This is a genomic window from Cystobacter fuscus, assembly GCF_002305875.1.
Lineage (GTDB): Bacteria > Myxococcota > Myxococcia > Myxococcales > Myxococcaceae > Cystobacter > Cystobacter fuscus_A.
Genome location: NZ_CP022098.1, coordinates 3,845,298 through 3,902,968, shown reverse-complemented (window position 1 = coordinate 3,902,968; position 57,671 = coordinate 3,845,298). Strand labels below are relative to the sequence as shown.

Sequence of the window (57,671 nt, the reverse complement as noted above, 5' to 3'; positions counted from 1 at the left end):
CAGCGGGCGCCGCTCACCACCACGGACGTGGACGTGGCTCCGGAGTGTCAGGGCATCATCGACTTCGTGAACACGGCGTCCTTCCAGACGCTGGACGTGTACCTGCCGAGCGACGTCGCCAACAACCTCATCGCCCGGCGCACGTCGTCACCGTTCACGTCCCTGGCGGACGTCGCCTCGGTCCGGCTGGTCGGTCCGACCCGCATCGCGCAGATCGAGGGCGGTGCCCGGGAAGAGGAGTTCATTGGCCCCAGCTGCGTGGGCATCCTGGACGGCCTCGCGGTGTCCACCGATGACGCCGCGGCGATCGTGTCGCTGGTGAACAGCATCAGCGACAGCGAGCTGCATGACGTCCTGCCGTACGCGTGGAATGGCGCCGTGAACCTGCTCAACCTGCGCCCGTTCACGTCGGTCCAGGACATCTCCAAGGTCACGGGGATCAGCGAAGTGAGCCTGCGCAACCTCCGGAACGCGGCCACGCTGAGCCGGCCCCTCGAGGCGCTCATCGACACGGTGAACGCGGTGCCAGGCAGGGACCTCTACGGCGCGAGCATGGCCCGCCACTTCGACTGGTGGCAGATCGTGACGACGAGCGGCTCCTACCGTGTTGGCCACCTGGAGTGCTTCGGGCTCGAGCCGAGCAGCGTTCCGTATGGCGCGACCGTCCGCCCGAACCTGGCCGACGCCGCCGAAGTGCGTGCCGAGTTCCTGGACACGCTGAACCTCGCCAACCGGAACCATGAGATTCCCCAGAGCGTGATCGACACGGGCCTGGCCAACCTCGACGCGCTGACCGCGGGGCGCTCGTTCAAGGGCTGCTACTTCAGCTACGCGGACGATCCGTGGAGCGGCAACAACGTCGCCATCTTCGTCGACACCGTGAACGGGTTCAGCCTGCTGACCAAGACCTACTGGAGCGAGTGACCTCCCCTCGCCGCCAGAGGCGATGGAATCCGGTGGCACCCGGCCCACACGGTGGATGACACCCTGTTCCCCGGGACGCGGAGCGCCTATAAGACGCACGGAGTCGAACTCCCGCACACCGCGTCACACCGCCTTCCATGCGCCCAGACTGCTTTCCCATTGGTGAGTTGCCCCCCCTGGGGGTCGTGCCCCGCCGGATGTTCGCCCAGGTGATTCGCTCCTCACGCCTCGGCGAGCCGCGCACGGCCTTCCAGCTCGAGCAGTTGGAGGTCCCCCCGCTGGGGCCCAGGGACGTGCTCGTCCTCGTGATGGCCGCCGGCATCAATTACAACAACGTCTGGGCCGCCCAGGGCACCCCCGTGGATGCGTGCAAGCTGCACGCGCGCTACGGGGAGCCCTCGGATTTCCACGTGGGCGGCTCGGATGCCAGCGGCATCGTCTACGCGGTGGGTGAGAAGGTGACCCGGGTGCGGGTGGGAGACCACGTGGTCGTCCACTGCGGCCGCTGGGACGAGGACGCCCCGGAGATCGCCGAGGGCATGGATCCGGCCTTCCACCCCTCGTTCCACATCTGGGGCTACGAATCCAACTGGGGCTCCTTCGCGCAATTCACCCGGGTGCAGGAGCTGCAATGCCTGCCCAAGTGGCCCCACCTGACGTGGGAGGAGGCCGCGGCGCCGACGCTCGTGGGCGCCACGGCCTACCGGATGCTCCACGGCTGGACGCCCAATACCCTGAAGAAGGGCGAGCCGGTGCTCGTCTGGGGAGGGGCGGGAGGTCTGGGTTGCATGGCCATCCAGCTCGCGGTGCTCGCGGGCGCGCGGCCGGTAGCCGTGGTCTCCAGCGAGGAGCGCGCCGGGTTCTGCAAGCAGCTCGGCGCGGTTGGCACCATCAACCGCCGGAACTTCGATCACTGGGGGATGTTGCCGCACTGGACGGACACCGCGGCGTATGACCGGTGGATGGAGGGCGCCAAGGCCTTCGGCAAGGCCTTCTGGGACGCGCTCGGGGAGAAGCGCAACCCCACCCTCGTCTTCGAGCACCCCGGAGAGAGCACCACCCCCACCAGCATCTTCCTCTGCCAGACGGGAGGCATGGTCGTCACCTGCGCCGGCACCACCGGCTACAACGCCACGGTGGACCTGCGCTACCTGTGGATGAGGCAGAAGCGCTTGCAGGGTTCCCACTTCGCCAACCGAGACCAGGCGGCCGCCTTCAACGAGCTGCTGCGGGACGGACGGCTCTCCCCCTGCCTGTCCCGCACGTTCTCCTTCGGCAGCCTGCCCGAGGCGCACCAGCTCATGAGCGAGAACAAACACCCGGATGGCAACATGGCCATCCTCGTGGGCGCGCCGCGTCCGGGCCTCAAGGACGTGCCGTAGCGCCCCCGCCACGCCCCCCCTCGTTCAAGAGCCGGTTGGCTGGCGCTCGAAGTCCTCGCTCCCGGGCGTCACCCGGCCATACTTCATCCCCGAGGGCAGTGGGCCGTAATAGGCCACATCCTCCGGGCCATACACGAGCGGCTTGCCGCTGGCGGACAGACGATTGCCATTGAAGAGGCCCACCTCGCCCCCCTGGCGGCTCAGGACGAAAGGCAGATGGGTGGCGCCCTCCGACGTCTTGCCATCCGCCGTCAAGCGCAGGCGCTGGCCCGGGCTCAGCGTGACGGAAGGCAGTCGGGCGCGCACGGTGGCTCGCAAGTCGTTCGTCAGCTCATACCCCGCCAGGGACACGGCGGACGTCCCCCGGTTGTACAGCTCCACATAGCCCTTGCTCCCGGCGGAGATCGTCTGGATGACCAGGGGGCCCGTGCCGTGGTTCTTGAGCGCATCGAGCGTCCCGAGCAGGAAGGCCCGTCGCTCGCGCACGTACCTCTGGAGGAAGTCACGCGCCCGGGCCACGTGCACGGGCGAGGCATGGGGATCCCTCGCCATCTCCGGCCCCGCCACCGCCCAGAGCGCGTCGATGTGAGCACTCGCCCGGGCCTGGGAGAAGGGACCCGCGAGCGCCGCCTCGAGCTTCGCCAGCAGCCGGGCCCGCAGGGCTGGCCTGTCCCAGATGCGCGTATTGAGCACGTTCCAGGTCGGCCGGTAGACCGGACGCTCCGTCACGCGCTGCTCGTACACGCGCTGCACGAGGGAATCATACAGACTGAAGGCCTGCGGCCAGCGGTTGGTGATGGGCGGATCCTCGGGCGCCCACGTGCGCCAGGCGAGCATCTGCGCGTTGTTCAAATCCCAGGGCGTGTACTGCCAGCGATCCTTGCCCGGCTCGTGGATCCAATAGCTGCGTGAGTCCTCGATGACGATGTTGGAGATGAGCATGTCCGCGGCGAGGTTGCCCAGGTACGCCTCCACGTCCACGAACTGCTCGAGCTTCTCCTCGAACCGCGCGTCGTCGCTGTGGTTGATCCACTCGAGGAACGCTTCCAGGTCGGAGTTGTCCTCGGACTCCCGCGTCTTCTTCTCGAAGTCGTCCTGGTGCGAGCCCGCCTCGAGCGTCAGCTCGCAGTTGCGGCCACCACAGCGGTAGATGGCGGAGTTCTTCTCCAGCTCGTGGTGCTCCAGGTACTCCTTCCCCACGTGCTCCATGTCCAGGTAGAGCCCGTTGTGCTGGCCGTTGAGGCTCACGCGCACATAGCGGGCGCTCGGCACCGGCAGGCCCAGGGCCGTGTAGAGGTCCACCGCGAACTTCTCGGTCAGCTTGCCGCTGTCGTACCAGCTCGCCAGCAGCTCGAACTGATCCCGCTCATCCAGCTCGTAGCCCTTGTCCAGTTTGATCTTGAAGCTCTTCTGGGGAAGCGCGCGCGTACTGGCGCCCCGGTACTCCACCCGCGCCGGCGCCACACGCCCATCGAGCACCACCTCGGCCGGCACCGCCACATCCGCCTTCGGATCCGCATCCAGCCGCGCCAGGTTCTCCGGGGTGATGCGCAGCTCGAACACCGGGACGCGGCTCTGCACCGGCGGATAGGCCCCTGGCTCCGGAGCACCCGCGTTCTCAGCAGGAGGGGTGTTCCCCGTCCCGGAGGAGGACGCCGGAGGCGTGGGGACGACGGGCTCGGAGCCCAGGATGTTCCCCACGGAATCCGTCGTCGCGGGGATGGAGCCGGGCCCACACGCCAGCAATCCCACCACGCTCATCCCCAGCAGCCCGCTCCATCGTCGCATGCGTCCTCCGTGCAGAGTCGCGGCCCATCGTGCAGACGCCGTGCCTCACCCTGGGTCACCGAATGGAACGAAAAACCACGCCCACCTGCCTCTTCGGGCCTGTTTCCTCCCACACCCGGGAAAGATCCTTCCCACCCTGACGACTCCCGGACCCACTGAATGGCAATCCGGTGGACCGGATGGGAAAGCCGCGAGGACTCGGAACCGCCAGAGACCCACCCCGCCCTCGCCCGAGAGAAGTGAGCACATGAATCGCATCAGCGGGCCGGGTGTCGCCTGTTCGGCGTCTGCCCGGCATGGCATCCTGGTGTGCCTGTCAGGAGACAGCATGAAGCATGACACCCGGAAGGCTTCCGCGAGCGAACACTCCCGCCGGGCGAGCCCCTGGCGCTCCCCCGCCTGTGTCCTCCCCCTCATCGCGCTGATGCTGACGAGCGGGTGCCTGGGCCACCACTACGAGGTGTCTCGGGGAGAGATGGAGCGCATCGTCCAGACGCCTCCACAGGAGCGCGGACGCAACATCTACGCGGTGCAGCGCTTCTCGACCGCGGAGGATCCCGAGCCGGCCCCCGCCTGGGAACCACCCGCCGGCGAGCCGCCTCCCGGCTATGTGGTCACCCATCGCGGCCACTGGGTGCCCTCCCTCTATTTCGACTTCTACGGCTCGCCCTACTACGAGCCTCCCTACCGGCCATCGGTCGTGGCCACCGGAGCCGACGTCCATGGGGCCTCGGCGGTCCCCGGGGGCACCTCGTCGAGCAGCTCCTCGGGAGGTTCCTCCTCCGGCAACCTCGGCAACATCAACGGAATCAACGATCTGTTGGTGCTCGTCGTCGTCATGGGCGTGGGGGTCGGCATCGGGCTGGCCGCCACCGAAGGGGCTCGCTACGAGGGCTCGATCGCCGTGCACCCGCACCACCCGGTGCACCTCTGGCACCGCAACGGACGCCAGAGCATCGTCGCGCTCGATGAGCTCACGGCGGCGGACCTGAGCACCGTCTCCGAGGTCTCGCTCTCGGGAGAGGAGGGCGCCGGCATGTGGCTCAGCGGTGCCGCGCCCCTCAACCGCGCGGGCTTCTCGTACCAGTTCGGCGCGGGCAACGACAGCCTCGCGCTGCCCCGGGGCCTGATCGAGCGCGGCCCCGGCTTCCGCTTCGCGCTCGGCTACTACCCCACGAAGAAGTTCGGCCTGCTCGCCGACACGCGCATGCAGTTCGCCAGCAACGACGTCCGCGGCTACTACAACGTGCGCCTCGGCCTGGAGGCACAGTGGTACCCCCTGTCGCTGTGGCGGCTGCACCTGGGCCCCTTCGTCGGCGGGGGACAATCCTGGTCCGCCACCACGGGCGTGGGTCTGCCCACCAGCGAGGGCACACGGCCCTACGTCTCCTTCGGCGCGCTCGCGGAGCTGGAGCTGACCACGCGCCTGGGGCTGACGTTCCGCTGGACCCAGGACTGGTTGCCCAACTCCAATCCAGACGTCCGCGGCTTCGTCAGCTCCTGGTCGCTGGGGCTCGCCGTCTACTGAATCCGCGCGCGGCTCAACGCGCCAACCACGCCACCGCGCGCCCGAAGGTGTCCGCGAAGCTTCGCTCGACATCCGCTTCCAGCGCGGTCACGGCGGGGAACGGGTTGACGTGCTCGTAGTCGTAGGGCGGCGCCAGGATGTCCACCCGGACCCCCGTCCCCGCGAAGGTGTCCGCCACGGCGCCCGCCGGCGCCACCCGGTCCTCCTGGAGGGCGATCGCCTGGATGCGCGAGCCCACCCGCCGCAGGGCCGCCTCCCGCTCGGCGCGCAGGTGCTCCTCGCTCACCATGAGCTCGAACGCCCGGCCCACGGGGTGCTCCGAGAACAACCGGCTCAGCTCGGGCCGCACCCGCTTGAGGGGCTCCAGCTCCCTCAGGAGGAAGTGGCGCAGGGCCTGGACCGCCGCGCTGTCGAGGATCTCCCGCGCCAGCGGCTCCTGACGCGAGAGCACGCAGCCGCCGCAGAAGCTCACCACCCGGGACTCGGAGAAGCGTCCGTCTTCATCCGACAGCAGGAGGAGCTCCGAGATGAAGGCACCAATGGAGTAGCCGAAGAAGTCCAGCCGCGCGTCCGGCGCCAGCAGCGGCTCCTCGCCCTGGCGCACGCGCTGGGAGAGCGCCACGACGTCCTCCAGGGTGCGCAGGCCCGCCCAGAGGAAGCGCTCGGGTCGCGCGTGGAGGCGGGAGCTCAAGGCGGCATTGGCGAAGTAGGACAGCTCCAGGCCGGGGAGGCGGGATTGGCGGTCGCGGCTGAGCTGCCGCATGGGCCGGGGCTCGAACCAGAGCGCCGGGGAGCGCTCCATGTGGAAGGCGATGGGAAAGAGGATGACGGGCGCGCCGAGCCCCTCGGCGAGCGCCTTGGCCCACGGCAGGTACTTCTCCCACTTCTTCTCGTTGAGGCCGTGCAGGAGCACCACCCCCCGGGCTCCTCGCTCGAGGCCCGTGGGCGCGAGGATGCGGTAGGGAAAGGTCCGGTTCTCCTCGCAGTCGTCGCCCTGGTCCACCTGGCTCTCCAAGGAGCCGGGCACGAGCCCCTCGAGCGGAGCGGTGGGCGCCGAGGGCCCCTGGCCCGTGGAGAGGAACCGCCGGGCATGCAGGACGAGCCCGGCGTCCATCGGCCCATGTCCCCGGCCCCCTTGGAAGGCCTCCGCGAGCCCGCGGTACGTGCCGATGAAACCCATGAACAGCCTCCTGGTTGGTTCAACGATTCAACAACGCGAAGTGTCACGTACACGGCCAGTGACTGGAATGCGGACGGAAATCGTGGCGAGAGCTCGAAGAAGTGGGCAAATAGGCGCGCCCGCCGTCTCCGGGCAACCTCTTCCCAAGGAAATCCCCGAATGAAGCTCTACTACACGCCTGGTGCTTGTTCGCTGTCGCCCCACATCGTCCTGCGCGAGGCGGGCCAGACCTTCGACATCGAGAAGGTCGATCTGCGCACCAAGAAGACCGAGAGCGGCAAGGACTTCACCTCCGTCAACCCCAACGGCTACGTGCCCGCCCTGCAGCTGGACGACGGCAGCACCCTCACCGAGGGCCCGGCCATCGTGCAGTACATCGCCGACAAGGCGCCCCAGTCCAAGCTCGCGCCGGCCAACGGCACCCTGGAGCGCTACAAGCTGCAGGAGGCGCTCAACTTCATCGGCACCGAGCTGCACAAGAGCTTCGGCCCGCTCTTCAACCCCGCCTTCCCCGAGGACGCCCGGACGCTGGTGAAGGGCAACATCGACAAGCGCCTGACCGCGGTGAACGAGCGGCTGTCCAAGCAGTCCCACTTCCTCGGCGAGCAGTTCACCGTCGCCGACGCCTACCTCTTCACCGTGCTGAGCTGGACCGGGCACCTGGGCATCGATCTGAGCAAGTTCCCGGCGATCCAGGCCTACCAGGGACGCGTGGCCGCGCGCCCCAACGTGCAGGCCGCCCTGAAGGCCGAAGGCCTGCTGAAGTAATCCTCCGTCGAGGTTGAACGCCGCCCGGAAAGCAACCGTCCAGGTCGGATGACCTGGACGATCTGTCGGAGTGGGAGATACGCTCACTCCGTCATGCGTGCCGTGCTGTCCGCCCTGCTGTTGCTGTTGCCCGCCCTGGCGTCCGCCGTGGACGTGCAGGGCGCGCTGCCCACCGCGGACACGGTGTGGAAGAGGAACCTCAGCCCCTACGTGCTCACCGGGGACGTCACGGTGCCCTGGGGCGCGAAGCTGACGGTGGAAGCCGGCGTGCAGATCATCGCCATCCCCGAGGACGGGTTGCGCTCCGGCGTGGACCCCGAGCGCGTGGAGCTCATCGTCGATGGCACGCTGGTGGTGCTCGGGACCCCGTCACAACCCGTGGAGTTCACCTCCCATGGCCGTCCGGGCTCCTGGTACGGCGTCCGGGTGCGCGGAGGCCGGGGCACGGTCATCGACGGCGCCCGGATCGATCAGGCCACCCAGGGCATCTCCCTGGGCATGAGCGCGGCGGTGAAGAACAGCTCGGTGAGCGCCCTCGCCCAGGACTGCATCCAGGTGACGTGGGGCACCTCCTCGCTCCAGGCCAACGACGTGAGCGGATGTGGAGGGCGTGAGCGGGCGTCTCCCGTGCGGCCCATGGCGCCGAGCGAGACCCGCGCCCAGGACAACCGGCTCGCCAACGGCACGTCCTCGTCCCGGGGCAACACGGCGCCGCCCGCCTCGCCCCCTCCCCGGCAACGCCCCTCCGTCCTCCCGCCCCCGAGCTCCCCCGCACGGAGCCCTCCGCCAGACGCACGCCCCCGCCGGAAGCTCCAGCCCCGCGGCTCTCCCGCCCCCTGCCCTCGGCGGTGGACGTCGGCGACTGCGCGATCGAACCCCAGGTGAACGAGCCGCCGGAGTGCCCCGGCATCCGGCAGTGGCGCAAGAATCAGGAGCGCCTGAGCGAAGTTCCGCCCGACGACGAGCCGCGCCAGAACGCGCCCAGGCGGAACACCCCGGCCAATTCCGGCCGCCAGACCTGGGGCCCCACTCCACGCGGGGGCACGAACGAGCGCCTCCGCGTGACCCCGGACACGCGGAGCCAGGTGGGAATGGGCCGCTCGGCCCGCCCCTGAGCCGCCACCCGGAGGGCATCCGGGCGAAAACCCCCGGCACGGCGCTCCCCTCCCCACCAGGGAGACTCACCGTCATTGCCCGGACTTTCCCAGAGTGAGGGATTTTCGTCGTTCACCCCGGATGAGCCCGGCGGGCGTGGGAGCCAGGCCTTACATTGAGGGACATGGACTCGGGATCCCGCCTCTCCCGCGCACGGCTGTGTGTCGGGCTGCTGTCTGGCACCAGCGTGGACGCGGTGGAGGCGGTGCTCTGCCGCATCGAGGGCACCGGAGCGGAGGTTCGCATCACCCTGCTCGCCCACGTCTCGCGGCCCTTCTCCCCGGAGTTCACCCAGCGGGTGCTCTCCGCCCAGGACGCCCGCGCGCTGTGTGAGCTGAACTTCGCCCTGGGCGAGCACTTCGCCGAGGCGGCGCTGGAGGTCATCACCCGGGCGGGCCTGCGCCCCGAGGACGTGGACGTCATCGGCTCGCATGGACAGACGGTGGCCCATTGGCCCTCGAGCCTGTCGGACACGCCCTCCACGCTTCAGCTCGGGGAGGCCTCCGTCATCGCCGAGCGCACCGGCATCGCCGTGGTGAGCGACTTCCGCACCCGGGACATGGCGGCGGGAGGTCAGGGCGCCCCGCTGGTGCCCTATCTGGACTGGGCCCTGTTCCGTAAGCCGGGCGTGGCCCGGGCGCTGCAGAACCTGGGCGGCATCGGCAACGTGAGCGTGGTGAGCGAGCGGCTGGAGGACACCATCGCCTTCGACACCGGACCGGGAAACATGGTGATGGACGGGCTGGCGCGGCGCATCTCCGGCGGCCAGCTCTCGTGCGACCTGGACGGCCACCTGTCGCGCGGGGGCCAGGTGGTGCCGCACCTGCTCGAGGAGCTGCTCGCCCACCCCTTCCTCGCCCTGCCCCCACCGCGCAGCGCCGGACGCGAGGGCTTCGGGGACGCACTGGTGACGCGGCTGTGGGAGCGCGCCCGGGACACGCGGCCCCAGGACTTGATGGCCACGGCGGTGGAGTTCACCGTGGAGGCCACGGCGCGCGCCTACGAGGCCTGGCTCCTGCCGCGCTTCACGCTGGAGGCGGTGTACGTGTCCGGCGGCGGCATCCGCAACCCCGTGCTGATGGAGCGGCTGACGGCGCGGCTCGCGCCCCTGCCGGTGCACCCGGTGGACGTGCTGGGCCTGCCCGAGGGCGCCAAGGAAGCGGTGTGCTTCGCGCTGCTGGCCAACGAGCATCTGTCGGGAACGCCGGCGAACGTGCCGTCGGCGACTGGCGCGCGGCGTCAAGTCGTTCTAGGAAAGCTGACACCGTGAGCAGCGTGAACCTGGTAGCCCGGGAAGTGGCGGCGAAGATCGTCTTCTATGGACCGGGTCTGTCCGGCAAGACGAGCACGCTGCGAAAGATCTACGAAACGGTGCGCCCGGCGCACCGCGGCGAGATGATGTCCATCGCCACCGAGGGAGACCGGACGCTCTTCTTCGACTTCCTGCCCGTGAAGGTGGAGCGGGTGAATGACTGCACGGTGCGGCTCGCGCTGTACACCGTGCCCGGCCAGGTCTTCTACAACGCCACGCGCAAGCTGGTGCTCCAGGGCGCCGACGGCGTGGTGTTCGTGGCGGACTCGCAGCCGGAGATGATGGACGCCAACCGCGAGTCCATGGCCAACCTGCAGGAGAACCTGCTGGAGCAGGGCATCCGGCTGGAGCGCTTCCCGCTCGTGGTGCAGTGGAACAAGCGCGACCTGACCTCGGCCCTGCCCGTGGCGGAGCTGCGCGAGGCGCTCAATCCCCGCCTCGTGCCCGACTTCGAGACCGAGGCCATCAGCGGCAAGGGCGTGCTGGACGCGCTCAAGGGCATCACCCGGCTCGTCATCCAGGATCTGCGGGCCAAGCGCATCGTCCCCCCACCCCGCTCGGCCAACCCCGTGGCGGCGCCCCGTCCCGCGGGGAGAGGACTGGAAGCCGAGCTCAGCCAGCACCTGGTGGGCCGCACCTCCGCCGCCTCCACCTCCGTGTCCTCCACTACCACCGCCTCCGCCTCACTCGCGGCCCCGCGCCCCGCCATGCCGTCGCGAAGCATGCCCGCCGTGGGGGCGCCGCAGGTGGTGGTCGCGCCCACCGCGCCCCCAGCGCTGACCGGACAGCGGCCCCTGGGCGCCGCGAGTGCGCTCGCGCCCTCGGAGCTGTTCGACCATGCCCGGGCCGCGGAGGGAGCCTTCGCCACGGGGGATTACGGCACGTGCATCCAGGCCTGCCTCGATGCCGCCCGCCGCGGGCTCGCGCTCGCGGGCGAGGGGCCCCTGGGCGCACAGGCCTACCTGCTCCACGTGGATGGGGGTGATCTGCTCAAGTTGCAGACGCTCGGGGCGCGAGGCGGCAGCTACCGCGTGGATGACGCCGCGTTCGCGCTGTACGTGCTGATGCAGATCTTCACCCGGCTCCACACCGCCGGCCTGCCCACACCCGCCACGGAGTGAGCCACGCCTCGCGGGACGTGCCCCGTCACTTCCCCGGCGTGGAGAAACCGTAGCGCTCGAGCAGCGGCCGGCTCTGGGAGCCGAGCAGCGCATCGCGGAACTGTCGGGCCAGCTCCGGATCCTGGGCCTTCTTGAGAAGGGCCCCGCCCTGCTCCATGCGCGGGTAGGCGCTCACGGGGACTTCCCAGTAACGACCCCGCTCCTTCATGGCCGGGGCGAGCGCGAGCGACATCGCGATGATGCCCACGTCCGCGGCGCCGCTCTGCGCGAACTGGGCCGCCTGCGCGACGTTCTCCCCGAGCACCAGCTTGTCCTTGACGGCGTCATGGAGGCCCTGGCTCTTCAAGGCGGCCTCGGCCGCTCGGCCGTAGGGGGCATGCTGGGGGTTGGCGATGGCGATGCGCCGGACGCCCGGCTCCAGCAGCACCTTCATTCCGAGCTTCTCCACGGGCAGCGTCGAGTCCTGGGGCACCCACAGGACGAGGTGGCCCACGGCGTAGGCGAAGACTCCGCCCGGCTCCACGAGCCCCTGCTCGACGAGCTTGCGCGGGTAGGACATGTCCGCGGAGAGGAAGACGTCGAAGGGCGCGCCCTGGGAGAGCTGCGCGAGGAAGTTGCCCGACGAGCCGTAGGTGACCTCCACCCGGTCGTCGGGATGCTTCGCGCGGAAGTCCTTCAGCAGCTCGTCCAGCGCGAACTTCAGGTCCGCCGCCGCGGCCATCCTCAAGGTGTGGGTGCGAGGCGGGGGCGGCGCGTCCGCGGCGGCGGCGGAGGGCCCCCACAAGCCGGCCAGGACTCCCACGACGAGCAGGAGCAGCCCGCCCCTTCGGAGCACGGTCCTCACGAGGTTCTTCATGTCCTCTCCTTCTTCCGGGTGGGGGCGTGGCGGGATGCGCGCGCCGCGAGCACCTGGAGCTTGCCGGTATCGCCCGGCTCATACCCTGGAATCCCCCGCAGCGAGCGCCGGAGCGCGGCGCCCTGGGCGGTCTCGCACAGGCCCACGACGGCGGGCGTGCCCAGCAGCACCGTGGGGATGACGAGCCCATAGGCCTCGTATCCGAGCGAGCGGAAGGACAGTCCGAGCCGCGAGGCCCAGGCGCGTGACGCCAGGCCCACGTCCGCCTCGCCCCGGGCCACGGCGCAAGCCACGTCCCGGTGGGACGCATGCAGCGTGGCCCCCCGGTGAAGACTCCTGGAGTCCAGGCCCGCGTCGCGAAGGCACTCGTCCAGGTGGTGCCGCACGCCCGCGGTGGGGGGACGGCTCGCGAAGCGCACCCGCGACAACCGCTCCAGCGCGGCGGGCTCCTTCCCCGGCGCGGCGATCAGACCGACCTCGCGATGCACCAGGTGCAGACGGGCCAGCCCTCCACGCGCCTCGGTCTCGGCGGGCAGCGCGCCATGCCATCCAGCGGCCATCACCTGCCCCTGCTCCAGCAGCTCCAGCGCGTGGGAGCGATCCGCGAGCACGAAGCCCACCAGGGGATGACCTTCCCGTTGATGCCGCGCGAGGAGCGTCTCCACCGCGAGATCTCCATTCGCCGCGAGCAATGGCGCGGGCGCGGCTCCCGTGGGAGCGGTCTCGGATTCGGACGGAGCATGCGCGGAGGACTCCGCCCAACGCAGCACCTCCTCGCGGGGAAAGAGCCACTTGCCCCCGGCCCGGCGCGTGGGGATGCCGCGCTTGAGCAGCCGGTAGACGTGCTTGGGGTGGACTCGCAGGAGCGCCGCCACCTCGCGCGTGGTGAGCAGCGCGTCCGAGGAGGTGGGGACCGGGGCACGGGAGGTCATGGTCACCGTTTTCTACAATTTTCAACCAAAGGGAACAACCCGGGCCGCTAGAGTGCCGCGCTCCCATCCCCCATCCCGAGGTTCGCGATGCGACCTGTCTTCCTGGCGATGTGCCTGCTCTCCCTGTACGCCTGCGCTCCCCCGGCCCCCACGCCCTCGGGGCCCGATCCCTCCGCGCCCATCGAGCGCGGCCCCAAGGCCATCTCCCTGGATGGAGATCCGAACGGGCTGTTCTGGGACGCCGCCGGGAAGACGCTCTACATCGCGGATGACCAGAACAACCGCGTGCTCAAGTGGACCGACGCCGGGGGCATCTCCCTCGTGGCGCAGCTCCCCCCCGCTCCCGGCAACGGCCCCGGGCTGGGGGATCTCGTGCGGATGCCGGACGGCACGATCGTCGTCGTGCGCTTCGGGGGAGGCACGGCGGGGGACGTGGTCTTCATCCGGCCGGATGGCACGACGGGCACCGTGCCCGGCCTGAAGCCCGAGCGCCGGCGCATCGGCTTGACGCTCGCCCCGGATGGCCAGCTCTACGTCGCCTACTTCGTGCGCGTGAACAACGCGAACGTGGGCTCGGTGGCGCGGCTCACCCTGGAGGGCACCGAGCAGGAAGTCATCGGCGCGCTGCAGAAGCCCGTGGGAGTGACGGTCATGGGCGACTCCCTCTTCGTGAGCGATCAGCTCGCCGGCAAGGTGTACCGCGCGCCCCTGGCCTCGCCCCAGGACTACACGACCCATGCCGCGCTGCCGAGCCCGGATCTGCTGGCGGTGGGCCCGAGGGGCTCGCTGCTCACCGGCAGCCGCGAGGGCAAGGTCTTCAGCATCGCGCCTTCCGGTGAGGTGAGCGTGCTGGCCAGTGGCTATCAGCAGCCGCGCGGACTCGCCTACGACGCGGAGAACCAGCGCCTGTTCATCGCCGACCACGACGGCGATGACTCCAACGGCGCCACCTACTTCCTGCGGATCATCCCGGTGGAATGATGCGCGCCACCCTGTTGATGCTGGCGTTGGTGCTCGTCCCGGCGCGGGCCGCCGCGCAGCTCTCCTGGTTCCGTCCCCTGCTGGTGGGCGAGCTGGACTACCGCGTGTACTCCGACGAGGTGGAGGGAGAGCAGGGCTTCGCCCTGGGGCGCTTCCGCCTGGGCATGGCCGCGCGGCCCACTTCCTGGTTCCAGGCCGTGGGCACCATCGAATGGGCGCTCGAGAAGCCCGCGATCGTGGATGCCCTCGTGATCTTCACACCGAATGACTCCGTGCGCCTGCGGCTGGGTCATGGCAAGACGCCGCTGTTCGCCTCGGCCCGGGACGTGACCATCGAGGCCCTGCCCATCCCCGAGCTGTCCCTGCCCGTGCGCGCGATGTGGCCCGGACGGGATCTGGGACTGGAGGCGCAGTGGTCTCCGAGGACCCTGCCCCTGGAGGCCTGGGTCCGCGTGGGCAACGGCTCGCGCAGCCCCCTGGGCAATGACAACACGTCGCCCTCGCTGGATGCGCGCGTGGACGGGCTGCTGGGGGGAACCCTCTGGGGCCTGCGAATGGGCGCGGGCGTGCACGTGGAGGACGCCTTCGATCGGGCGGGAATTGGTGGCACCACGCCCACGGGCTTCCTCTTCTACCGGCCGGTGCCCGTCTCCGGCGCGCGGTGGGTGACCGAGGCGCATGCCCTCTTCTGGAGCGGACCCCTGCGGCTGCTGGCCGAGGGAGCCCTGGCCCGGGAGGAGCGCTCGCGCGACACGGATGGCAACCCCCAGACGCCGCGCGAACCACTGCCCGCGATCCGGGCCCGGGGCGCGGCCCTCGAGGCCTCGTGGATGGTGCGAGGCACCCGCCCCCGGGCCACGGACTGGCCCGAGGGGCCTCCTGCCGGCGAGGAGGGGGCCTGGGGGGGTGGCGCCGTGGAGGTGACCGCCCGCGCGGAGTGGCTCGGCGTGGGGTTGGGCGCCCCGGACGTGACTCCCGGCGGAGCACGCGGCGGAGCCGTGGCGGTGCGCTGGTGGGCCACGGAGTTCCTCGCGGTGGGAACCACGGGCTCCCTGCTGCGCTACGACTCGCCCCCCCTCGAGGCTCCCGAGCGGCGCTATTCCTGGCTCGTGCTGACGCGCGTCACCGTGAGCCTGCGCCAGCCCATAGACAGGAAGTTCCCGAAAAATTAGAACACGAGGAATTCCCGTTTCGCGGTGCAGGAGCCCCCATGCGGCTGTCGAAGATCTTCCCCGGTGTGACACTGGCGCTGTCCTTCCTGGCGTGCGGAGGCCCCGAGGTGGGCCCCGCCGCCGTCCACGAGTCGGTGAGCACGAGCGAGCAGGCCGCGCGCCTGTCCATCCGCAACGCGGACCCGACCGTCATCCGCGTGGACAGCACCTACATCTCCGCGGAGGTGGAGGGGGGACGCATCTACGTGCGCACGGCCTCGTCGGTGGACGGGCTGTCGGGCGCCGCGCGCCAGGTGGTCTTCAGCAACCCCAATGGCTGGGCCGAGGTGTGGGCGCCGGAGCTCATCAAGAGCGGCAGCACCTACTACATCTACTTCACGGCGGGCGCGGGCCCCGCGCATCGCATGTATGTCATTCAATCGCAGAGCCCCAGCTCGGGCTACTCGGCCCCGGCGCCGCTGGCGCTGCCGGACAACAAGTGGGCCATCGACGGCACGGCCTTCGTCTACAAGGGGCAGTGGTACTTCGTCTGGTCCGGCTGGGTGGGAGACACCAACGGAGAGCAGACGCTCTTCCTCGCGCGCATGTCGAGCCCCACGCAGGTGACGGGAGCCCGCTACGTCATCTCCCAGCCCCGTGAGACGTGGGAGAAGGTCGACATCAATCCCCCCTGCCGCGTCAACGAGGGCCCCGAGCCCCTCATCGATCCGAGCGGCCAGTTGCACATCGTGTACTCGGCCAATGGGAGCTGGGGCTCCAACTACTGTCTGGCGGATCTGCGGCTCAAGGCCGGGGGAGATCCCACCTATGTCTGGGACTGGTACAAGTCCAATGGCTGCCTCTTCGGCGCGGCGGGCAACACCCTCATGGCCGGATGGGATCCAACGCTGTACGCCAAGGGCGTGGGCCACCACTCCTTCGTGCTGCTCAATGGAGATCCCAACACGAGCCCGCCCGCCGGCCCCACGTTCCCCCTCGCCTACCACGGCGTGAACAAGAACGAGTACCCGAGCGACTTCTGGGGCGCGCGCTACTGGTACTCGGGCAGCTTCCAGTGGTGGGGCAACATCACGTACACGCGCGGCACGGAGCGCAACACGGGCTGGAGCCTGAAGTTCTACGAGTAGTCCTCGCGAAAGCCATTCACCGCCCGGGCTCCACGCTCGGGCGGAAACGACAAGGCCCCGCCCACCGCGCCAGAGACGCGGTGGAGCGGGGCTTCTTGCTCGTCCTTGCTTCGACTAGGCGAACACCCGCTGGGTGCCGATGGAGCGGTGACGCATCTCCCACATGTTGCGGCGGATATAGGTCCGCAGCAGCCAGCGGTCCTCACCGTCGAACCCCGGCTCGAACACGCCGCGCGCGTGCAGACCCTTGCGGTTGTTGATGAGCATCGTCATGCCGGGCCGCAGGGCGACCTTGGTGTGGACCTTGTCGTCGTGGCAGGCGGCGTGCAGCTGCTCGAGGGCCTTCTCGGCCTCGGGCGTCTCGCCCTTGACGCCGTTGGCGGCGATGGAGATCTCGGGGAAGGCGTCCGGCCCGGAGATGATGGGCACCAGGTTCGACCAGACCTGGGCGCCGTTGGCGCGCTCGCGCGAGAAGGTGCTCGGAGCGGCCATGCGGAACAGCGGCTGGCGCAGCAGGGCCACCGTCTCCGCCGGCAGCGCCTTGCAGATGTCGCGCGCATCCGCGTAGTACGTGTAGGCCTTGCCTTCCTTGTCCGCGCGGATGCAGTGGAGGATCAGGTAGTCCGGGTTGAAGCGGTGGTAGTACCCGCTCTCATCGTGGACCGAGTCGTTGTGGTAGTTGAGGAAGACCTTGGAGCCCTGATTGGACTGGGTGTAGCTGCCCGACTCCACCGGCGTCACGTAGTGGATGAGGTTGCCGGACTTCTCGGACGTGAAGCCGACCGGCTCGCCCAGCATCTGGGTCAGCCCGAGCAGGATGCCCTCGCCCACGAAGCTGTTGCGCGCCGTCACGGGCTTGCCGTCCTTGGGCGTCGGGGGGAGCACCGGGTCCAGCGGCATGTTCTCCAGCAGCATCACCCCGGGGCTCTCGGGGAAACGCCCGAAGGACATGATGTCCTTGATGACGTTCGCGGGGAGCTCCGCGAAGATCTTGTACACCTGGACGAGCGAGTCCTCGAACTTCTCGTACGGAGAGGTGATGGCCTGCAGCTTCGCGCCAATGTTCTTCGACAGGGTGTCTTCCAGAGCCAGAGGCTTCATGGGCATTCTCCTTCTTTGATGCGAGATCGATGTGATGAGGAAACGGTGTACGGCGGATGGGGACTCAGACTTCGATGGCTTCCTGCAGCGACATGTTCGAGAAATACATGATGTCGCGTGTGAGCTTGCTGAAGAGGCTGAAGGACGGAGAGTGGGTCGCGTTGTTGAGCAGCTGCGCGTTGCGGGAACGGACAGCGTCGCTCATGCAGAGCCCTCCCGGGTTATGGTAGCGGATGGCGCCGCTCCGGTCACGCATCGGCAGGACACCGGACTTCGCATAACGGCTGGCGCTGAAGGGGATGTCCAGGATGCCGTCCGCGAACCCCTCCTCGATGGCGCGGTAGATGTCTGGCTTGTCGAGGATGGGGGCCACGATCTCATCCACCTCGCGGAGGATCCAGTGCAGCTCCTCCTCGACTTCCGCGCTGTCCACCTTCACGAAGTCGGAGATGGTGCTGTTGACGATCCGGGTCGTCCAGATGCCCAGCGCGTTGGCCTGGGGGGTCGGAACGCCGAGCGCCTCCTCGTAGGTCTTGTTGATGACCTTCGTCGCATGGCCCTTCTTGGCGACGATGGCTCCCTTGAGGATGAGGGCCTCGGCGTCATGCCTGGCGGCGGGGAAGGCCCCCATGAACTGGTGCAGCACGGGGAAGACATCCACGTCCGGCGGCAGGTACTTGGCCGCCATCTTGCGGATGGCCCGGAGGGCGGCGACGTCCTGCGCGATGTGTCCACCCTGGCAGTAGGAGATGGACAGGCACTTGACGCCCTCGCGCACGGCGCAGAGCGCCTCGAGCAGGGTCATGGACAGGGCGATGGAGGGAGGAATGAGCACTGCGGTCAAGGTGCCGAACAGCTCCCGGTCCACGATGATTCCGTCCCGCGCCAGCTCACCGCAGCGCTGGTCCACGTAGCGCCAGTTCTGCATGCTCGAGCTGATGGGCACGTTCTTCGAATACGGCAGGTTGTAGCCAATCCCACCGCCCTCGAAGGAGGTGATGCCCCCCGCGATGGAGGACTCGAACAGCAAGCGCGCATCCGGCGAGCCATGGCGGATCTCGATGGGCGCCTGAACCGACTCGTTCAGCTCACGCACCTTCTTGTACCCGTGGCACACCAGGGGATAGCCGTTGAGGTTCTGCGGGTTCTCCTGGAGGACGGCGTTCGCCTTGTCGAACTGGCACAACCGCGTATACGCGTCGATGGTGAGCGAGAGGATATCCGGCTGGGCCTCGCGCTCCAGGAACTGCAACAACTCGCCCATCTTCTGCTGGGAACCCACGCCACAGCGCGGCTGGACCAGCAACGTGCCCAAGGCATCCGCCTGCTTCAAACGCTGGTGGACGTTCTGCTTGCGCAGGTTGCGGATGTACTCGACCGTCTCCTGCTTCGTGGGAAGCTCGTAGGAGAAGTTCTTGTCTATCGCCAGGATCTGCTCGTTCATGGTGGGGCTCCCCTTGGGAGACGGCGCCTAGGCGGCGCTTCCGATCTGACCGCGCTGGGAGTAGAGCTGGTCGTGCAGTTGCTGGGAGAACGCCTGCGCCGTGCTCTTCTCGGGCAGGTGGCGGGACACACTCCCATCCCGCCGGAACTCGGAAGCCAGGTAGCGATCCAGCGTCCGGGGCTGGAGATTGTTCTCCCGGAGGAACCGCTCCACGTCGAAGAAGCCGCAAGTGACCGCCAGCCGCGACTCGCCCGGGCGCGCCATGTCGACGAACGGCACCTCGATGGCGCTCAGTGCCGCCACGGCGCGCTCCTGCTCGGCCTGGGCGGCGAACTCCAGGACGACCGAGCGCTGATCCAGCACGAGGACGGCCGGGGCGCCCTTCTGCCCGATGCGCGTGCCCACCCGGAAGTCATCCTGGTTCAGGCGGCAGACGATCTCCACACCGTGGCGCTTGGCATAGCGGACCGAGCCGTGATGGATGACCTTCGCGCCGCTCAGCGACATGTCGATGGCGGCGTCGTAGGAGATCTCCGGAACCAGTTGGGTGCCGGAGATCTGGTTGGGGTCCGACGAGTAGACGCCGCAGACGTCGGAGTAGATTTCGCAATCCTTGACGCCGAGCGCGGCCGCCACGGCGACGGCGGACAGATCGGAGCTGTTCTTGCCCATCCACATCTGCTGGCCCTGGGCGTTGCGGGCCTGTCCCCCGGGCACCACGACCACGTCGTGGGTCTCCAGCGCGGTGCGCAGCGGGGTGGGATCGAACTCCTGGATCCGGGCGCGCGAGTAGTTCGAGTCCGTCAGGAGGCCGAGCTGGGAGAAATAGAGGGTGGTCACCTTGACGCGCTGGCGCTCGAGCGCCGCCCGGCAGTAGGCCGCACCGATCGTGTCCGCCAACGGAATGAGGCAGTCAATCGTCTCGCCCGAGGGCTCGGGATTGATGGACAGACACTTGGCGCGCAGGGCCTCGGTGGCGCCAGGCAGTCCGCTGACGACCAGGGCGACCTTGTTTCCCTCGGCGACCCGCCCCTGGATGTAGCTGGCGACGCGATGGAAGTGCTCATCACTGGCGAAGGACGAGCCTCCGAACTTCATGACCTGAATCCGCATGGTGTTTCCTGCTCTCTCCCTGGACGATTCCTTGACGCTCTACTGCACCCGCGGCGGGCCCGACCTGGAGGGCCGGGCGGACGTCTCCCGTGGACGAGGCCTCTTTCGGGAGGAGCCTCGCCTGGGGGACTGTTTCGCCGCTGGAAGGGGGGTTCAACACTTGCCGAGGCGGAGTCCAGGCGGCACTCCCTGGGGAGTGCTCGCTCCGGACCCGCTCCGGGTGCTCTAGGCGGCGAGCGGCTTGCGGGCCAGCAGACCGTTGGCGATGACTTCCTCGGCGATCTGGAGCGCGTTCAACGCCGCGCCCACGCGCAGGTTGTCGGAGACGACCCACAGCCAGCCGGCGTTCTTGTTGGTCGCGTCCACGCGGATGCGGCCCACGTGCACGTCGTTCTGGTTACGGACCGTGCGCGGCGTCGGATAGTTCTCCGCGCCAGGGCCGTAATAGACCTGCAGCTCTTCCCCGCCGCGCAGCAGCTCGAGCATGCGCTGCAGCTCCAGCGGCCGCTCGCACTCGAAGTAGACGGCCTCGGAGTGGCAGTTGATGACCGGGACGCGCACCGCGGTGCTGCTCACGTACAGGTCCGGGCGCTCCATGATCTTCCGGGACTCCTGGATCATCTTCTGCTCTTCCAGGGTGAAGCCCGTCTCCTGCATGGCGTCGATGTTGGGAACGAGGTTGAAGGCGAGCGGCACCTGGAAGCGCTGAGCCTTGAGCACGCTCTTCTCGTCGGCCATCAGCTGGCGCGTCCCCTCGCGCAGCTCCTCGATGCCCGTGAGGCCCTGGCCCGAAGCGGCCTGGTAGGTGCTGATGATGACCTTCTTGACGCCGAACACCGGATCCAACGGCTTGAGGGCGCGCACCACCGGGATGGTGGCGCAGTTGGGGTTGGCGTAGATGCCCGAGGTGGGCCAGGAGTTCAGCTGGTGCCGGTTCACCTGCGGCACCACCAGCGGCGTGTCCGCGTCCATGCGGAAGGCGTTGGTGTTGTCGATGACCAGCGCGCCCTGCTGCGCCGCGCGGCGGGCGGACTTCTTGCTGATGGAGGTGCCCGCGGAGAAGAAGGCGATGTCGATGCCGGTGAAGTCGAAGGTCTCCAGGTCCTTGATCTCGTACGACTTGCCCCGGAACTGGATCGTCTTTCCCGCCGAGCGCGGCGAGGCCACCAGGTGCAGCTCCTTGAACTGGAAGGAGCGCTCCTCGAACAGCTCGAGGAAGGTCGTACCCACGGCTCCAGTGGCGCCCACGATGGCCACAACAGGCTGCGTCTTCTGCGTCATTGTCGGATTTCTCCCTAGATTCCGGAGGCCTGGCGCATCTCGGCCATGGCGTTGTTCGTATTGTTGGAATTGGCGGACGACAGGAGGTGCAGCTGCTTGGCCAGCAGCTCCGGCCTGTTCTGCACGATGTCCACGCCCAGCTTCATGAAGTACTCCTCCAGGCCCAGCTCCTTCTGGCTGCCGACCGAGAGGTTGCCGCCGAGCACCACCGGGCAGCGCACGCCGTACTCCTGCTTCAGCTCCAACAGGCCCCGCAGGTCATCCTTGGCGTGCCCATTGAGGCTGCCGATGACGATGGCGATCACATTCTCATTGCTCGCGTAGGCATCCATGAAGTCGCGCAGGGGGGTGCACGCGCCGAGGTTGACCACCGTGTAGCCATTCTCGCGCAGCATGTGGGCGATCAGGTGGTTGGCCACCACATGGGTGTCGCTCGCGGCCACTCCGAGGATCACCGTGCCCCGCGAGGAGTCCGTCTTCGCGGAGTTGGGCGCGGGAACGCGAGAACCTCTCGGCTGGAGATGCGAGATCTCGTTGCTCATGACAGGGCCTCTTTCTTGGGACCGATGAAGGCGAAGTTCCAGTTGCGGTTGACCGCGATGCTGCTCAGGAAGATCAGGACCACGCCCAAGCCCTGGAACGGCGCGAGCCGGGTTCCGTAGACGGCGAAGTCGATGATCAGCGCCACTGCGGGGTAGATGAAGGACAGGACGGCGATCTTCGTCGTGTCCAGCTTCTGGTAGGAGGAGTACATCAGGATGTACATGATGCAGGTGTGGATCAGACCCAGGCCGGCCAGGTAGTACCAGTGCGTGCCCACGGTCGGGACGTTCTGCAGCGTGGTGAACGGGTAGAGCAGGAACATGCCCAGGGTGATCTGGCACAGCGCGATCAGGTGGGGAGGAATGCCCTTGAGCCGCTTGGCCACGATGGTGGCGATGCCGTAGAGGACCGCGGCCGCCAGCGAGTACAGGATGCCCTCGATGTAGGTCGACTTGAGATCAGAGGCCTGCAGGTTGGTCACGAACACCATGCCGACGAAGGCCAGGCAGATCCAAAGGATCTTGTTGGCCGAGATGCGCTCCTTGAACAGGATGACGCCGAGCAGGACCACGTAGAAGGGCTGCGTGTGGTAGAGGATGGTCCCCATGGTGATGGAGGTCAGCCCGTAGGACTTGAACAGGAAGACCCAGTTGAAGACGATGCACACACCGCCCAGCGCGATGAGCGCGGTGGTCTTCTTGGTGAAGAAGGAGCGCTTGAAGAACCCCTTGGCCAGACAGAAGATCGTCAGGCAGATGGCTCCGAACAGGCAGCGGAAGAACACCACGTTGAAGGCGTCCATGTGGGCTTCGGTGACGAAGATTCCAATGGTGCCCGAGAGCACCATGGCCGAAACCAGCTGAATGACGCCCGTCCTGTTTTGCTGCTGCTGCTGCTGATTATCCATGGTGTGTGTGTGACTCACTTGAAGGGGGGAGCGTAGAGAATGCCACCTTTGGACCACAGCGCGTTCATACCGCGCTCGAGCTTGAGACGGGACTTCATTCCCAGGTTACGCTCGAAGATTTCGTGGTAGTTGCCCACCTGCTTGATGACCTGGTGGGCCCAGCCCGGTTCCAGCTGGAGATGAGAGCTGACCGCGTCCGCGGACTTGAGAAGGTGAAGCGCGTCGGGGTTCTTGCCGGCGATCTGCGCGTCGATGCTCTCGGACGACACGCCCACATCCTCGGCCTCGATGGTCAGGTAGATGACCCACCGGACCACCTTCTCCCAGAGTCCGTCACCGGCCTTCACCGCGGGGCCCATGGGCTCCTTGGAGAAGGTCTCCGGAACGATGATGTGGTCCTCGGGATTGGGCAGGCGCAGGCGCTCGCCGGTCAGCGGGACGCGATCCAGGGCATAGGCATCGCACTCGCGCCGCGCGTAGCCGTCCAGCGCCTCCTGCGGCGTGGAGTAGTAGCGCCCGGTGAAGGAGATGCCATGCTGCTGCAGGAAGCGCTGCAGATTGATGTCCGTGGTCGTTCCCGATTGAAGCGCGACCGTCGGGTTCTTCAGTTGCCGCACGCTGGTGACACCGAGATCCCGGTGAACCAGCATCGTCTCCCCGTCATAGACGGTCATCGCCGCGAAGGTGATTCCCTGCGCCGAATCGCGAGAGAAGGTGCAGGTCGCGTTGCAGCAGAGCACATCGACGGTCTCATCCCTCAGCGAGGAGAAGCGCTCCTCTGGCTTGAGTGAGATGAACTCGATTTTAGATGCATCTCCAACGACCGCGGCGGCCACGGCCCGCCCGAAATCAACATCAAAGCCCCGCCAGCTCTGTCCTTCTTGATAGGACATGCCGTAGATACCGCGGCTGACTCCGCAGCGAAGCTGTCCACGCTGCTTGATTCGCTTGATCGTCTCGTTGTTCATTATTAGTTCAGCCTACCCTCTATAGAGGGTGAGGCCTGCTCTGTTCCCGGTTCGCTCGGATTCGGTGGCGGGTGGCCTGGATTCGCCTGACCCCGCTCGGCTCCAGAGCCACGCATACGCCTGGGCATTCCTACCCGATATATATCCGTTAAGCAACATCCACTTAATCCTCGGATAACGGATTTTTTCCCGATAGCTACATCTCCTGCTCTGTCTGGTATCGCTGTAATTCCACGGATACGGAAGTCACCGGCGCCCAACCGCCTCAGAGGTGTGAGCGGGCTACGCTCCTGCTGGAGCCTGATTTCACCTGGGCGTGACGCTCTCGTCGTGGACGCTCCACGGGCTCGAGTGCGGGTCCATCAGCCCATCTTACGGAGCAGGGTGACATCGAAAGAGGCCCTGCACCCATCGTCCGTCAGGGCTGTACATGCAGCACATGGACCCACTCCGTCCCACCTGAAGCCCACCAGGGGAGGACGTTGGTGAGCTGTCTTTATCAATCCCAGGGCTCGAGCCCGTGCGTCCACCGGTGTGGACTCCGAGGCAACTGGAGACCAAGGACAGCACCGCGCACCTATCGTCCGATAGGCTTTTGCATGTGGCATGGCACCCTACTTCGCACTCCGATGGGATGGAGTTGGCGTGTGGCGAGGGGGTTGAGCACTATCGAGAGGTTTCCCCACCAGCGCGGCCCCTGGTGGCGAGCACCCGGCCATGAACAAGGAAGGCGCCGGAGGAGCGTTTCGGGCTCCGTCACGGCGCCTCCGTTGACAGGCTCGTGTTCCAGGAGACGCGAGCCGCGCGGAAGTCCGCGCGGCTCGGGCCCGTCAGCCCAATCAGAAGCCGCCCGTGGTGGACACCGAGCCCGAGGACGGCGTGGTCAACTTGATGTTGTCCCCCGGCTGCCACTGCACGCCGTTGGCCGGGTTGCTCTCCTCGCGCTTGAGGCACTTCCACTCGAGGGCGGTGTTCGCCGGGAGGGAGATGGCACCCGTCCAGGTGGGGTAGCTCGTCGGGTTGAGCTTCACCGCGCTGGCGGGAGCCCAGGCGCCCAGGGCACCGAGATTGCCGACGACATAGACGCTCTGGCCCAGGTACGTCTGCCCGTTGTTGCACGTGAAGTTGACGGTGACGCTGCCCGGGTTCGGGTCCGGGTTCGGGTTGCCACCCCCGGAGACGACGGCCCCCACGTGGATGGCGGCCGAGGTCATGCCCGCCACGTTGAAGGTGGCGTTGCCACTGCCGTCCACCGTGACGGTGTTGCCCGCACAGGTGCCGTTGTTGAAGTCACCAGAGAGCACGTTGCAGTAGGTACCGGCCGGCAGGCTCGTGGCGAAGGAGCGGTTGAGGCCGCCCCCCTCACGGTTGACGACCACAAAGCCCTTGCCGGTTCGGGCGAAGGCGATCTGGTTGTTGCCGTTGTCCCACCAGTTGGAGACGGCCGTGCCCTCGGTCACCGCGCGGAAGCGGACCATGTTGGCGATCTCGCGCCAGCGGTGCTCGCACTGCCACTCGCCGAAGCAATTCACGGAAGTGCCATTGTGCACGGATGAGCCCGGGGGCCCCGCGTCCGTGTTGGTGAAGGAGTAGCTGGACATCACCTGCGGATAGCCATACGGCCAGCCCAGCATGAAGACGTTGGCCAGGTTGTACAGGCTGCCGTCCTTGTGGGTCAGGATGTTGGCGCCGCCCGCCCCGTGGCCCCGCTGGTTGTCGTGGTTGTCGGTGAACACCACCGCCTTGCCGCTGGACATGAAGCCCCAGCTCTCACCGAAGGTCTTCAGGTTCTTGAGCTGGCTCGTCTTGAACTGCTCGCCGATCCTCGCGCTGTACTTGAACTCGGTCACCGAGCCGAGACCGAAGTACTGGCTGGAGGTGATCGGCTCGCCGCCCAGATCGATCACCTCCAGGAAGATGAAGGGCGAGCCGGTCATCCGGTTGCGGATGCCGGAGATGTCTCCCGGCGACATGTGCTTGGCGGCGTCGATCCGGAAACCCCTCACGCCAATGGAGGTCAGATCGTTGATGTAGTTGGCCAGCGTCTGCTGCACGTAGCTGGAGCCCGTGTTCAGATCCGGCAGACCGCTCAGGTCGCAGTTCTGGACGTTCCAGGCATCCTGGTAGTTGCTGATGCTGCAGATGGGACTGTGATAGTCATTGGAGCCGTACATGGGGTGGCTGCGCGTACTCCACTTCGTGCCCGCGACCCCCGTGCTGGAACCACTGGCCCCGTAGGACGCCGTGTGGTTGATGACGAGGTCGGCGTAGACGGCCACCCCGGCCGCGTTGCAGCGCTGCACCATGTCGATGAACTGCGCCCGGCTTCCGCCGCGCGAGTCCAGCTTGTAGCTGACCGGCTGATAGCGGGTCCACCACTGCGTGCCAGTGATGTGCTCGTTGGGGGGGGATACCTGGACCGCCGTGTATCCCTTGGGCCCGAGGAATGTCTCGCATTCGCGGGCCACGTCTGGCCATTTCCACTCGAACAGGTGGACATAGACACCCGCTTGCGCCGTGCCGGACACGCTCAACGCGAGCGCGCAGCCAAGGGCGCTCAGCACTCCACCACGCTTGTTCACCGTGCTACTCATTGTCTTCACCTGGGGATAAGGGGAATGGACAACACTGGGCATTGTTTCTCCTGGACATGACCCTCCAGAAGAACGGGCGAGACCCTAGAAGCCCGCCTTCGTTGACTTCGCGCGTCATTCCCGGGAAATGTTGAGAGACTCGATTCAGCAGCGCTGGCACGTGTGAGCCCGCCTGTTCTAAGCCCCGGGTCATGAAAACCCCCCTGCCCCTGCTGGGTCTCGTCCTGCTCACCGCCGCGTCCTGTTCCCATGCGCCCCTCACGCGGCAGGGGCCTCCTCCCGCGGATGCCGCCGAACGAGGCCGCGAGCTCGCCCACCGGCTCATCATCGTCGATGGCCATATCGACGTGCCCTACCGGCTCCAGGAGAAGCTGGGCCCCGAGGGCGAGCCCACCGAGGACATCTCCCAGCGCACCGCCGGGGGAGACTTCGACTACCCCCGTGCGGTGGAGGGAGGGCTCGACGTGCCCTTCATGTCCATCTACATCCCCGCGGAGCTCCAGAAGACGGCCGGCGCCTCGAAGGCGCTCGCGGACTCGCTGATCGATCTGGTGGAGAAGCTCGCCCGCGCGTCACCGGACAAGTTCGCCCTGGCGCGCTCGGTGGACGAGGCGCGCCGCAACACGCGCGAGGGCAAGGTCTCCTTCGCGATGGGCATCGAGAACGGCTCCGCCCTGGAGGACTCGGTGGCCAACGTCGCCCACTTCCACGAGCGCGGCGTGCGCTACATCACCCTGACGCACTCGGCAGACAACCTGCTCGGCGACTCCTCCTACGCCGAGGGCGCGCACCGCTGGAGCGGGCTGAGCCCCCTGGGCAAGCAGGTGGTGGCGGAGATGAACCGCGTGGGCATCATGGTGGACGTGTCGCACCTGTCGGACGCCACCATCCGCCAGGTGCTGGAGACGAGCCAGCAGCCCGTCATCGCCTCCCACTCCTCGTGCCGCCACTTCACGCCCGGCTTCGAGCGCAACCTCAGCGACGAACTCATCCGCGCCATCGCCGCCAAGGGGGGCGTGGTGATGATCAGCTTCGGCTCGGGCTTCCTCCTCCAGGCCGCGCAGGACCATGAGAAGCGGCTGCGCGCGGAGGCCCTGGCCTTCATCCAGCAGCGGGGCCTGACGCGGGAGAACCCCGAGGTCAAGGCGTTCATCACCACCTGGCTGAGCGAGCACCCGTTTCCCCGGGCGCGCGTCGAGGACGTGGCCGACCACATCGAGCACGTGGTGAAGCTCGTGGGCATCGACCACGTGGGGCTCGGCTCGGACTTCGACGGCGTGGGCCCCACCCTTCCCGTGGGGCTCGAGGACGTGTCGCGCTACCCCAACCTCTTCCGGGTGCTGCTCGAGCGCGGCTATGGCGAGGCGGAACTCGAGAAGCTCGCCTCGGGCAACGTCTTCCGCGTGTGGCGGCAGGTGGAGGCGGCCGCCCGGCCCTGAGTCCCGGGCGGACGCTCAGCGCAGGCGCAACAGGCCCATGCGCATGAGCTTGGCGAGCGTCTTGAGCGTCTCCAGCTCGCGCGCGGGGCTGGCCAGCACCAGGGTGGACACGTCCCAGTTGCCGTTGATGAGGCCCACCACCTGTCGCTCCTCGGGCTTGAGCAGCGACAGCTCCTCCGCGTCCGGCGACAGCACCGGCACGCTCAAGGGGGGCAGCGCGGCGTAGAGCGACGCCACGTGCTCGCTGTGCGCCATGCGCGCGAACTCGCGCACGCGCCGGTCCGTCGGATCGCTCGCCAGCAGCGTCGCGCACACCAGCTCCGTCGCGTCGAACTGCCGCTCGCGCACCAGCACCGCGCCCTTCTCCAGCATGTCCGTCACCGGATCCACCACCACCTCCGGGGCGCCCTCCACCTCCACCTGCCTGGCGCGCAGCAGCTCGAAGACGCGGCGCGTGGTGGACGAGCGCGACAGGCCGAGCGACAGCCGCAGCCGCCCCAGGTTCTGCCCCCCCGTGCACAGGGTGAGCAGGATGCGGTGCATCAGCGGCTGACGCGGGCTCGGCGGCACGAGCGAGCGCACCGTCAGCGCATCCCCCGGCAGCACCCGGTCCACGTCCGCCTGCTCGTCCACCCAACGCAGCGACTCGAAGAGCAGCTCGCGCAGGCTCATCTCGCACGGCGCCCACTCCTCGCCCGAGCGGTCCAGGTCCTCCGTCCAGTGGAAGGCGCCATGTCCGCCGCGCGTCTGGTCCACCATGGAGCCGAGCATCTCCTCACGCACCAGCTCGCGCACCAGCCTGGGCTCCACCTTGTGGGCCTGGAAGATGGACTCGAGGCCCTCGCCATCCGGCGGCAGGGCCTTGAGCGCCGCGAGCGTCGCCGCGCCATCGGACAGCTTCGCCAGGGCGAGCACCCGGGCCACCCGGCCCCGGAGTCCCTCGTTGGCGATGGCCAACACCTGCCCCGACAGCAGGAAGAGCGAGCGCTCACCGCCCTCCCAGGAGAGCAATTGGAGCGTGCCGGTCTTTCGGGAGCTGTCCAACCATTGGAGGAGCTCGGGAAGCGGGAAGCTGGAGAAATCACCGTGAAGGGCCATGGCCATCTCTTACAGTTCTCCGCCATGCGCGTCGCGGTCCTCTTCATCGATGGGGTTGGCATTGGACGAAACGACCCGGACATCAACCCGCTCTCCGGGCGCGACCACCTGCTTTCCTGGTTCCAGGATGCCCCGCCCCGCTCGCTTCCCGGGGCCGGCCAGTGCTTCCCAGTGGACACAACCTTCGGCATCGCCGGCCGTCCCCAGTCCGCTTCCAATCAGACCGCCCTGCTCACCGGGCAGCCCGCCCCCGTGCTCATCGGCCGACACGTCCTCGGCTATCCGGATGCCCCCCTGCGCGAGATTCTCGCGCGGCACTCGCTCGTCAAACACCTGGTGGCCCACGGCCACACCGCCACCTTCGCCAACTGCTACCCCGTGGCCTACCTGGATGCCCTGAAGCTGCCCCGGCGCCCCTCGGCCAGCGCCCCCGAGTTCACCCTCACCCCGGCCGCCCTGCGCCGCTTGAAGGCCTCGGCCAGTACGCTCGCCTTCGCCGCGGGCGGCGTCCCCCTGCGTACCCTGGACGACGCCCGCGCGGGACTCGCCCTCCCCCATGACATCACCGGCGCCCGCGCCCGCTCGCGCGACCTGGACGTGCCCACGCGCACCCCCGACGAGGCCGCCGAGGTGTTCTGGCGCATCGCCCACGAGGCCGACTTCACCTTCTTCGAGCACTACCTGGCGGACGAGGCGGGCCATGCCCAGGACTTCGCCGCCGCTCGCGACGCCCTGGACACCTTCGATGCCTTCGCCCGCGCCGTCGTCGCCCGCCGCCCGGCCGACGCCCGCGTGCTCGTGTGCAGCGACCACGGCAACGTGGAAGATTTGTCCACACGTTCACACACCCTGCACCCGGTGCCCGTGCTCTACTTCGGACCGCCAGCGCCCGAACTGGAGTCCCTGGCCACCGTGGCGGACGTGGGCCGCGCGGTGCTGCGTTGGTGGGGTGGAGCATGAAGGGGCGCGAGGAAGGCGGGCGGGGAGTGCTGGGGGCCTGGGTTCTGGGGCTCCTGGGGCTCCTGCTCACGCTGACGGGGTGCGCCAGCTTCCGGCGGTTCGCGGCGGGTGAGGTGGCGCTCACGTCGAGCTGGGAGAGCCCCACGGGCCTCTTCCGCATCGAGTACGCCCCGGAGGACGAGCGGGAGCTGACCCGGCTGGTGCGGGCGGTGGACGCGGCCCTGCCCCGACTGGAGCGCTGGGGGACACTGCGCGAGCCCCTCACCCTGCGGGTGTTTCCCGATCACGAGAGCCTGGAAGCCGCCGTGCGGCAGGAGGGCCTGGGATGGCTGCGCGCCTGGGGCCGCTATGACGAGGTGTTCATCCAGGCGCCCTCCACCTGGGGTCTCGCCGGAGCCTCGCCGGCCCAGTTGAACGAGCTGCTCCTGCACGAGCTCACCCACAGCCTGATGTATCAGCTCTCGGCGGATCGCCTCGGCTGGTCGCGCAAGCGCATCCCCCTGTGGTTTCGCGAGGGCATGGCCTCGTACACGGCGGAGCAGACGTACCGGTGGGGCTCGCTGGAGGAGCTCGCCCGCTACCTCGAGCGCCATCCCGAGACGGATCCCCTGCGCAAGCCCGAGGGGCTCTACCGCGACGAGTCGAACCTCGTGTACGGGGTGGCGCACCACGCCTTCACCTTCCTCGTGCGGCGCTATGGCGAGGAAGCGGTGCGCGGCGTGATGCGCGAGATGAAGGGGGGAGAAGCCTTCCCGGAGGCCTTCGAGTCCGCCATCGGGTTGTCACCGGACGCCTTCACGCGCGACTTCACCCTCTACGTGAGGTGGAGGGGATTTCGTGGCGGGCGGTCGCTCCCCCGGCCTCCCGACGAGGCCCGTCCCCTCGGAGGCCCCCCTGCCGCATCGGGGGAGTCACACCCACCGTGATTGGCCCCCCGGTCCGTTTCTGTTACGACGGGCCCGGACCATCCCCACCCAGGCGCGCGTCCCCCTCGCGTCCCCTGGTGTGTGAGGAGACTGCAAGATGAAGCTGCGTACACTGGGCCTGGCGGTGATCGGCACCCTGGGGCTCTCCGCGACCATGGCCTGCCAGAAGGAGGAGGCGACTTCCGCGCCCGCTCCCGCCGCCCAGGCTCCGGCTCCCCCCACCATCAAGGCCCAGCACCTGTCCGAGGACGTGGCCGTGCCCCAGGAGGAAAGCGCCCAGGCGCCCAAGGGCGGTGGCACCATCCGGGGAGTGGTCACGTTCAAGGGCACGCCGCCCGCGCCCGCGCCCATCACCCCGGGCACGGACCCCAACTGCGATGGGATGGAGCTGGTGGATCAACCCGTCCAGGTGAAGGCGGGCAAGCTGGCCAACGTCCTGGTGCGGGTGCAGGGCGAAGTGCCCGGCCAGCCCCAGACGCCGCCGGAGCAGATGGTGGTGGTGGACCAGAACCGCTGCACGTACAAGCCCCGCGTCCAGGGCGCCGTCGTCGGCCAGCCCATCGTGCTCATGAACAGCGACAGCACGCTGCACAACGTGCGCGGCACGTCCGGCGGCAAGCAGCTCTTCAACGTGTCGCAGCAGCCCCTGAAGACGAAGGAGGCCAGGCCTCCGTCGGAGGCGGAGGTCATCCGCCTCAAGTGCGACATCCACCCGTGGATGACGGCGTGGGTGGTGGTGAACCCGAACGCGTACTTCAACACCTCTGATGAGGAGGGCCAGTTCCGCATCGAGGGCGTGCCCCCGGGCACGTACACCCTGGGCGCGTGGCACGAGACGCTGGGGACGAAGACGGCCCAGGTGACGGTGAAGGAGGGCCAGGAGTCCGAGGTCTCCTTCGAGTTCGTGGCGGCGAAGTAGCTCCCCGCGCCGCCCCCGGGCCCTCCCCCGCGGCCCGCCGTCTACTTCTTCTTGATGGTGAGCTGCACCTCGGCGCTCTTGCCGCCGCCCTCGGCTTTGAGGGTGGCGGAGCCCGGCTTCACTGCCTGCACCGTGCCGGCCGCGTCCACGGTGAAGATCTTCTCGTTGCTCGTGGTGTAGGTGAAGGACACGCCCTGGATGGCGGCGCCGTCACCGCCCTTGGCGACCGCGGCGACGGGCGTGCTCTCACCCACCTTCAGCGTGGCCGGCACGTTCTCGAAGGCCACCGTGGCCACCTCGGGCAGCTTCACGGTGACCTCGGCGGTCTGCTTGAGCGCGCCGGAGGTGATGGTCACGTTCGTGGTGCCCACGGCCTTGGCCGTCAGCTTGTTGCCCTCCACCGCCACCACGTTGGCGTCGGCGCTGGCGAACTCCAGCTTCGCCCCCTGCACGGGCCGGCCCGCGTCATCCTTCACCTCGGCCGTGAGCGTCGTCTCCGAGCCCAGGCCCGTGAGGGTGACAGGCGCTCCCGTCAGGACGATCTCCGAGGGGATGGAGATCTCCACGGGCGTCGTGGCGCTCACCTCGTCGGACTTCGTGGTGATGGTGACCGAGCCGCTCTTCACCGCGGTCACCTTGCCGGCGGGGTCCACCGTGGCGATCTGCCCATCGCTGGAGGAGAAGAGGAACTTCGCCTTCTCCTTGTCCACCGGCTCGCCCTTGGCGGTGAGCGCCTGGGGCTCCAGGGTGACGCTCTGACCCGCCTCGGACAGCTCCACCTTCTCCGGCTTCACCTCGATGCGCTCCACCTTCTGGCAGGCGGACGCGAGCAGGATGACGGACGTGGCCAGGAGCGGATTGAACAACCTCTTCATGATGAATGTGCCTCCCACTCGTCTGGGGGACGAGCATTTGGATGGACGTTGGATTCGCGGAAACTTTGGGATTCCAAATATCCGGGGGATGAAACCCGGCATGCCTCAGCAATCCCTGTTCCAGGGGCCCGCTCGCTTGGAGCAGGCGCGCCGGATGTAGAGCAAACGGGCGGCTCAGGCAACAAGCTGTCCTTCTTGTCCCCAGGTGTTCGCGCGTCGCGGCGCGCAAACCCTTTCATCTCCAAACGATGAAACCCGTCACGGGTGCATCCCGGAGTTCTTGAAACGCCTCACGTGACCCCTGGCTTCGAGGCAGGCGCCGCCCTCCGGCGTGGCCGCCAGAGCCACCACGGAGCGACCTCCACACGTCGCCCGCCCCAGCACCTCCAGGGAGGGCAAGGCCAGGGTCTGGATCTCCTTGTCCGCGCTCAGCAATTCACCGGGCCGGCCACAGGCGAGCGCTTCCGCCTGGGAGGCACGGCGAGCCACTTGCCTGCCATCCGTCAGCGCCACCACGCGCAGTTCGGCCCCCTCTTTCATGACGAGCCACTCGCCGCAGGAGAGGGGGGAGTGCTTCCAATCTCCGCTGACGCTCCACGCCACCGGCGGGCTCGACCTGCATTCCGCGGGAGCGCGCTGGGCCAGGGTGAGGTTGGCGGGCTTGCAGAGGACCCGCTGTCCGTCGGAACCGAGCACGAGCCGAGACAAGGCGGGCACCTTGTCCACCGGCTGGATCCGCCCTTCGGGGAGCAGTTCCACCAACGTGTCGAGCGCGATGGCCCACCGCCGCCCCTGGGAACTCGTCACGGAGCTGAAGAGCCCCGCCTCCCCTCGCCATTGGGTGCGCACCGCGCCTCGCGCATCCACGGCGACCGCGACCGCGTATTCGCTGTCCCCCTTGGGGAAGTTGCTTCCTGCCACCAGGGCTCCCTCGCCCTCGGGAACCACGTGGGTGACGTAGGTCATGGGGAGCTGGACGAGCGGCTCCCATCCCCGTTCAGGAGCACCCACCTGAAGCCGTCCATCGGCGGCCCAGACGAGCAGCCTGTCTCCGGGCAGGGACACCATCCCATCGGCGCGGAAGACGGGCTGCTTCGCCCCCGCGGCGGGCCTCGTGCTGGAACCCGGGGGTTGTGCCATGGCCCTCCCCATGGGGGAGCCCGCCAGCAGCGCCACCAGGAGCGCGCGGAGGACACGGCCCGCGCCCGTCATTTGAACCGCTCGCTGTAGGCGTGGACGATGAAGGGCGTGCCGTACTCGAAGGCGCCTTCCCTCCTCAACACGTCCCGGTCGGGCGGCTTCATGTGGATGCAGCCATGGGATTCGGTCATGACGATGGGCTGCCCCCTCCTGAACTGGGCCTCGTTGTCGGGGGTGGTGTGGAACATCTCTCCCATCGGCGTCTCCTTCCCCTGATCGAACCGGCCGTTGCCATTGAGGTCCACGAAGTACCGGATGGCGATGGGCCCGAAGTCATTGAAGACCCACGTGTCCGGGACACGCCTCTGCCCGTAGAGCCTGAAATTCGCCGCGATCACCTCAGCGCGGGAGATTCCCTTGTCCTTCTGGAGGGAGGCCCAGGTGCTGACCTTGACCTGGTACCAGACGTCGGAAAGCTTGTCCTGGAGCTTCGTGCCCCAGCGGATCGAGGACCAGATCCACGAGCGGGTGATGTACGCCTCTTCCCGGTAGATGAGGTAGCGGCCCGGGGTGGTGGGCGTCGCATCCATGCTTCCCTCGTGGTGAACACGCTCCGACGGCCCACCCCAAGCCTCGGACCGCCGCACGACCTTCCCCTGCTTGAGCAACAGCAGGAGCTTCTGCCCCGGATAGAAATGCAACTCCTTGCCTGACTGGCCCATACGCCCCCCTCAAGGAACCGTGAACGATCGACCACTCAGGGTGATGCGCTCGCCGGAGAGCGCCACCCGCTCCACACTGTCAATCAAGTAACGGGGACGTTGCTTGTACGGGGGCAGCAAGGCCTGGAGCGCGCTGTACGAGACCTGCTCCAGGATGAACGTCTCCAGGAGCCGCGGCTGCTCCACGGCAAGCACGGACAACTTCGGCCAGCCGAGCCCACGCAGCCGCCGAACCACGTCATCGTCATCTAAAGTCCCATGCTCGATGTCGTCACGGACATAGTCCAGGTACAAAGGCGAGAGGGTCTCGGCGAATGACTTCATCTCCAACGACATGCGATACTCCACGGCCTGCCATTCGGAGTGTCCTCTCCCGTAGTCGAACTCACGGAAATAGATCCACTCACAAGGGACGGGTCTACGATTGATCTCACACCTCATGCAAAGCTTCCGACCCGGATGAAAATGAACCCCCATGCCCAACTGCCCCATGTGCGCACCGCGCGTTATCCCTCGGCTACGTCAGTTGCTCCATGAACTCCTCACCCGCCTCCCGCACCTCGGGATCCAAGTGATTCAGCGCGCGCTCCGCCAGCCGGCGTGCCAGCCCCTGATCCAGTTCCAGGTAGAGTTCGAAAAGCGCCCGGTACTCCTCCTGGGTGGCTTCATGAAGAAGAGGCTCTGCTCTAGCTTCAATATTCTCCAATACCCATTGCATTGGAAGAGAGAGCAGGATGCCACGGCTTCTCTCCGTATGCCCATGTACATTACTGGCGAGGATCAGCAGATTGTCGAAAACCCGCATCCTCTCCTCAACCCCCAGGTGCTCGACGATGTACAAGGCCGCACTCCGCTCCTTCGGCCTGTTAAGAGCCTGGGCAAGGAGAGGAGTAAGCTCGGCGCGATGGTTGAACAGCATCATCGAACAGGAAGAAAAAGACCGCTCTGCTTCCACGAAGCTCATCCACAAGTCGCACAGCTCGTCTGTTCCACTCATCTGCAGCCTTTCGATAGAAATGCAAATCCTTACCTGACTATGCCATGCACGGCCCTTCTCGCTGACCATCAAAAGCAATTCATCCGGCCTCGAGAAGAGAACCAGACCTCAACCCCGCAACTCATAGACGGAGTCGATGAGCCATCGGCAGGTGTCGAGATCCTTCGCCTGCATGACGAACGTGTCGCTTTCACTGCTCCACTGCGCCTTCTTGCCCGCCTTCTTGGCCAATGCCTTCACCCGATCTTCCAGTTCCCCATTGTCGATGTCGTCCGTGTCGAGGATATCCTCCACCAGGTTCGCGGCGACCTCGAACAACTGCTGCTTGCCCTTGGCGACGCGCAGGATGTCGACATCGCGGTACACCTCGGCCAGTTGGACGGTGGGTCGCTTCGATTGTTCCGGAACGGGAATGAACTCGCAGGCAACCTTCGGGTTTGCCACCGCCCAGTCGATCCATTCCGAGCGGAACTGCTCGTACCCAGGCACCTTCAGCCGTTCCAATGACGGCAAGTCGGGAAGAACGGAAGGTCCGAAGGGCTCATCGCAGACGAGCCCGAGTTCCGCCAGGAGTTTCGAGCGCTCCTCGAGAATGCCCCGCACCTCCTGTCCGGGAGCGACTCCAGACAGGTACAGTCTCTTCAAGGGAAGCGACTTCAGGACGCCGAGGCCGTGCAGCAGACTCGCATCGATGACCAGTTCCTCGAGCCTGGCATGACCCCGCAGGAGGCTCAGGGAGAGCGCGGATGGCTCCTCGTGCAGGATGCGGATCTTCTGGGCGTCAGTGGATCGCAGGACCATCTCGACACATTCCGGCGCGCACGAGCCCAGGTTCACGAGCACCGCCAGTACCGGGGGAACCAGCGGCGCTTCGCTGGCGGAGCCGCACAGCGAGAGGCTGAAGCGCTCCAACCGCTCCAGCCGCCGCAGTCCCTTCCATGCCGTAATGGACTTGATCCGGCTCAGGGTCAGGTTCTGCACGTCCTCGCCGATCTTGGCTGAAGCGAGATCAAGTTCGGGTTTCCGCTCGATCATGCAGAAGTGGGGAAGAACGGGGTTCTTGTCCGGAGGATCCGGGGGCATCTCGGCCGCCAGTTTCTGGAACTCGGGGCGTTCCGACTTCTCGGCGGCCCTGCGCCGGGTGATCGCGGGAAACTGGATGCGCTTCAACTGGTAGTACTCGTCGAAGGTCGCCCCCTTGAATGCCTCCTCATCGGAGACCTGCACACCGTAGCTCGCTTCGTAATACTGCCTCAGTACCTTGGTCCTGATGTCCTTGCCCGTCATGTCTCTTCACCTCATGGCCCGCGGAGCATGCCCCCGCCTGGCCCTCGTTCTCAGTTGCAGTACTTGACTTTGTTCTTACTCAGGAAGCGCTCGGCCGCCCGTGCGTAGGTCTTCCGCTTACTGTTATTCTTGCTGACTCCCCGGATGTTATTGCCGCGGACCCGGTTCCCGTTGGTCTTGCGCCGCCCGATGTTTGTCTTGTTTTTAGCTATCGTTTTCTGCTCGATTCCCCGGGCCACATTGCGCTTGGTTCCGTGGGGCGTGATCTGAACGGGTTTATCCCCGTGACCGAATCTGAGTCCATCAGCCCCCTCCGTTTTGGAATGCCGTCGCTCGATATCCTTGAGGGTCTGATTGTCACTGGCGCGTCCGACGTAATAAACCTCGTCATTCGCGTCGAGCAGGACATAGTTCCAGTCGAGCCCCAGGGGATCGCCCATCACGAGCGGATCGCCGACATAGGCGTAGAGGTTGATCCCTCCATCCACCCCCGTGGGGTCCGGACTGATATATCGCCCAGCAGCGGGATCGTAGTATCGAAACCTGTTGTAATACAGACCGGTCTCCTCATCCGCGTATTGACCCGGCCAGCGCCACGGACAGGTGCTCTCGCTGGCACGACTCTCGATGGCGCCATAGGAGTCGTACGTGGCACGCCATACTGGCCGGCCCGACTCGTCGTACATGACCTCGGGAGTCTCCAGGTGGTCCTGCAAGATGGCGTAGAAGGCCTGGCCCTCGAACTTCACCAAGGGGGTGAGGCCATCGGGTGCACGTACCCATGACGTGGGTTCGGCTGCATCGCGCAGTTCGTGGAGCAGTTCCTCCCCGTCCCAGACCCAGGTGACCTCCTCTTCCTGGGTGCTCTTGCGGATGCGCCGACCCAGGGCATCGTACGTGAACGAAACACACAGACCATCCGGGCGGATGACCCGCGTCAGGAACCCCGCCCCATTGTAGCCGTAGTGCCAGATCGAGCCGTCCGGAAGGATCCGGCGGATGAGGTTCCCGTCCGCATCATACTCGAGGTGGCTCCCCTCGCACTCTTCCAGTCTGTTCGCACGGCCATAGACCCTGTCGCGGAGATCTGCTCGTTGAAAGAGGTTGCCCGCCGCGTCCTGCAAGCGGAACTGCGAGCGGCCATCGGAGAAATGAGTGGCGACCAACCGAGACCGAGCATCATGTTGGAACCGGATGTGCCCCTGAAGTGAGTCCTCGAGTTCTCCCAGTTGGTCACCCGGCCGCCAATGATAGGAACGCCATTCCGACTGAACGGAGGCATGGGAGATCGTTCTCCTCTCCGGGCGGCCCATTCCGTCCCACGCCCAGCGGGAACGCACCCCTCCAGGAAGAGACATCTCGGACCGGCGCCCCGAAGCATCATGGGCAAAGTCCAGCCGCCGCGAGGTGCCCGCGTTTCCTGTCGGCGAGGTGGTGAGTGCCTGGAGCCGACTCGCGGAATCGAATGCGAAAAGGCATTCCAGACCACAGGAGGAGCGAAGCTCCACCCTGTTGCCGCGAGCATCATAGCGTGAACGAACCCAGTGCCCGTTGCTCGACTCCCCAAGAGTACGACCGAGCGCATCCAGTTCGAACTCGACCTTGGCGGCCTCGTTCTCCGCCACAATCAGCTGCCCATCCGCCCTGTAGACGAAGCGCGCCTGGGAGCCATCTGCATACTGGACTTTCACGAGTTCGCCGGCCACGTCGTACGCCATCCGCGCCTCGCCACCTCCGGCTTGATGGAGCTTGATGACCTGGCCCATGAGGTCCCTCTCGTAGCGCCGGATCCCCCCATCGAAGCCGTGCTCTTCGATGACCTCCCCCCGTGCATCGCGCGCCAGCCGGTAGTCTTCACCGTGCTCGTTGCGAATCCCCAGGAGCCCGCCTTCCAGGTCGTACTCCATCCTGACGACGCCACCCGGCTCTTGAATGCTTTCGGGCCAATGAAACCCGGTGTACGTGTACCGGGCCTGACGTCCCGCACTCCGCTCCTCGAGCAGATTCCCCTCGGCATCGTGGACGAATATCTGAACATCTCCATCGGGTTCTTCGATACGCACCGGACGATCACCGAGATCGTATTGGATGCGCCATCCCCCCCCGTCCGATCGGCGGATCTGAATCAGACGTCCCCAGCGGTCATGAGAATAGGTGGTCTCGATACCATTCGGTTCTCGTAGACGCGCAATGTTCAGCTCGTGGTCATACTGGAGTTCCACCCTCGCGCCGGAAGGCTCGATGATCGAAACCGGCATGCCCTCTTTCCGTTCGTAGCGAAGACGCTCGCCCAGAGGATTGATCTGCTCGATCAGCGAGCCATTGCGGTCATGGACCCACTGCCATTCTCCGCCCAGCTCATCCATGCCACGAACGACATTGTCCTGCTCGTCATGCTCGAAACGAAGCGTGGCACCATCTGGCTCCATCACCTTCGTGCAGTTGCCACGGACATCGTACTCCGCATACGAGGCGTTCCCCAGCGGATCCACCTCGGAGGTCTTGCGCAGGAACGCGTCGTACTCGTACCGCCACTCGCCCCCGAGCGGGTCCACCCGCTTCACGACGACGCCACGTCCGTCTGAGTGATACGTGGTGGTATGGCCCAGCGAGTTCGCCACCTCGGTGATTTGGGCATGCTTGTCGTAGCGCAATCGGTGATCGTAGATGCCACCGTCGCCCCACGTCCGCACGCACCAGGCCTCTGGCCCCTGGGCGTCATACTCGAAATAGAAGCTGAGCCCGGTACGATCCGTATCCCGCACCAACAGGTGGTCCTGACAGGCGTAGCGCGCGGCATGCTCCAACGCGTCATACACCTCGACGAGGTCGCCGGCCTCTGAGTAGACATAACGGTTGTAGGGAAGCAATCCAGGCTGTCCGGGGTGCGGGAGCCATGTCCTGATCAGGTGGCCCAGCGCATCGTGCTCGAAGCGGATGCGCCTGCCCACGCTGTCCACGACCCATTCCAGCCGCCCATTCGCATCATAGTCATAGGTGACGGAGCGCCCAACCTGGTTGCGTGTACGCACCACCCGGGACAATCCCCTCGGTGCTCCGGCCGCCACCTGCCGAAACTCATGAACGAGCCCCTCGGCGGTACGCACCTCCCAGCGCAGTTCCCCCACCCGCCGCAATGTCAATCGGTCGATGGGTTCATACAATTCCGTGCCCGGCTGCATCCGCTGATTGGGGAGGGAGGAGGTATCGAATTCGATCTCCCGGCCGTCCTCGGCCCGGTACACCACCCGCCCGTCCTCCTCCCAGACCGCGAGGTCCAGCGAGTGGCTCCACCCATATCCCATCACCGAGTCCCTGGCTCCCCAAGCGGAGGAGTAGTGGCGCTCGAAGGATAGCGGGATGGGCCCCGGCAAGGCCCAGTCCACCACCTCCGTCACCACCCGCCCCATCACCACATCCACCGGGTGCCCGGTGAGGGTACAGATGGACTTGTGGACCCGGTTGCGCGCGCGCGGGCCCATCTTCAGCTTGTCCATCACCTTGTCGGCCGCCCGGTGGATGCGGTCCGACAGGGCCTTCATCTTCCGGCTGCCCTTCTGCACCTTGCGCAGCTTCTTCAGTCCCTTGAGTAGCGCGCCCATCACCAGCTGCTCGCCCAGGCCGGACAGGGAGATGGTCGGCGGTCCCCCCACGAAGACGGGTGGCCCCGCCGGGATGGAGAGCGCCACCGTGGTGGGCAGCAGCAGCGACCTCGCTCCCCCCTTGCTCTTCTTGCGCGGAGGCCTCGGCATGCCGATGTCCTGGCAGCTGAGCACCGGCAGCAACATGTGCGTGAAGGGCTCGTCGTCCACCAGCACAGTGGAGCTGCCCATGAAGGTTTCGTTGTCGTTGCCCGGTGGCTTGAGGAAGACGCCCCCGATCGGGAAGTGCGGTGGCAGCGCGATGCCCCCCGTGCCCGCCTGCGCGCGTAGCAGCCCGTTCACCTTCACCGTCGCCCCAATGATGGGCAGGTAGTCGAACGGGTCGAACACGATTCCAATGTGCGGATGGGGAATGGGCACCACCGCCCCTGGCGGGGTGATGATGAGGTGGATGTCTATGCCCAGCACAGGATCCAGGTGTTTCACCGCGAGCATCATGAGGGTCGACCTCCCGCAGCCGCCGCCATCGGCCGCCAGTCCTTGCCCAGGACCGACACCACGTCCGACTCCACCTCCCGAGCCGTCGGCTCCCCTTGCCGCTCGTGGCTCAAGCGCACCAGCGCTTCACCCACGTACGCGAGCGTCGAGGTCGCTCTCGTCCCGGCATCCATCGCCTGGCCCACCTGCCATGCTCGCTGGCCGTGCTCCCACGCCGGCTCCACTTCCTTCGCCATCTCGTGGCACCAGCTCGCCATCCGCCAGCACTCCAGCTCCATCTGTGCATCCATGAGCGCGCGCGCCAACGGCGCCGTCTCCGCGTACAGCTTCGCGGCGGGGAGATGCTCCTGCGCGGACACCAGCGCGGTCCCCTGCGCCAGACGCGACTTCAGCCGCAGCTGCGCGCCCTCGACTTCCCCCCGGGCTTCCGCGTCCGCCGCCGAGGCCTCGGCCTTCTGGTAGTGGCCGAGCGCCTCCCGCGGTTGGTTCACCGCGAGCAACGTCCCTCCCACCACGAAGTGCGCCGCCACCGCCAGCGAGTGCAGCCCCTGCTCGGACGCCACCGCCACCGCCTGCCCGCCCAGCGTCCGCACCTGGGCCACGTTCCCCTTCGTCGCCGCGTTGGCCATGCGCACGAAGAGTTCCCGGAATCGTCCTCCGGGCGAGTCCAGGTTCCCCGCCTCCCGGGACAGTTCCTCCAGGGCCCCACCCATGTTCAACTTCGCCGGGATCGTCACCACCTTCTCCGGGAAGAGCTCGGCCAGCGGCTCCAGCGTCAGCGTTCGCGCGTCGTCCAGCACCACCAGTCGGACGTGGGGCGACGCGGCCTGCTCCACCGCGCCCCGCAGCCACTCCAGCCAGGCCTTCGCATCCACCACCCGCGAGGGCATCAGCACCACGGCCAGATGCTCGCACAGGCTCTCGTAGTGGCCCCGCAGCCAGCCGCACGCCTCCAGGAAGGACTCCGCGCCCGCTTCCGGCTTCGCCGGTGGGCACGTCCCGCCTGGGGGCAACTCCGCTTCCGCCTCCAGTCCGGCCCGGCTCTCCTCTACCATGGCCATCAGCGCCTCGCGCAGCGCGGCTCCGTACTTCGCCGCCTCCTCGAAGGGCTCATCGAAGGACAGGAAGAGGTCCGGACACTCCCCGAGGCGCTCGTCCCCTTCCTTTTCCAGGAAGGCTTCCACCATCCGGGTCTCGTCCGACTCCACCACCCAGCGCAACAGTCGTGCATCGGGAAGCTGGGCGAACTCCGTCCACTGGTCGTGCAGCAGGTCCAACCGTTTCTCGACCGCGTTCTTCTTCGCCATCGTCCTCACCCCCTGGAGCGTCCCGTTCACTGCCGCCCGCTGTCGGCCGGAGTCGGTGGGGTGGGTTGCGCGTCCGCGGGCGCCTCCGGCTTCGCCGCATTCACACCACTGCCCTTGAGAGCCGCCCCACCGCTGTTGAGGTTCAGCACCGTGCCCATCACGGAGATGCTGGCCGGGTCGAGGGTGATGAAGTTGCCCCCCACCTTCAAGGTCAGCCCCTGGGTGGCCTCGATCACCACCGTGGGCGCGCTCAGGTGAATCTCCGTGACCGCCTCCAGCGCGTGGTTGTTCCCCACGTGTACCTGTAGATCCTTGACGACGGTAATCGACCAGGTGTCCCCCACCTGCTCGTTGCGCTTGCCACCCACAGAGAGGTGGCTGTCCGCGTCGATTTTCTCCTTGCGATTGGCCTTGATGTGGATGTCCTGGTTGCCCGCTCCATCGATCCCGCCCACCAGCAGCTTCACGTCCCCGCCGATGTGCTCCTGGCTGTGGCGGTGCACCTTGAGGCTCTTGTCCCGGTAGACCATCTCGTTCTGGTCTCCCACCTTCCCGCCCTTGCCTTGCGCGCCGATGGTCTGGTGCCTGTCGTGGAGGATGGTCTCCATCGAGTCGTTCTTGACGTGCACGTCCATGTTGCGCTGGGCGTGGATGAACACCTGCTCGGAGCCCTTCTTGTCCTCGAAGCGCAGCTCGTTGAAGCCTCCACCGCCCGGGGACGTGTTCGTGCGCAAGGTGCTCTTCGTCTTCTCGTCCGGCAGCGGATAGGGCGTGGGATTCACCCCGTTGTACACGCGCCCGGTGATGAGGGGCCGGTCCGGATCACCCTCGATGAAGTCGACGATGACCTCCTGGCCGATGCGGGGAATGAACATGCCGCCCCACATCTCGCCGCCCCAGGGCTGGCTCACTCGCACCCAGCACGAACTCTTCTCGTTGCGCTGCCCGTCCCGATCCCAGTGGAACTGCACCTTCACCCGCCCATGCTCGTCGACGTGGATCTCCTCTCCGGACGGACCCACGACGATGGCCGTCTGTACGCCGCGGACCACCGGCCGGGGGGTCAGACGGGGAGGACGGAAGGGCACCTGCGACGAGATGCACGCGAAGGAGTTGGAGTAGCTGAAATCACCGCCTGGAGCCTCCTCGTCGAGCACCTGCGGTTGGTAGCCGTGATGGCTCACCCCCGTGAGCAGGTAGCGCGTGTTGAAATCCCCACGGGGGTGCTCGGACAACGAGAAGAAACAGCCCGGGAGCAGGCGCTCGCAGTCGCTCTCGCCCTGTCCCAGCTTGCGGGAGGCCTGCAACTCCTCCAGCCGGAGCCTCGCCAGCGTCGCCCCCTTGGCGGACGAGCCCCGGCCCGGGTCCTGGTACTCGCCCGGGTACTCGTACACCTCGAGATCCTTGTCCTGCTCGGCCCCATGCTGCACTTCCATGGGCAGGTCCGGCTTCTTGAAGTTGAAGTCGCGCAGGCTCACCTGGCCGGGCTGGATCTCCTCCGCGAAGCGGAAGCTCGACACGAAGTCCACGTCCGAGGCGAGCCCGTCCCGCTGGCGGAAGAGGACGGTCTCGTTGCCCTGGATGGGCTTGCAGGCACCCGGGCTGTCCCCGATGACGAGCAGGTGTTTGTCCTCCTGGTGCTCGAAGAAATAGAAGAGGCCGTCCTCCTCCATGAGCCGGCAGAGGAAGGCCCAGTCCGATTCCCGGTACTGCACGCAGTAGTTGCGTGGCTCGTAGCTGTTGCTCAACCGCAGCTCGTACTGGTCACCGAGCATCCCCGCCGCGTCCAGGACCTTCTTGAGAATGTCCGGCGTGGGGATTTCCTGGAAGATGCGGCTGCCGTGGCGGTGCTTGAGGCGCCAGGCCAGGGGCACCAGGGTGGCCTGGTAGAGGCCGTAGCGCGGCCTTCCGCCCACCTGTTCGAAGCGCGAGACGATACCGTGGACGAGGCGGGACGGCACCTCGCCGCCCACGGACAGCAGCGCCGTCTTCCCCACGACATCCGAGAAGTTCAGGGCCTGATCCTCGCAGACCAGCTCGAGCTGGAACTCGTAGAGGTTCGACAACCCCTCGTGCCCGGAGAAGCGCACCACGCGCAGCTCCGCTGCACAGCCAGACACCTCGAAGCGAAACACCGACGTACTGCCGGGAAGAGAGGCCAGCGCGATCATGAGCACATCCGGAGTTGGGCCCTTGAACCAAGGGCGTGGAGGTCCAAAAGAGAGGGGCTCCACTGGAACTCGAAGGCGAGCACCGGGAAGCCCCTGGGTCCTGACAGCACCAGCACGGCGCCCGCAGCGGGTTCCTCCCGCCGCGCCCGCTGGCCCATCGTCTACTTCTTGATGGTGAGCTTCTTCTCGCCGCTCTTTCTCCAACCCTCGGCCTTGAGGGTGACGGCCCCCGCCTTCACCACCGTCACCTTGCCGTTCGCATCCACGGTGGCGACCTTCTCATCGCTGGTGGTGTAGGTGAATGGCACGCCCTGGAGGATGGCGCCATTGCTCCCCTTGGCGGTCACCTTGATTTGCGCGCTCCCGCCCACCTTCAGCGTGGCCGGCACGATCTCGACGTCCACCGATGCCACCTGTATCACGGTGACCTCGGCGGTCTGCTTGAGCGGGCCGGAGGTGACCGTCACGGTCGTGGTGCCCTCTCCCTTGGCCTTCAGCCGGTTGCCCTCCACCGCCACCACGTTGGGGTTCGCGCTCGCGAACTCCAGCTTCGGCCCCTGCACGGACCGGCCCGCGTCATCCTTCACCTCGGCCGTGAGCGTCGTTTCCGAGCCCAGGGCCATGAGGCTCACGGACGTGCCCGTCAGGACGATCTCCGAGGGGATGGAGATCTCCACGGGCGTCGTGGCGCTCACCTCGCCAGACTTGGTGGTGATGGTGGCCGAGCCACTCTTCACCGCCGTCACCTTGCCGGTGTCGTCCACGGTGGCGATCTGCCCCGCGCTGGAGGAGAACGCGAATCTCGCATTGCCCACTGGCTCGTCCTTGGCGGTGAACGCCTGGGGCTCCAGGGAAACGCTCTGGCCCGCCTCGGCCAGCACCACCGTGGCCGGCTTCACGTCGATCCGCTCCACCTTCTTCGGCTTGCTCTCGGAGGAACTCCAGGAGAGACCGGCGAAGAGCCGGAAGTTGGGGGTGCCGTAACCGCTGGAGAGGCCAGGGCCCCCGCCCAACCGGACAGCCACATTGCCCGGGAACGAGTAGCCCACGGCGGCCAGCAACTCCAAGGGATTGGCGGTGGACCGCGCGCTGTCGAGCCCCATGGCGCCTTCCAGGCTGCCCTGCACGAACAACTTGGAGTCGGCGCCGCCCGGCGACCAGTTCGCGCCCAGCGCATAGGACAGCTCATTGCCCACGCTCATGCCGAGCAGCGGAAGCTGCCGGGTGGGCTGAAACCGGCCTCCCACATTGGCTAGCACGCGAAACCGCTCGCTGGCGGCCCACTGGGCCAAGACCATGGGCTGCACCCCCACGCCCCCCGCGCCCAGGAAGCTCTGGCTGTTGGCGGTGGGGAGCGACACGACCGCGGCCACGCCCAGGCTCAGCGCCCCGAGGGGGAGCACCGCCTTGGGCACCAGCCGCAAGTCTCCCACACCCGTGCCCGTGGCGTTCGGGGGAATGAAGACCGCGAGGTCTCCGCCCGTCGGCCCGCTCTGGCTGGTCACGGGAAGCGCCAGCCCCAGTTCGAAATGCTCGAGGAAGGAAAGGGATGCGAACACATCGGCGGTGATCTGGCTGGACACGATGCTTTGGACGAACTGGCCATCGCTCATCCTCCGCAAGACCAGCGGGTTCTGGGCGTAGCCCACCGAGAGACCCGCGTGCAGCCCCAGGCCCGGAGCCACCTGGGCGCTGTACACCCCCAGCACATCCTTGGAGCCCGGAGCCGGCTTGTACTGCTGCAAGTCGAAGCCCTGCGCACGCGCTGAGCCCGCCAGCAACACCAGCAGCGACGCCATCAGCCCCCATCCACCCATTCCCTCCAGGGAGGAGGAGCGCGACCGGCGCCGCTTCAACAAGGCCAGCAGCGAAACCAGGGGCAGCAACGAGGTGGCACCAGAAGCCGAGCAGCCCAACACGCCACCACCACTTCCCTCATTGAGTCTGTAGAACCACAGCCGCGTGGCGGGTGAATCATCCACGTTGGCCGCCTCATCGCGCGCACGGACCCGCAGGGTGTACTCGCCCGGCTCGAAGGAGCGCGTCCCCTGCGTGAGGGCCTCGCATGAACCGAATGGCTCCTCCCCAACGCTGCACTCGTAGGTGACATTGGACTCGGTCGCTGAGAATGAGAAACGAGGAGCGGCCTCCTGTGTGTCCCCATCGGGACCACTGACAATCGAGGTGTCGGGCGGGTCGACGTCCACGCGGAGCGAGATGGGAACACTCGGCTCGCTGGCATTGCCCGCCTGATCCCTGGCGATGACACTCACCTTGTATTCGTTGGTCGCCAGACCGGTGCTGGGGGTGAACGACCAATGGCCAGCAGCATCCACCTGCGCGACCCCGATCTCCTGTTCATTGGCGAGGATGGTCACCGTTCCAAGAGCCTCCGCGGTGCCGGAGAAGGTGGGAGTGCCCGTCCCCCCCAACAGGACGCCAGACGAGGGCTGCTCTAGCACCGCGACCGCCGGTGCATGGAAGTCCGCAGTCCACTCGAGGGGAGTCGACCACTCACTGTACAGGTTGGCACGATCCTTCGCGCGCACCTGGAAGGTATGGGGCCCTTCGTAGAACCCCAGATTCCTTCCAGACACACAGGTGGACGGAGGCTCCGCATCGAACCTGCACTCGAACGTGACTGGCTCCTCGGTCGATTCGAACGCGAAGACGGCGCCAGCGAGGTTCGTCCAGCGCGGTGGCCCCGCGGTGATCCGGATACCGGGGGGGGTGAGATCCACGAACCACTGATGCGTGGGCGGATTCACCTCCACGTTGTTCGCCCGGTCCGTGGAGCGCACGGTCAGCGAGTGGGGCCCCTCCGTCATGTTGTTGACTTCATACGGAGACGTGCAGGGCTGGAAGCTGCCGCCGTCATAGCTGCACTCGGAGAACCCGTAGTCGTTCACCGTGAACCTGAAGCTGTAGCTGGAAGAGCCATGGTAGGGCAACGGTATGCTGGAGAATCGGGTGACAGGGGGATCGGAGTCGACCACGACGGTGACGACCTTCGCAGTGCTGAGTTCGCCAGAACCCGAGCGCGCCCTGACGGAGACGGGATAGACGTTGTTGGCCAACGTCCTGTCCACCGACACCGTCCAGTTGCCGGAAGCATCCGCAGTGGTGGTACCCACTGTCGTCCCGCTGATGGAGAGGAACACCGTGACGCCTGGATCCGCAGTGCCACGGAACAGCGGTGTCGTGTCGTTGGTATAGCTGTTGTTGAGTGGCTCGAGCACCACCGGCTCCGATGGCGGAGCGAGTGTGCCCAGTTCCCAACCCGACGTGGATCTGGTCACCCACTGCACCTGGGAACTGGTGGAGCCAGGCTGAACCGACACGGCTTCCGAGATCCGGCCCTGGCTGTCCGCCTGAACTCGAGCGACCTCCAATCCGTCAACGAAGATGACGGCCCAGTCGCCCGGGGTGGCCTTGCCCTTGATGTCCAGCACGCCCCGCGTGCCAGCTTGCGGCGCGGCCTCCCGCCATGCCGCGTGGAGCGTGGCCTGCTCCTGGGGTCTGAGCACGCTCACCTGCGGTCTTGAGGACAGCGGGAAGCCGTCCAGGGAGTGGCTCAGCTTGAGCCCCCAGCCCTCGCTCCCCTCTATCCGAGTCAACCGCCACGGCCCCTCGCCGCCAGGCTGGACCAGCAGCCAGGTCCCCACTTCGAGGTCCTCATCGGTTGTGACCTCGACATCGGTGGAACCGGCGGCCAGCGGCCAGGTCAGTTCCAGGGTGTGTCGTGTGTCCGGAGGCACGTGTTCGGGCATGGCCCATGCCACCCCATGGCCGAGCGTATATGCGGCCAACCCCAGCCGTACCCACCTCTGCAAACCCATACTTCCCATCTGTGTTGCCTCCCTACGTTTTTCATGTCACCAGGAGGGCGAGAACCAGACCCACCTGGCATATCCGTTCAAAATCAATGCACGCCCCGGCTCACCTGGATCGGCGCCGTCCCGCGCGCAATGCCGCCAACGCCAACAGAGCGAGCCATGAACCGCCACCACCAGTACTGGCGCAGCTCAACCCACCCCCCACGACACGCGCCACCGATCTGCCATCCACCAACAGGGTGACGACCTCGCCCTCGGCGCTGTCGTTTCCCGCCTGGTCCCTGGCAATGGCCTTCAGGTTGTGCGAACCGTCTGCAACGGCCTGGCCGAAATAGGCCACCCAGCGGCCTTGAGCATTCGCCGTGGCCTCGGCAGCCGGAGTCGTGCCGTCGTCGAGCAGCAGCAGCACCTTGACGTTGGGTTCGGCGCTGCCCTCCACCGAGGGAAGCCGCGTGGTCACCCTCAATGACCCCTGGGGCGCGTCGATGCTGGGCGCCTCGGGTGCCTTCGTATCCAACTGCCACTCGTAATGGGCTGGCTTGACACTCTCGTTGTCAGCCATATCCAGGGCCCGCACGCTGACGCAGTTGCGTCCCTCTCTCACGCCCTCCTGGAGTTGGAAGACCGCTCGGGCCCCGCTCCTCGTGCCGGTGCAGTCCCGGGTCCCCGTGGGAGGCGAGACACAGTCGCTCACCTCGCAACGGAAGCCTCGGACCTCGCTTTCCCCCGGCGCCAGGAACTCGAAGCGGACCGCCGGCACACGCTCCCACGTGTTGGGCCCACTCACGATCTCGACGGACGGAGGCGTCCGATCGATATTCCACTCATAGGACTGCTGGAGATCGCGCGGCGTCTGGATCTTCCGCGTTTCATCCAAGGCCACGGCACGGATGGTCATCCTCTCCGAGTAGCTGGAGACGTCGATGGAGATGTTGACGGCGTGAGAGCCATCCGTCGTCGACCCGTCTGGCAGCACCTCGCGGAACTCCTTCAGATCGGTCACGGTCGGGTTGTTGATGACGTAGTAGAACTTGACCGAGTTCTGGGGCAGGCGAGGTTCCACCTCCAGCCGGAAGACCGCGGTCGTGGCATTGGTCGGATTGTCCGCCCCCGAAACCGGGGTGAGCTTGGCAACCGGCAGGCCCTTGTTGACCGTCCACTCGTACTTCGTGGCATTGACACTCTCGTTACCCGCACGATCCCTGGCACGGACGTAGAGCACATAGCCCTTGGTCTCGGGAGTCGGGTAGACGTGGGGAGAGAAACAATCCGTATAGATGACCCCGTCCGTGCTGCACCTGTAGTTGGCGAGGCCGCTGGTCTCGTCGGTCGCCGAGAAGGCGAAGATGCCATAATCCTCGTTGGTGACAGGCTTTGGATTGTTGGTAATGCTCACATCGCTGGGGGGCGTGCGGTCCCACACCCACCTGCAGAAAGCCGGACTCAGATCCGTGTTGCTCGCGGCATCCGTGGCCCGGACGAGCCACGTATAGGTACCGTCGGCGGTGTAGCCAGCATAGGCTTGATCGCAGTTCACGGACTGGGTCGTGGCGTTTACATTGGCGGCACAGGCGTAGGTCATCCCAGTCGGATTGGCGTCCGTGGCGGAGTACCCGAAAGAGAGAGATGAGGCGTTGGCGTACCCATTGGCCGGGCAGCCAGTAAGGGTCGTCTCTGGTGGAACTTGGTCCACAATGAAATTGATTCCACCGCTGGGGGCGCCAGTGTTGGTGGCTGGGTCCGTGGCCGTGGCCGCCACGGTATAGCGCCCATCCGCCAGTGTCGCTGAGGTCTCATAGCGCCAGTTTCCGTTGGAGTCAGCGAGCGCGGTCCTCACGGCAAGGGGCACCTCCGTGGTCCCCATCTTGAGGGTCAGGGTGACGGTACTGCCTCGCTCGGTCGTGCCTGAAACCACGAGCGGTGTGGGGCGCACCAAGGAGTCTCCAACAGGTGACTGGATGGTGACCGTTGGTGCTTCCAGGTCCATGGAGAAGTACACCGGGCTCGACATCTTTGTGTTGCCGGCGAGGTCACGCACGATCACCTGGACCTGGTGCGCGCCAGGAGTGAGGGCACTGCCGGAATAGCTCCAGTCCGTGCCCGTCACCGAACGGTTGTTCGCTACGGGCTCATTGTCCACATACACATCCACCTTGTCCGTCGACTTCTCGACCTTGCCTGCGAACGCCGGGGGATTGCTCGAAATGCCCAGCAAGGCACCATCGGTGGGTTGGGTCACGGAGGCGATCCTTGGCGGGTAGGTGTCGATGTTCCAGGTGTGAGAGGCTGAAGTCCCTGGGTTCCCGGCCAGATCAAGGGCTCTCACATACAACGTATGGTCGCGATTTGGCGTGAGATCGGTGATCGTCACGTCCTTGTCGGTGTTGATCCATGAATTGCCACCAGTGAGGCTGTATTGAAAGGACACGGTGTCGAACGTGTCGATCGAGCTGTCTGGTCGGAAGGTGAAGAAGAAAGACGCCGAGGTGGAGTTGGTGTGGGCAGGTGGAGTCGGGTCGAAGCCAGCGGCAGGGCCTTTGTCGTCGACTGTGAACACCAGCTCCGCACTCGGCTGTCCCCAAAGCCCCTGGTACTCCGTCCGTGCGCTCACCCGATACGTCGTCGCCCGAGACAGATTCAAGATGTCAGAACGATAAATACCACCATCGATCAAATCCGTAAGGGGGCCAACCAAGTCACCGCCACCAATGCTTAACCAGACTTTCCTGCCTTTGGGCGCATTGATGGTGATGGTAGGCGTCGTGCTCTTGACGAAGAGGCTCCCCCCCGCGACGACCGAATCTGAGATTGACAGGCTCGTCACGCTTCCAGGGTCCTGAAGCGCTTCAGGACGCAATGGGGTGGCAAGGATGCCATCGTCTCCTGGCTGGGCGCCATGCGCTGATGAGGACCCACCATTAATCGTCGCAGTGCCTGCGGTACCGTGCGTCACCCGTGTGACACACTGGTTCCCAACCGCCTGCAGCAAGATGTATCCACCCCCGCCACCGCCTCCTGGGCCGAGATACTCGGTACCGGCGTTTGAAGTACCTCCACCGTCGCCCCCTTTGGCCTCGAGCGAGTTGAGACAGTCGATGTTGCTGGCAACACGCAAATAGATGGTGCCACCACCGCCCCCACCCCCGCCTCCCTTTCCATTTGACGATGTGGCGTTTTGACCGTTGGCTACAATCGAGCCATTGCCAACCAAAGAGCCAGCACGAATGAAGACGGCTCCACCTCCGCGGCCTCCTCCTGACCCCTCATGACCAGTACCTCCCCCTCCTCCCAGGATCAGGCGACCGGGGTGGAGTTCTCGGTCGAGCTTGGCGCCCCCTTCTCCCCCTTTCGCGCTTCCACCTGCGCTCGTAGTCGAGGCCGTGTTGCCACCTATCCCTCCGCTGCCACCATTGCTACCACCGCCGCCGCCCGAAAAACCGACAGTACTGTTCGAGCCGACACAGCCTCCGCCACCGCCCGCATTGGCCAACCTCGGATTGTGATTCTGGTCGTCATCATAATCCGCGCCCAGTCCTTCGCCTCGGTTGGCGGGTTCGTTTTGGACCAGGCAAGTGAGGATTCCCGAGTCCCGGCCTCCTCGAAAGCCCGCTCCCGAGGCGGAGATCACCCCATCGTTGATGAGGGTGTTCTGGACGAGGAATGCGATGACTCCCCCTCGCTTTTTACCACCCTCATGCCAAGGGAGCGCCTGGATGGTTCCGGTTCCCTTGATACGAAGGCTGACGAACTCGGGGACGGAGACAACCTGCGTGCGGTCCGCCTCGTAGCTCTGGATGAGACCCGACTCAAGAGTCAACTGGGACTCAGAGGGATCTACCTTAGCGCTGAGCCTCGCGAGTTCCCAGCGTCCCTCCTTCCGTTCGCCTGGTGTCGGAGAGTCGAGATCGATGGTGGTTGTGTCCCCCGGGTCCTCCGTCTGGGTCTGTAGCACGAGAACCAGTTGGCCCTTCCTGAAGCCAGCGGGGCTCAAAAAGTTATCGTTCTCAACGTCCCCGATAGGGATGACTTTGGCGTCACGAGCCAGGTTTTGTTTAACCCCCGCATAGGTATTGACCCTTATGGTCGCTCCCGCCTCCACCGTTCTGCTGCCATCGATGCCCTCCCCAAGGAAGAAGGTATCCCGTTCGGCGGCAGCTGGTGTGGCCACGCCGAGCACCAACAGCGCCAGCAGGGGTTTGAGCATCCTCATGAGTCCGCCACCAACGCGGCCCAGGCGCGTCTGTGCGGAAACGAGCGGGCGGAGTCCAACAGACGGGACGATCGGCGCGAAAACAAGTGCGTCACCACCAGACGGAGGTGCGCCGCGTGTTGGAGCCGTACCTCTACGAGCCTCATTTTTTCTGTCCATGCATCCCCCCCGCGAACAGGGAGCTTCAGAGGGTCTCTGCTCCAACCGCGAGGGCCAGAGCGACTCGGGCGAGGATACCACCGCGACGCATCAGGGGAATGGGGACTTTTCCACGGCCCGCGCTCCTCGTCCCTGGCGACGAGACCCTCGTTGCTTCTCGACTCGCGGTCCGCGAGGCCGCACCGCGCGTTGTCCGTCGGCTTCGCTTTGTCTGGATTGCCCTGACCCGGCCACTCGGATCCTCACGAGGAAGGGGCCTCCATGTCGTGGTCCGGCCCCTCTCCTTCCGCCAGGTAGCGGAAAGCCAGGTCTGACTCACGCCGGTAAAGAAGCACGCCAGGTAGCGCGCTCCCCACTTCCTGGACCGGTGGCCTCTTTCCGTAGGGGCCACCACGAACCGAGGCGCGCGGACATCTCTTCCGCGCGCCTCGGTCCCGGTCCCACGGGCATTCTCCACAGCCAACCAGAACCCGCCCCCCCATGGAAGGACTACCTGGGGCGTCTCTCCTCCATCCCCCCCCTCGCGGTGGGATTCTCTGGCAAACGGCTAGGGCGCATCGGTTGCCTCCTCGCCGTTGCGGATGATCTTGAAGTCCACGCGGCGGTTGTTCTCGCGCCCGATGGATGTCGCGTTGCTGTCGACGGGTCTGTCCGGACCATAGCCCCGGGCCACCAGCCGCTCGGAGGCCACTCCCTTGGCGATCAGGTAGCGGCGCACCTCTTCCGCGCGCTGCTGGGAAGACCGGCGAAGGTCATCCGCGAAGCCGCGATCATCCGTGTGAGCGCCCACCACCACGCGTGGGATCTCCGGGTGCTCACGCATCACCTTGACCACCCAGTCCAGCACCACGAAGGAGCGCTGCTGGATACGAGCCCCGTTGGGGTCGAAATACACCTTGGCGCCATTGATCAGCTTGAGCTGACGAGGCTCGATGGACAGCAGTGGGACTTCGTGCTCGGGGCAGCCCTGGTTCGTCTCCGGTCCCGGCTCCATCGCGCAGACGTCGATGCGGTTGGGCACCTTGTCCTTGTCCGAGTCTTCCTCCGGGCATCCCTTGCGCTCGGCCGGGCCGGGCTCATCAGGGCACTCGTCCTGGTCGTTCTCGATGCCGTCCTTGTCCCGGTCCTTGAGCGGGCAGCCCCGGTTCTCCGCGGGACCGGGCTCCGCCGGGCAGCTGTCCTGCTCGTCCTCGACGTTGTCCTTGTCCTGGTCGCGCATCGGGCAGCCCTGGCGCGCGGCATCACCCGGCTCCGTCGGGCAGGCGTCCAGGGAATCCTCGATGCCGTCCGTATCCGTGTCCGCCCGGGGGCAGCCCCCGCGCGAGACGTCGCCCGACTTGTCCCAGCAGCTGTCCACGCCGTTCATGACACCGTCGCCGTCGTAGTCCCGGTCCGGGCACTCCTTCACCTGATCCACGGCGGTCCCCAGATCGCACTTCACGGAGGTCTCCCCTGGACCTTGCCGCGGCGTCACGTCCCCGAAGGAACCGCCCGCGAGCACCCGGAACAATGGAGTCCCCGGAGCCCCGCCCACCCCCACCCCCGCCAGCGCGAACACCTCCAATGAGGGGTTGACCAGATAGCGCGCTCCCGGCAGGAGTTCCGCCGAGCCGAACTGCCCCGACAGAGGGATCATCCCCCGCACGTTGAACTCGTACCGGAGCCGCCGACCCGTCGAGACCAGTGCTCCGCCCACGCGCAACTCGTTGCCCACGTCGTGGACACCCGCAGGGCCCAGCTCACTGATGCGAGCCACCGGGCGAACCAGGAGTCCCACGTCCAGCCCGGCCCGGATGAAACCGAAGCGCCGCCCCACCATCACCCTGGGCATGTAACGCATTCCCTCGTCCCGGCCGAGGCCCTCGACGCTGCCCACGGGCAGCCCGACGGCTCCCTCCACCGCCACGTCGAGCCCGCCCTTCTCGTTCTGGTCGAACAGACCCAGGCGCAACCCCACCTCGGGCGTTCCCAGCCCGAAAGACCCCGGGCTCGTCAAGCCTGTCCGGCTCGTCCCCTCGCCTCGCTGGAGCGCCACCACCGGGAGTTGCACTCCCAATTGCAACCGGTTTGTCAAAGCATAAGCGGCGGCTACATGCATCGTGGCCCGTCCCCCAACGATGGGCGTGGACCCCTCTCCCTCCCGGGAAATCACCAGCGGATTGTGGGAGTAATGTCCCACGGCGGAGAGGCGGAACTGACCGGCCCGCAGCATCTCCCCCATCCCCACCAACAACGAGCCCTCGGCGCCAGGATTCAGGTCCAGCCGCTCCAGCTCGAAGCCACGCAGCGAGGGCTGCGCGAAGGCCACCATTCCTGGCAATGCCAGGAACAGCACCAGCGCGACAGGCCCAAACATCCTTCGTCTCATGAATCCCCCTCTTCGGACGTGCCGCGGCCCAGCCAGGGCGCGCCACCGCGTAGAGCAGAAATACCAGTCCGAGTCACTCTAGCAGCGTCCGGCTCCAATCCAACAGAGCCGCGCGCGCCTCTGAATCAAGCAATTCAAGAGAGACATACTTAAGTCCGTTGCCCCATTTCGCTACAGGTCCGCCCCCGTCACTCGGAAGTCACGAATGTTTCGAGCGGGCATTGACCATGGACTTGCGGTCTGTTGAACACTCTGGCAGGTTTTCCACCGCCAATCCGACCTGCTGTGGGGGGTTCCACTGCTCGTGCGAAGAGGACTCGTGAAGGCGCAGCCACACGCATACACCAAGACGCGTGCCCTCTCCGGCGGCCGAGGCCGGAGGATTCTGCTCACGCTCCTGCTCGCGGCCACCGCTGGCACCTCATGCGCGAAACGCATCGGGCCAACGCCATGCGAGACCCCACCTCCCATGCAGGTCGTCCTGGACGTCTCCGAGCAGGTGAATCCGGATCCGCGCGGGCGCTCACTGCCCACGGTGGTGCAGGTCATCCAGCTCAAGGACAGCGCGAAGCTGGAGCGCGCGGGCTTTCGTGACTTGTGGGGCCGTCCCAAGGAATTCCTGGGAGAGGATCTGCTCCAGGTGGCTGAGTTCACCGTCGCCCCCGGACAGAAACTCCAGCGGTGGATCCAGCGGGATCCCAAGGCGCGCTTCATCCTGACCATGGGTCACTTCCGCCAGCCACTCGGCTATTCGTGGCGCACCGTCTCCGCGCTCGACCCGGTGCTCCCGCCCTTCTGTGTCGAGAGGGCCGCGGGCGACCAGGGCGAGCCCAGGCCCGGAGACGTGCAGTTGCGCTACCGGCTACAAGGCTATCAAATCGATATGCTTCGCACCCAGTTCTCGCTGACGCAGCCGGCGCCCGCCGTGCCCTCCGAGACCGAGGTGCCAGACCACCCCAAGGGGAGTGCATGAAGATCGCTCAGCGCGTCGTCTGGTCGGAGGGGATGTTCATGAGTCCCCACCACCTGCAGCAGCTCGACCTGTATCACGAGAACCTGTTGGACCTTCGGCTGGCGGCGGTGGAGCCGTACCCGTGGGGCGTCAGCGCGCTGGAGCTGGACATGGAGGCTCTGCGCGCGGGCCGCGTGCAATTGCGCCACTTCAGCGGCGTCCTCCCCGACGGGCTGCCCCTCGCCTTCCAGAGCGGCGACCCCGAGGCCCCGCCGGCCCGCCCCACCGAGGGCTTCTTTCCTCCCGCCCAGCACGTGCTGGATGTCTATCTCGGCGTTCCGCGCGAGCGCAGTGGCGTGGAGAGCTACGGCGGCGGTGAGCGTGTCGGCGGCAATCCCCGCTTCAGTCCGACGAACCGGCCGGTGAACGACCTGACCTCGTCCACCTCCATCGTCCCGGTGGCCTTCGCGCAGCGCAACGTGCGGCTGCTCTTCGGCACCGAGCCGCGCGAGGACTACGACGCCATCAAGCTCTTCGAGCTGTCGCGCGATCGCTCCGGCAGCCTGACGCTCGTGGAGAACTACATCCCGCCGGCGCTGCGCATCGACGCGTCGCCCTACATCATGTCCGAGCTGCGCAACCTGCTGCGGCTCATCGTCGCCAAGCAGCGCCAGCTCGCCTCGCGGCGCCGGCACCGGGACGCCTCCGCGCTCGAGTTCGCCGCCTCGGACGTGACGCTCTTCCTGGAGCTCAACGCCCTCAACGGCATCATCCCCCTGCTCCAGCACGCCATCGACTCGGGCAGCATGAGGCCGCACGCGCTCTACCTGGCCCTCAGCCAGTGCGCGGGACAGCTCTGCTCGTTCGTGGCGGACGCGGATCCCACCACCCTGCCGCCCTTCCAGTTCACCCAGCTGCGCGTCACCTTCGAGGAGCTCTTCCGCCGCTTCCAGACGCTGCTGCGCGCCGTGGCGCTCGAGCAGTGCCTCGCGGTGCAGATGCAGCCCGGGGAGGACCGGCTCTATCGCGGGAAACTGGAGGACGAGCGGCTCGATCGCTGCGGCCAGTTCTTCCTCTCCGTGCGCAGCGAGCTGCCGGAGCGGATGGTGGCCGAGCAGCTCCCCAAGCTCGCCAAGCTCGCCAGTTGGGGGGACATCCAGAACCTGGTGCACGCCGCGTCGCCCGGCGTCCCCATCCAGGTCAACTACCGCCCTCCGCCCGAGGTGCCCATCCAGCCGGGGACCCTCTACTTCTCGCTCTTCATCTCGGACGGCTACTGGAGGAACGCGATGCGCGACCGAACGCTCGCCCTCTACCTCCCGCACCCCTTCGACGCCTCCCAGACGACGGTGGAGTTGCTCGCCGTCCCCACCGCCTCCCGCTGACGACCCACCGCCATGCAACGAACCACCGAGGCCACCAAGGACTGCTTCGACGCGGCGATCCGGATCCGCAACTCGGATGCCGCCGCGGTGCCGCCCCCCGAGGTGCTGCACCACCGCCTGCGCGGCGTCGTGGACGAGATGCTGCGGCGCGCGGCGGTGCTGGGCTTCAGCCACCAAGACGCCCAGGACATGGCCTACGCCCTCGTCGCCCTGCTCGACGAGGTCGCGCTCAGCCGGCCCGAGCCCTACCGCTCCTTCTGGATGACCAACCAGTTGCAGCTGCAGTACTTCAACGAGAACGTGGCGGGTGACGGCTTCTTCCACCGCCTGCAAGCCATCCGGAAGGATCCACACCGCGCCGAGGTGCTGCAGGTCTACTACCTGTGCATGCTCTTCGGCTTCCAGGGCCGCTACCGCATCCGCGGCGGCGAGCTGGAGCTGATGACGCTCATCGACTCGGTCCAGAAGGATCTGGAGCGGGCGAAGCCCTTCGACTTCGAGGTCCTGTCGCCCCACGCGGAGCGGCCCACCGAGTCGATGCTCGCGGGCAAGCGCAAGCTGTCGCCGATGGTCATCTCCCTCGGGGCACTGGTGCTCGCTCTGGTCGTCTACGGCGGATTGCTGTTCAACCTGGACAGCACCG

42 protein-coding genes (2 of these 42 cut by a window edge) are annotated in these 57,671 nt (G+C 66.8%); 17 read left to right on the top strand and 25 right to left on the bottom strand.

The window, feature by feature from the left end:
* Both CYFUS_RS16065 and ccrA read left to right on the top strand, forming a co-directional pair.
* Positions 1-924, top strand: partial view of a hypothetical protein gene (locus CYFUS_RS16065; protein ID WP_095986024.1) — the 3' portion only. Its footprint begins 93 nt before the window's first position; 924 of the gene's 1,017 nt are visible here — the last part of the coding sequence; the start codon falls outside the window, past its left edge; its stop codon occupies positions 922-924.
* A 185-nt stretch (positions 925-1,109) separates the two neighbouring features.
* A complete protein-coding gene (gene ccrA, locus CYFUS_RS16060; RefSeq protein WP_232537596.1) occupies positions 1,110-2,306 on the top strand; it encodes a crotonyl-CoA carboxylase/reductase in 1,197 nt (398 codons plus the stop codon).
* A gap of 24 nt (positions 2,307-2,330) precedes the next feature.
* Here the strand turns inward: ccrA and CYFUS_RS16055 are convergent, their stop codons facing one another.
* On the bottom strand, positions 2,331-4,094 hold the full coding sequence (locus CYFUS_RS16055; RefSeq protein ID WP_095986022.1) for a CotH kinase family protein: 1,764 nt from the start codon (positions 4,092-4,094) through the stop codon (positions 2,331-2,333).
* A gap of 328 nt (positions 4,095-4,422) precedes the next feature.
* On the opposite strand from CYFUS_RS16055, the gene CYFUS_RS16050 reads away from it, so the two are divergent.
* Positions 4,423-5,622 (top strand): hypothetical protein, encoded by a 1,200-nt coding sequence (locus CYFUS_RS16050; protein WP_095986021.1) that lies wholly within the window; start codon positions 4,423-4,425, stop codon positions 5,620-5,622.
* Between the two features lie 13 nt (positions 5,623-5,635).
* Here the strand turns inward: CYFUS_RS16050 and CYFUS_RS16045 are convergent, their stop codons facing one another.
* Positions 5,636-6,802, bottom strand: coding sequence for a DUF6051 family protein (locus tag CYFUS_RS16045; RefSeq protein ID WP_095986020.1), 1,167 nt, complete (start codon positions 6,800-6,802; stop codon positions 5,636-5,638).
* Between the two features lie 159 nt (positions 6,803-6,961).
* On the opposite strand from CYFUS_RS16045, the gene gstA reads away from it, so the two are divergent.
* The 4 genes from gstA (at position 6,962) to CYFUS_RS16020 (ending at position 11,158) form a co-directional block, all read left to right on the top strand.
* Positions 6,962-7,570 (top strand): glutathione transferase GstA, encoded by a 609-nt coding sequence (gene gstA, locus CYFUS_RS16040; protein ID WP_095986019.1) that lies wholly within the window; start codon positions 6,962-6,964, stop codon positions 7,568-7,570.
* A 93-nt stretch (positions 7,571-7,663) separates the two neighbouring features.
* On the top strand, positions 7,664-8,455 hold the full coding sequence (locus CYFUS_RS16035; protein ID WP_095986018.1) for a hypothetical protein: 792 nt from the start codon (positions 7,664-7,666) through the stop codon (positions 8,453-8,455).
* A gap of 394 nt (positions 8,456-8,849) precedes the next feature.
* Positions 8,850-9,995, top strand: a complete 1,146-nt coding sequence (locus CYFUS_RS16025) for an anhydro-N-acetylmuramic acid kinase (protein WP_095986016.1) — start codon at positions 8,850-8,852, stop codon at positions 9,993-9,995.
* Positions 9,992-11,158, top strand: coding sequence for a GTP-binding protein (locus CYFUS_RS16020; protein WP_095986015.1), 1,167 nt, complete (start codon positions 9,992-9,994; stop codon positions 11,156-11,158). The genes CYFUS_RS16025 and CYFUS_RS16020 overlap by 4 nt, the downstream gene beginning before the upstream one ends.
* A gap of 25 nt (positions 11,159-11,183) precedes the next feature.
* Here the strand turns inward: CYFUS_RS16020 and modA are convergent, their stop codons facing one another.
* Positions 11,184-12,014 carry a molybdate ABC transporter substrate-binding protein gene (gene modA / locus CYFUS_RS16015; protein WP_095986014.1) on the bottom strand — a complete coding sequence of 277 codons (831 nt, stop codon included), beginning with the start codon at positions 12,012-12,014 and terminating at the stop codon, positions 11,184-11,186.
* Entirely contained in the window at positions 12,011-12,946 is a 936-nt protein-coding gene (locus CYFUS_RS16010) for a helix-turn-helix transcriptional regulator (protein WP_095986013.1), read from the bottom strand. The genes modA and CYFUS_RS16010 overlap by 4 nt, the downstream gene beginning before the upstream one ends.
* 87 nt (positions 12,947-13,033) lie before the next feature.
* On the opposite strand from CYFUS_RS16010, the gene CYFUS_RS16005 reads away from it, so the two are divergent.
* The 3 genes from CYFUS_RS16005 to CYFUS_RS15995 are packed head-to-tail and all read left to right on the top strand — an operon-like array spanning position 13,034 to position 16,226.
* Positions 13,034-13,927, top strand: a complete 894-nt coding sequence (locus tag CYFUS_RS16005; protein ID WP_095986012.1) for a hypothetical protein — start codon at positions 13,034-13,036, stop codon at positions 13,925-13,927.
* Positions 13,924-15,099 (top strand): hypothetical protein, encoded by a 1,176-nt coding sequence (locus CYFUS_RS16000; protein ID WP_232537595.1) that lies wholly within the window; start codon positions 13,924-13,926, stop codon positions 15,097-15,099. Before CYFUS_RS16005 ends, CYFUS_RS16000 begins: the two co-directional genes overlap by 4 nt.
* A gap of 38 nt (positions 15,100-15,137) precedes the next feature.
* A complete protein-coding gene (locus CYFUS_RS15995) occupies positions 15,138-16,226 on the top strand; it encodes a glycoside hydrolase family 43 protein (protein ID WP_095986010.1) in 1,089 nt (362 codons plus the stop codon).
* 114 nt (positions 16,227-16,340) lie between these two features.
* Here CYFUS_RS15995 and CYFUS_RS15990 read toward each other — a convergent pair whose 3' ends face one another.
* From CYFUS_RS15990 to CYFUS_RS15955, 8 genes are all read right to left on the bottom strand, one after another.
* On the bottom strand, positions 16,341-17,327 hold the full coding sequence (locus CYFUS_RS15990; RefSeq protein ID WP_095986009.1) for a TauD/TfdA family dioxygenase: 987 nt from the start codon (positions 17,325-17,327) through the stop codon (positions 16,341-16,343).
* 64 nt (positions 17,328-17,391) lie between these two features.
* Positions 17,392-18,771 carry a methylaspartate mutase gene (locus CYFUS_RS15985; protein WP_095986008.1) on the bottom strand — a complete coding sequence of 460 codons (1,380 nt, stop codon included), beginning with the start codon at positions 18,769-18,771 and terminating at the stop codon, positions 17,392-17,394.
* 27 nt (positions 18,772-18,798) lie between these two features.
* Complete coding sequence (locus CYFUS_RS15980; RefSeq protein ID WP_095986007.1) at positions 18,799-19,884, bottom strand: aspartate kinase; 1,086 nt, start codon at positions 19,882-19,884, stop codon at positions 18,799-18,801.
* A gap of 225 nt (positions 19,885-20,109) precedes the next feature.
* Positions 20,110-21,165: an aspartate-semialdehyde dehydrogenase gene (locus tag CYFUS_RS15975; RefSeq protein ID WP_095986006.1), complete on the bottom strand. Its 1,056-nt coding sequence runs from the start codon at positions 21,163-21,165 to the stop codon at positions 20,110-20,112.
* 14 nt (positions 21,166-21,179) lie between these two features.
* The gene (locus tag CYFUS_RS15970; RefSeq protein WP_095986005.1) at positions 21,180-21,707 is read right to left on the bottom strand and encodes a cobalamin-dependent protein; all 528 of its coding nucleotides are present in this window, start codon (positions 21,705-21,707) and stop codon (positions 21,180-21,182) included.
* Positions 21,704-22,615, bottom strand: coding sequence for a DMT family transporter (locus CYFUS_RS15965; RefSeq protein WP_095986004.1), 912 nt, complete (start codon positions 22,613-22,615; stop codon positions 21,704-21,706). The genes CYFUS_RS15970 and CYFUS_RS15965 overlap by 4 nt, the downstream gene beginning before the upstream one ends.
* 14 nt (positions 22,616-22,629) lie before the next feature.
* Positions 22,630-23,583, bottom strand: coding sequence for an amino acid ABC transporter substrate-binding protein (locus CYFUS_RS15960; RefSeq protein WP_095986003.1), 954 nt, complete (start codon positions 23,581-23,583; stop codon positions 22,630-22,632).
* An 839-nt stretch (positions 23,584-24,422) separates the two neighbouring features.
* Positions 24,423-26,177, bottom strand: coding sequence for a carbohydrate-binding module family 20 domain-containing protein (locus CYFUS_RS15955; RefSeq protein ID WP_232537594.1), 1,755 nt, complete (start codon positions 26,175-26,177; stop codon positions 24,423-24,425).
* Between the two features lie 191 nt (positions 26,178-26,368).
* Here CYFUS_RS15955 and CYFUS_RS15950 point away from each other — a divergent pair, with 191 nt between their 5' ends.
* Positions 26,369-27,616 (top strand): dipeptidase, encoded by a 1,248-nt coding sequence (locus CYFUS_RS15950; RefSeq protein WP_095986002.1) that lies wholly within the window; start codon positions 26,369-26,371, stop codon positions 27,614-27,616.
* Between the two features lie 15 nt (positions 27,617-27,631).
* On the opposite strand, the gene CYFUS_RS15945 is transcribed toward CYFUS_RS15950, so the two are convergent.
* Positions 27,632-28,714, bottom strand: a complete 1,083-nt coding sequence (locus CYFUS_RS15945) for a DUF4388 domain-containing protein (RefSeq protein ID WP_095986001.1) — start codon at positions 28,712-28,714, stop codon at positions 27,632-27,634.
* A 24-nt stretch (positions 28,715-28,738) separates the two neighbouring features.
* Between CYFUS_RS15945 and CYFUS_RS15940 the strand changes: the two genes are divergently transcribed.
* The 3 genes from CYFUS_RS15940 (at position 28,739) to CYFUS_RS15930 (ending at position 31,519) form a co-directional block, all read left to right on the top strand.
* The gene (locus tag CYFUS_RS15940; RefSeq protein WP_095992040.1) at positions 28,739-29,674 is read left to right on the top strand and encodes a metalloenzyme; all 936 of its coding nucleotides are present in this window, start codon (positions 28,739-28,741) and stop codon (positions 29,672-29,674) included.
* Positions 29,671-30,600, top strand: a complete 930-nt coding sequence (locus CYFUS_RS15935; protein WP_095986000.1) for a hypothetical protein — start codon at positions 29,671-29,673, stop codon at positions 30,598-30,600. Before CYFUS_RS15940 ends, CYFUS_RS15935 begins: the two co-directional genes overlap by 4 nt.
* 97 nt (positions 30,601-30,697) lie before the next feature.
* Complete coding sequence (locus CYFUS_RS15930) at positions 30,698-31,519, top strand: carboxypeptidase regulatory-like domain-containing protein (protein ID WP_095985999.1); 822 nt, start codon at positions 30,698-30,700, stop codon at positions 31,517-31,519.
* 41 nt (positions 31,520-31,560) lie between these two features.
* Here CYFUS_RS15930 and CYFUS_RS15925 read toward each other — a convergent pair whose 3' ends face one another.
* From CYFUS_RS15925 to CYFUS_RS15865, 12 genes are all read right to left on the bottom strand, one after another.
* Positions 31,561-32,394 carry an Ig-like domain-containing protein gene (locus CYFUS_RS15925; RefSeq protein ID WP_232537593.1) on the bottom strand — a complete coding sequence of 278 codons (834 nt, stop codon included), beginning with the start codon at positions 32,392-32,394 and terminating at the stop codon, positions 31,561-31,563.
* A gap of 258 nt (positions 32,395-32,652) precedes the next feature.
* Entirely contained in the window at positions 32,653-33,534 is an 882-nt protein-coding gene (locus CYFUS_RS15920) for a hypothetical protein (protein ID WP_157758468.1), read from the bottom strand.
* A gap of 68 nt (positions 33,535-33,602) precedes the next feature.
* Complete coding sequence (locus CYFUS_RS15915; RefSeq protein WP_095985997.1) at positions 33,603-34,256, bottom strand: L,D-transpeptidase family protein; 654 nt, start codon at positions 34,254-34,256, stop codon at positions 33,603-33,605.
* Positions 34,257-34,265: 9 nt separating this feature from the next.
* Complete coding sequence (locus CYFUS_RS15910; protein ID WP_095985996.1) at positions 34,266-34,592, bottom strand: hypothetical protein; 327 nt, start codon at positions 34,590-34,592, stop codon at positions 34,266-34,268.
* 181 nt (positions 34,593-34,773) lie between these two features.
* A complete protein-coding gene (locus tag CYFUS_RS15905) occupies positions 34,774-35,322 on the bottom strand; it encodes a hypothetical protein (RefSeq protein ID WP_157758467.1) in 549 nt (182 codons plus the stop codon).
* Positions 35,323-35,361: 39 nt separating this feature from the next.
* Entirely contained in the window at positions 35,362-36,540 is a 1,179-nt protein-coding gene (locus CYFUS_RS15900) for a hypothetical protein (protein WP_095985994.1), read from the bottom strand.
* A 50-nt stretch (positions 36,541-36,590) separates the two neighbouring features.
* Positions 36,591-40,640, bottom strand: a complete 4,050-nt coding sequence (locus CYFUS_RS15895) for a DUF6531 domain-containing protein (protein WP_095985993.1) — start codon at positions 40,638-40,640, stop codon at positions 36,591-36,593.
* Positions 40,637-41,947 carry a hypothetical protein gene (locus CYFUS_RS15890; protein WP_095985992.1) on the bottom strand — a complete coding sequence of 437 codons (1,311 nt, stop codon included), beginning with the start codon at positions 41,945-41,947 and terminating at the stop codon, positions 40,637-40,639. The genes CYFUS_RS15895 and CYFUS_RS15890 overlap by 4 nt, the downstream gene beginning before the upstream one ends.
* A gap of 26 nt (positions 41,948-41,973) precedes the next feature.
* Positions 41,974-44,118 carry a type VI secretion system Vgr family protein gene (locus CYFUS_RS15885; RefSeq protein ID WP_095985991.1) on the bottom strand — a complete coding sequence of 715 codons (2,145 nt, stop codon included), beginning with the start codon at positions 44,116-44,118 and terminating at the stop codon, positions 41,974-41,976.
* A gap of 161 nt (positions 44,119-44,279) precedes the next feature.
* Complete coding sequence (locus CYFUS_RS50610) at positions 44,280-47,888, bottom strand: Ig-like domain-containing protein (protein ID WP_198316589.1); 3,609 nt, start codon at positions 47,886-47,888, stop codon at positions 44,280-44,282.
* 169 nt (positions 47,889-48,057) lie between these two features.
* The gene (gene agmC, locus CYFUS_RS50605; protein ID WP_198316588.1) at positions 48,058-52,164 is read right to left on the bottom strand and encodes an adventurous gliding motility protein AgmC; all 4,107 of its coding nucleotides are present in this window, start codon (positions 52,162-52,164) and stop codon (positions 48,058-48,060) included.
* A 706-nt stretch (positions 52,165-52,870) separates the two neighbouring features.
* The gene (locus CYFUS_RS15865) at positions 52,871-54,679 is read right to left on the bottom strand and encodes an OmpA family protein (protein ID WP_232537592.1); all 1,809 of its coding nucleotides are present in this window, start codon (positions 54,677-54,679) and stop codon (positions 52,871-52,873) included.
* 316 nt (positions 54,680-54,995) lie between these two features.
* On the opposite strand from CYFUS_RS15865, the gene tssJ reads away from it, so the two are divergent.
* The 3 genes in view from tssJ to CYFUS_RS15850 are tightly spaced (at most 12 nt apart) and all read left to right on the top strand, a layout consistent with a single transcriptional unit that may run on beyond the window.
* Positions 54,996-55,664 carry a type VI secretion system lipoprotein TssJ gene (tssJ, locus tag CYFUS_RS15860; protein WP_420042689.1) on the top strand — a complete coding sequence of 223 codons (669 nt, stop codon included), beginning with the start codon at positions 54,996-54,998 and terminating at the stop codon, positions 55,662-55,664.
* Complete coding sequence (gene tssK, locus CYFUS_RS15855) at positions 55,661-57,028, top strand: type VI secretion system baseplate subunit TssK (protein ID WP_095985987.1); 1,368 nt, start codon at positions 55,661-55,663, stop codon at positions 57,026-57,028. The genes tssJ and tssK overlap by 4 nt, the downstream gene beginning before the upstream one ends.
* Positions 57,029-57,040: 12 nt before the next feature.
* Positions 57,041-57,671, top strand: the 5' portion of a protein-coding gene (locus CYFUS_RS15850) for a DotU family type IV/VI secretion system protein (protein ID WP_095985986.1). It continues 62 nt past the right edge of the window; only the first 631 of its 693 coding nucleotides appear in the window; it begins with the start codon at positions 57,041-57,043; its stop codon lies off the right edge, out of view.

Coding starts and splice junctions, on each gene's coding strand:
- CYFUS_RS15985 (WP_095986008.1), bottom strand. CDS start 18,771: ATGAACGAGCAGATCCTGGCGATAGACAAGAACTTCTCCTACGAGCTT.
- CYFUS_RS16035 (WP_095986018.1), top strand. CDS start 7,664: ATGCGTGCCGTGCTGTCCGCCCTGCTGTTGCTGTTGCCCGCCCTGGCG.
- CYFUS_RS16045 (WP_095986020.1), bottom strand. CDS start 6,802: ATGGGTTTCATCGGCACGTACCGCGGGCTCGCGGAGGCCTTCCAAGGG.
- CYFUS_RS15975 (WP_095986006.1), bottom strand. CDS start 21,165: ATGACGCAGAAGACGCAGCCTGTTGTGGCCATCGTGGGCGCCACTGGA.
- CYFUS_RS15890 (WP_095985992.1), bottom strand. CDS start 41,947: ATGGCGAAGAAGAACGCGGTCGAGAAACGGTTGGACCTGCTGCACGAC.
- CYFUS_RS15950 (WP_095986002.1), top strand. CDS start 26,369: ATGAAAACCCCCCTGCCCCTGCTGGGTCTCGTCCTGCTCACCGCCGCG.
- agmC (WP_198316588.1), bottom strand. CDS start 52,164: ATGAGGATGCTCAAACCCCTGCTGGCGCTGTTGGTGCTCGGCGTGGCC.
- CYFUS_RS15910 (WP_095985996.1), bottom strand. CDS start 34,592: ATGTCGTTGGAGATGAAGTCATTCGCCGAGACCCTCTCGCCTTTGTAC.
- tssK (WP_095985987.1), top strand. CDS start 55,661: ATGAAGATCGCTCAGCGCGTCGTCTGGTCGGAGGGGATGTTCATGAGT.
- CYFUS_RS15905 (WP_157758467.1), bottom strand. CDS start 35,322: ATGGTCAGCGAGAAGGGCCGTGCATGGCATAGTCAGGTAAGGATTTGC.
- modA (WP_095986014.1), bottom strand. CDS start 12,014: ATGAAGAACCTCGTGAGGACCGTGCTCCGAAGGGGCGGGCTGCTCCTG.
- gstA (WP_095986019.1), top strand. CDS start 6,962: ATGAAGCTCTACTACACGCCTGGTGCTTGTTCGCTGTCGCCCCACATC.
- CYFUS_RS15915 (WP_095985997.1), bottom strand. CDS start 34,256: ATGGGCCAGTCAGGCAAGGAGTTGCATTTCTATCCGGGGCAGAAGCTC.
- CYFUS_RS16005 (WP_095986012.1), top strand. CDS start 13,034: ATGCGACCTGTCTTCCTGGCGATGTGCCTGCTCTCCCTGTACGCCTGC.
- CYFUS_RS16000 (WP_232537595.1), top strand. CDS start 13,924: ATGATGCGCGCCACCCTGTTGATGCTGGCGTTGGTGCTCGTCCCGGCG.
- CYFUS_RS16050 (WP_095986021.1), top strand. CDS start 4,423: ATGAAGCATGACACCCGGAAGGCTTCCGCGAGCGAACACTCCCGCCGG.
- CYFUS_RS15955 (WP_232537594.1), bottom strand. CDS start 26,177: ATGAGTAGCACGGTGAACAAGCGTGGTGGAGTGCTGAGCGCCCTTGGC.
- CYFUS_RS15935 (WP_095986000.1), top strand. CDS start 29,671: ATGAAGGGGCGCGAGGAAGGCGGGCGGGGAGTGCTGGGGGCCTGGGTT.
- CYFUS_RS15940 (WP_095992040.1), top strand. CDS start 28,739: ATGCGCGTCGCGGTCCTCTTCATCGATGGGGTTGGCATTGGACGAAAC.
- CYFUS_RS15925 (WP_232537593.1), bottom strand. CDS start 32,394: ATGAAGAGGTTGTTCAATCCGCTCCTGGCCACGTCCGTCATCCTGCTC.
- CYFUS_RS15895 (WP_095985993.1), bottom strand. CDS start 40,640: ATGATGCTCGCGGTGAAACACCTGGATCCTGTGCTGGGCATAGACATC.
- CYFUS_RS15980 (WP_095986007.1), bottom strand. CDS start 19,884: ATGCGGATTCAGGTCATGAAGTTCGGAGGCTCGTCCTTCGCCAGTGAT.
- CYFUS_RS15930 (WP_095985999.1), top strand. CDS start 30,698: ATGAAGCTGCGTACACTGGGCCTGGCGGTGATCGGCACCCTGGGGCTC.
- CYFUS_RS15900 (WP_095985994.1), bottom strand. CDS start 36,540: ATGACGGGCAAGGACATCAGGACCAAGGTACTGAGGCAGTATTACGAA.
- CYFUS_RS15970 (WP_095986005.1), bottom strand. CDS start 21,707: ATGAGCAACGAGATCTCGCATCTCCAGCCGAGAGGTTCTCGCGTTCCC.
- CYFUS_RS15960 (WP_095986003.1), bottom strand. CDS start 23,583: ATGAACAACGAGACGATCAAGCGAATCAAGCAGCGTGGACAGCTTCGC.
- CYFUS_RS15945 (WP_095986001.1), bottom strand. CDS start 28,714: ATGGCCCTTCACGGTGATTTCTCCAGCTTCCCGCTTCCCGAGCTCCTC.
- CYFUS_RS15965 (WP_095986004.1), bottom strand. CDS start 22,615: ATGGATAATCAGCAGCAGCAGCAGCAAAACAGGACGGGCGTCATTCAG.
- CYFUS_RS15885 (WP_095985991.1), bottom strand. CDS start 44,118: ATGATCGCGCTGGCCTCTCTTCCCGGCAGTACGTCGGTGTTTCGCTTC.
- CYFUS_RS15920 (WP_157758468.1), bottom strand. CDS start 33,534: ATGGCACAACCCCCGGGTTCCAGCACGAGGCCCGCCGCGGGGGCGAAG.
- CYFUS_RS15865 (WP_232537592.1), bottom strand. CDS start 54,679: ATGTTTGGGCCTGTCGCGCTGGTGCTGTTCCTGGCATTGCCAGGAATG.
- CYFUS_RS15990 (WP_095986009.1), bottom strand. CDS start 17,327: ATGAAGCCTCTGGCTCTGGAAGACACCCTGTCGAAGAACATTGGCGCG.
- CYFUS_RS50610 (WP_198316589.1), bottom strand. CDS start 47,888: ATGCCCGAACACGTGCCTCCGGACACACGACACACCCTGGAACTGACC.
- CYFUS_RS16025 (WP_095986016.1), top strand. CDS start 8,850: ATGGACTCGGGATCCCGCCTCTCCCGCGCACGGCTGTGTGTCGGGCTG.
- CYFUS_RS15995 (WP_095986010.1), top strand. CDS start 15,138: ATGCGGCTGTCGAAGATCTTCCCCGGTGTGACACTGGCGCTGTCCTTC.
- CYFUS_RS16010 (WP_095986013.1), bottom strand. CDS start 12,946: ATGACCTCCCGTGCCCCGGTCCCCACCTCCTCGGACGCGCTGCTCACC.
- CYFUS_RS16055 (WP_095986022.1), bottom strand. CDS start 4,094: ATGCGACGATGGAGCGGGCTGCTGGGGATGAGCGTGGTGGGATTGCTG.